The sequence below is a fragment of the Bradyrhizobium sp. 604_D8_N2_3 genome (assembly GCF_051810765.1).
GTDB classification, from domain to species: domain Bacteria; phylum Pseudomonadota; class Alphaproteobacteria; order Rhizobiales; family Xanthobacteraceae; genus Bradyrhizobium; species Bradyrhizobium barranii.
This window is the reverse complement of record NZ_JBPWPM010000001.1, coordinates 2246643-2303315: the sequence shown is the minus strand read 5'-3', so window position 1 is coordinate 2303315 and position 56673 is coordinate 2246643. Positions and strand designations below refer to the sequence as shown.

General features: G+C 65.6%; 52 protein-coding genes (2 of these 52 running past the window's edge). 24 read left to right on the top strand and 28 right to left on the bottom strand.

Features of this window, described 5'->3' with window-relative positions; genetic code table 11:
- Nucleotides 1-25, top strand: the end of a protein-coding gene (locus AB7245_RS10730; protein ID WP_085398460.1) for a GNAT family acetyltransferase. It extends 416 nt beyond the left edge of the window; the window shows 25 of its 441 coding nt (coding positions 417-441); its start codon lies off the left edge, out of view; it ends in the stop codon at nt 23-25.
- A 13-nt stretch (nt 26-38) separates the two neighbouring features.
- On the top strand, nt 39-620 hold the full coding sequence (locus tag AB7245_RS10725; protein ID WP_085398461.1) for an NUDIX domain-containing protein: 582 nt from the start codon (nt 39-41) through the stop codon (nt 618-620).
- A 257-nt stretch (nt 621-877) separates the two neighbouring features.
- On the opposite strand, the gene AB7245_RS10720 is transcribed toward AB7245_RS10725, so the two are convergent.
- Entirely contained in the window at nt 878-1837 is a 960-nt protein-coding gene (locus AB7245_RS10720) for an IS5 family transposase (protein ID WP_085398127.1), read from the bottom strand.
- 193 nt (nt 1838-2030) lie between these two features.
- Here AB7245_RS10720 and AB7245_RS10715 point away from each other — a divergent pair, with 193 nt between their 5' ends.
- Nucleotides 2031-2960: a glycine reductase gene (locus AB7245_RS10715; RefSeq protein WP_085402582.1), complete on the top strand. Its 930-nt coding sequence runs from the start codon at nt 2031-2033 to the stop codon at nt 2958-2960.
- A 36-nt stretch (nt 2961-2996) separates the two neighbouring features.
- Complete coding sequence (locus tag AB7245_RS10710) at nt 2997-4190, top strand: CaiB/BaiF CoA transferase family protein (RefSeq protein WP_085402581.1); 1194 nt, start codon at nt 2997-2999, stop codon at nt 4188-4190.
- A 108-nt stretch (nt 4191-4298) separates the two neighbouring features.
- Here the strand turns inward: AB7245_RS10710 and AB7245_RS10705 are convergent, their stop codons facing one another.
- On the bottom strand, nt 4299-5069 hold the full coding sequence (locus tag AB7245_RS10705; protein ID WP_135215924.1) for an SOS response-associated peptidase: 771 nt from the start codon (nt 5067-5069) through the stop codon (nt 4299-4301).
- Nucleotides 5070-5132: 63 nt separating this feature from the next.
- Here AB7245_RS10705 and AB7245_RS10700 point away from each other — a divergent pair, with 63 nt between their 5' ends.
- The 4 genes from AB7245_RS10700 (at nt 5133) to AB7245_RS10685 (ending at nt 7084) form a co-directional block, all read left to right on the top strand.
- Nucleotides 5133-5633 (top strand): hypothetical protein, encoded by a 501-nt coding sequence (locus AB7245_RS10700; RefSeq protein ID WP_028152167.1) that lies wholly within the window; start codon nt 5133-5135, stop codon nt 5631-5633.
- 30 nt (nt 5634-5663) lie between these two features.
- Nucleotides 5664-6098, top strand: a complete 435-nt coding sequence (locus AB7245_RS10695; RefSeq protein ID WP_085402579.1) for an NUDIX hydrolase — start codon at nt 5664-5666, stop codon at nt 6096-6098.
- Nucleotides 6099-6145: 47 nt separating this feature from the next.
- Nucleotides 6146-6523: a TIGR02301 family protein gene (locus tag AB7245_RS10690; RefSeq protein WP_011085347.1), complete on the top strand. Its 378-nt coding sequence runs from the start codon at nt 6146-6148 to the stop codon at nt 6521-6523.
- 294 nt (nt 6524-6817) lie between these two features.
- Complete coding sequence (locus tag AB7245_RS10685) at nt 6818-7084, top strand: hypothetical protein (protein ID WP_014497305.1); 267 nt, start codon at nt 6818-6820, stop codon at nt 7082-7084.
- A gap of 197 nt (nt 7085-7281) precedes the next feature.
- On the opposite strand, the gene AB7245_RS10680 is transcribed toward AB7245_RS10685, so the two are convergent.
- From AB7245_RS10680 to AB7245_RS10660, 5 genes are all read right to left on the bottom strand, one after another.
- Nucleotides 7282-7602 (bottom strand): cupredoxin domain-containing protein, encoded by a 321-nt coding sequence (locus tag AB7245_RS10680; protein WP_085402578.1) that lies wholly within the window; start codon nt 7600-7602, stop codon nt 7282-7284.
- A 10-nt stretch (nt 7603-7612) separates the two neighbouring features.
- Nucleotides 7613-8146 carry a DUF4142 domain-containing protein gene (locus AB7245_RS10675; protein WP_085402577.1) on the bottom strand — a complete coding sequence of 178 codons (534 nt, stop codon included), beginning with the start codon at nt 8144-8146 and terminating at the stop codon, nt 7613-7615.
- Between the two features lie 88 nt (nt 8147-8234).
- Complete coding sequence (locus AB7245_RS10670; protein WP_085402576.1) at nt 8235-8924, bottom strand: RNA polymerase sigma factor; 690 nt, start codon at nt 8922-8924, stop codon at nt 8235-8237.
- A gap of 127 nt (nt 8925-9051) precedes the next feature.
- The gene (locus AB7245_RS10665) at nt 9052-9915 is read right to left on the bottom strand and encodes a sulfurtransferase (RefSeq protein ID WP_085402575.1); all 864 of its coding nucleotides are present in this window, start codon (nt 9913-9915) and stop codon (nt 9052-9054) included.
- A 143-nt stretch (nt 9916-10058) separates the two neighbouring features.
- Entirely contained in the window at nt 10059-11393 is a 1335-nt protein-coding gene (locus AB7245_RS10660; RefSeq protein ID WP_085402574.1) for a dihydroorotase, read from the bottom strand.
- A 101-nt stretch (nt 11394-11494) separates the two neighbouring features.
- On the opposite strand from AB7245_RS10660, the gene ygfZ reads away from it, so the two are divergent.
- The 6 genes from ygfZ (at nt 11495) to AB7245_RS10630 (ending at nt 18036) form a co-directional block, all read left to right on the top strand.
- Entirely contained in the window at nt 11495-12370 is an 876-nt protein-coding gene (ygfZ, locus tag AB7245_RS10655) for a CAF17-like 4Fe-4S cluster assembly/insertion protein YgfZ (RefSeq protein ID WP_085402573.1), read from the top strand.
- Complete coding sequence (locus tag AB7245_RS10650) at nt 12367-12993, top strand: DNA-3-methyladenine glycosylase I (RefSeq protein ID WP_063985089.1); 627 nt, start codon at nt 12367-12369, stop codon at nt 12991-12993. Before ygfZ ends, AB7245_RS10650 begins: the two co-directional genes overlap by 4 nt.
- A complete protein-coding gene (locus AB7245_RS10645; RefSeq protein WP_085402572.1) occupies nt 12990-13604 on the top strand; it encodes a YfbR-like 5'-deoxynucleotidase in 615 nt (204 codons plus the stop codon). Before AB7245_RS10650 ends, AB7245_RS10645 begins: the two co-directional genes overlap by 4 nt.
- Nucleotides 13605-13748: 144 nt before the next feature.
- Nucleotides 13749-14255 (top strand): tyrosine phosphatase family protein, encoded by a 507-nt coding sequence (locus AB7245_RS10640; protein WP_028152156.1) that lies wholly within the window; start codon nt 13749-13751, stop codon nt 14253-14255.
- A 19-nt stretch (nt 14256-14274) separates the two neighbouring features.
- The gene (locus tag AB7245_RS10635; RefSeq protein WP_085402571.1) at nt 14275-15243 is read left to right on the top strand and encodes an NUDIX hydrolase; all 969 of its coding nucleotides are present in this window, start codon (nt 14275-14277) and stop codon (nt 15241-15243) included.
- Between the two features lie 51 nt (nt 15244-15294).
- Nucleotides 15295-18036, top strand: coding sequence for a DUF2339 domain-containing protein (locus AB7245_RS10630; protein ID WP_085402570.1), 2742 nt, complete (start codon nt 15295-15297; stop codon nt 18034-18036).
- 3 nt (nt 18037-18039) lie between these two features.
- Here the strand turns inward: AB7245_RS10630 and AB7245_RS10625 are convergent, their stop codons facing one another.
- The 8 genes from AB7245_RS10625 to AB7245_RS10590 all read right to left on the bottom strand — a co-directional run bounded on the left by AB7245_RS10625 (nt 18040) and on the right by AB7245_RS10590 (nt 29424).
- Nucleotides 18040-19728, bottom strand: coding sequence for a methyl-accepting chemotaxis protein (locus AB7245_RS10625; protein WP_085402569.1), 1689 nt, complete (start codon nt 19726-19728; stop codon nt 18040-18042).
- 284 nt (nt 19729-20012) lie between these two features.
- Nucleotides 20013-21983 carry a methyl-accepting chemotaxis protein gene (locus AB7245_RS10620; protein ID WP_085402568.1) on the bottom strand — a complete coding sequence of 657 codons (1971 nt, stop codon included), beginning with the start codon at nt 21981-21983 and terminating at the stop codon, nt 20013-20015.
- A 205-nt stretch (nt 21984-22188) separates the two neighbouring features.
- Nucleotides 22189-23895 carry a methyl-accepting chemotaxis protein gene (locus tag AB7245_RS10615; protein WP_085402566.1) on the bottom strand — a complete coding sequence of 569 codons (1707 nt, stop codon included), beginning with the start codon at nt 23893-23895 and terminating at the stop codon, nt 22189-22191.
- Between the two features lie 180 nt (nt 23896-24075).
- Nucleotides 24076-25818 (bottom strand): methyl-accepting chemotaxis protein, encoded by a 1743-nt coding sequence (locus AB7245_RS10610; RefSeq protein WP_085402595.1) that lies wholly within the window; start codon nt 25816-25818, stop codon nt 24076-24078.
- Nucleotides 25819-26042: 224 nt separating this feature from the next.
- Complete coding sequence (locus tag AB7245_RS10605; RefSeq protein ID WP_028152150.1) at nt 26043-26276, bottom strand: DUF6894 family protein; 234 nt, start codon at nt 26274-26276, stop codon at nt 26043-26045.
- A gap of 154 nt (nt 26277-26430) precedes the next feature.
- Nucleotides 26431-27030 (bottom strand): hypothetical protein, encoded by a 600-nt coding sequence (locus AB7245_RS10600; RefSeq protein ID WP_085402565.1) that lies wholly within the window; start codon nt 27028-27030, stop codon nt 26431-26433.
- Between the two features lie 112 nt (nt 27031-27142).
- Nucleotides 27143-28129 carry an acrylyl-CoA reductase (NADPH) gene (acuI, locus tag AB7245_RS10595; protein WP_085402564.1) on the bottom strand — a complete coding sequence of 329 codons (987 nt, stop codon included), beginning with the start codon at nt 28127-28129 and terminating at the stop codon, nt 27143-27145.
- A gap of 41 nt (nt 28130-28170) precedes the next feature.
- Nucleotides 28171-29424: an MFS transporter gene (locus AB7245_RS10590; RefSeq protein WP_135215921.1), complete on the bottom strand. Its 1254-nt coding sequence runs from the start codon at nt 29422-29424 to the stop codon at nt 28171-28173.
- A gap of 337 nt (nt 29425-29761) precedes the next feature.
- On the opposite strand from AB7245_RS10590, the gene nadA reads away from it, so the two are divergent.
- The 3 genes from nadA to nadC are packed head-to-tail and all read left to right on the top strand — an operon-like array spanning nt 29762 to nt 33375.
- A complete protein-coding gene (gene nadA / locus AB7245_RS10585) occupies nt 29762-30868 on the top strand; it encodes a quinolinate synthase NadA (RefSeq protein WP_085402562.1) in 1107 nt (368 codons plus the stop codon).
- Nucleotides 30869-30877: 9 nt separating this feature from the next.
- Entirely contained in the window at nt 30878-32485 is a 1608-nt protein-coding gene (locus AB7245_RS10580) for an L-aspartate oxidase (RefSeq protein WP_135215920.1), read from the top strand.
- 11 nt (nt 32486-32496) lie between these two features.
- Nucleotides 32497-33375: a carboxylating nicotinate-nucleotide diphosphorylase gene (nadC, locus tag AB7245_RS10575; protein WP_439034225.1), complete on the top strand. Its 879-nt coding sequence runs from the start codon at nt 32497-32499 to the stop codon at nt 33373-33375.
- A gap of 108 nt (nt 33376-33483) precedes the next feature.
- Here nadC and AB7245_RS10570 read toward each other — a convergent pair whose 3' ends face one another.
- From AB7245_RS10570 to AB7245_RS10560, 3 genes are all read right to left on the bottom strand, one after another.
- Nucleotides 33484-34938, bottom strand: a complete 1455-nt coding sequence (locus AB7245_RS10570) for a cell wall hydrolase (RefSeq protein WP_085402559.1) — start codon at nt 34936-34938, stop codon at nt 33484-33486.
- A 505-nt stretch (nt 34939-35443) separates the two neighbouring features.
- Nucleotides 35444-38407, bottom strand: coding sequence for a pyruvate, phosphate dikinase (gene ppdK / locus AB7245_RS10565; protein ID WP_085402557.1), 2964 nt, complete (start codon nt 38405-38407; stop codon nt 35444-35446).
- Nucleotides 38408-38503: 96 nt separating this feature from the next.
- A complete protein-coding gene (locus tag AB7245_RS10560; protein WP_014497329.1) occupies nt 38504-38659 on the bottom strand; it encodes a DUF3096 domain-containing protein in 156 nt (51 codons plus the stop codon).
- A 223-nt stretch (nt 38660-38882) separates the two neighbouring features.
- Here AB7245_RS10560 and AB7245_RS10555 point away from each other — a divergent pair, with 223 nt between their 5' ends.
- On the top strand, nt 38883-39236 hold the full coding sequence (locus tag AB7245_RS10555) for a DUF1236 domain-containing protein (RefSeq protein WP_038944551.1): 354 nt from the start codon (nt 38883-38885) through the stop codon (nt 39234-39236).
- Nucleotides 39237-39535: 299 nt separating this feature from the next.
- Here AB7245_RS10555 and glyS read toward each other — a convergent pair whose 3' ends face one another.
- From glyS to AB7245_RS10525, 6 genes are all read right to left on the bottom strand, one after another.
- Complete coding sequence (gene glyS / locus AB7245_RS10550) at nt 39536-41635, bottom strand: glycine--tRNA ligase subunit beta (RefSeq protein WP_085402556.1); 2100 nt, start codon at nt 41633-41635, stop codon at nt 39536-39538.
- A complete protein-coding gene (locus tag AB7245_RS10545) occupies nt 41635-42582 on the bottom strand; it encodes a glycine--tRNA ligase subunit alpha (RefSeq protein WP_028153882.1) in 948 nt (315 codons plus the stop codon). Before AB7245_RS10545 ends, glyS begins: the two co-directional genes overlap by 1 nt.
- Nucleotides 42583-42820: 238 nt before the next feature.
- Nucleotides 42821-43012, bottom strand: a complete 192-nt coding sequence (locus AB7245_RS10540; RefSeq protein ID WP_071916131.1) for a hypothetical protein — start codon at nt 43010-43012, stop codon at nt 42821-42823.
- 104 nt (nt 43013-43116) lie between these two features.
- Nucleotides 43117-44025: a S49 family peptidase gene (locus tag AB7245_RS10535; protein ID WP_085402555.1), complete on the bottom strand. Its 909-nt coding sequence runs from the start codon at nt 44023-44025 to the stop codon at nt 43117-43119.
- 151 nt (nt 44026-44176) lie between these two features.
- Complete coding sequence (locus AB7245_RS10530; RefSeq protein WP_135215919.1) at nt 44177-45007, bottom strand: tRNA1(Val) (adenine(37)-N6)-methyltransferase; 831 nt, start codon at nt 45005-45007, stop codon at nt 44177-44179.
- Nucleotides 45000-45227: a putative signal transducing protein gene (locus AB7245_RS10525; protein WP_014497336.1), complete on the bottom strand. Its 228-nt coding sequence runs from the start codon at nt 45225-45227 to the stop codon at nt 45000-45002. Before AB7245_RS10525 ends, AB7245_RS10530 begins: the two co-directional genes overlap by 8 nt.
- 133 nt (nt 45228-45360) lie before the next feature.
- Between AB7245_RS10525 and AB7245_RS10520 the strand changes: the two genes are divergently transcribed.
- The 4 genes from AB7245_RS10520 to AB7245_RS10505 all read left to right on the top strand — a co-directional run bounded on the left by AB7245_RS10520 (nt 45361) and on the right by AB7245_RS10505 (nt 49269).
- Complete coding sequence (locus AB7245_RS10520) at nt 45361-46368, top strand: polyprenyl synthetase family protein (RefSeq protein WP_085402593.1); 1008 nt, start codon at nt 45361-45363, stop codon at nt 46366-46368.
- Nucleotides 46369-46812: 444 nt separating this feature from the next.
- The gene (locus tag AB7245_RS10515) at nt 46813-47328 is read left to right on the top strand and encodes a winged helix-turn-helix transcriptional regulator (protein WP_439034224.1); all 516 of its coding nucleotides are present in this window, start codon (nt 46813-46815) and stop codon (nt 47326-47328) included.
- A 1-nt stretch (nt 47329) separates the two neighbouring features.
- A complete protein-coding gene (gene fabF / locus AB7245_RS10510) occupies nt 47330-48592 on the top strand; it encodes a beta-ketoacyl-ACP synthase II (RefSeq protein WP_135215918.1) in 1263 nt (420 codons plus the stop codon).
- Nucleotides 48593-48636: 44 nt separating this feature from the next.
- Nucleotides 48637-49269: a LysE family translocator gene (locus AB7245_RS10505; RefSeq protein ID WP_135215917.1), complete on the top strand. Its 633-nt coding sequence runs from the start codon at nt 48637-48639 to the stop codon at nt 49267-49269.
- A 64-nt stretch (nt 49270-49333) separates the two neighbouring features.
- Here the strand turns inward: AB7245_RS10505 and AB7245_RS10500 are convergent, their stop codons facing one another.
- Nucleotides 49334-49597: a hypothetical protein gene (locus AB7245_RS10500; protein ID WP_085402592.1), complete on the bottom strand. Its 264-nt coding sequence runs from the start codon at nt 49595-49597 to the stop codon at nt 49334-49336.
- 483 nt (nt 49598-50080) lie between these two features.
- Between AB7245_RS10500 and AB7245_RS10495 the strand changes: the two genes are divergently transcribed.
- Entirely contained in the window at nt 50081-50953 is an 873-nt protein-coding gene (locus AB7245_RS10495) for an alpha/beta fold hydrolase (protein ID WP_085402550.1), read from the top strand.
- A 127-nt stretch (nt 50954-51080) separates the two neighbouring features.
- Here AB7245_RS10495 and AB7245_RS10490 read toward each other — a convergent pair whose 3' ends face one another.
- From AB7245_RS10490 to AB7245_RS10480, 3 genes are all read right to left on the bottom strand, one after another.
- Complete coding sequence (locus AB7245_RS10490) at nt 51081-51965, bottom strand: 4-(cytidine 5'-diphospho)-2-C-methyl-D-erythritol kinase (RefSeq protein WP_085402549.1); 885 nt, start codon at nt 51963-51965, stop codon at nt 51081-51083.
- Nucleotides 51966-51990: 25 nt separating this feature from the next.
- Nucleotides 51991-53784 (bottom strand): tetratricopeptide repeat protein, encoded by a 1794-nt coding sequence (locus tag AB7245_RS10485; RefSeq protein ID WP_094184200.1) that lies wholly within the window; start codon nt 53782-53784, stop codon nt 51991-51993.
- Nucleotides 53785-54113: 329 nt separating this feature from the next.
- Nucleotides 54114-55775 (bottom strand): electron transfer flavoprotein-ubiquinone oxidoreductase, encoded by a 1662-nt coding sequence (locus AB7245_RS10480; protein WP_085402548.1) that lies wholly within the window; start codon nt 55773-55775, stop codon nt 54114-54116.
- 139 nt (nt 55776-55914) lie between these two features.
- On the opposite strand from AB7245_RS10480, the gene AB7245_RS10475 reads away from it, so the two are divergent.
- Nucleotides 55915-56673 carry the 5' portion of a uracil-DNA glycosylase gene (locus AB7245_RS10475; RefSeq protein WP_071916142.1) on the top strand. It continues 48 nt past the right edge of the window, so 759 of the gene's 807 nt are visible here — the first part of the coding sequence; its start codon is at nt 55915-55917; the stop codon falls past the right edge of the window.

The window sequence follows — 56673 nt, the reverse complement described above, 5'->3', positions numbered from 1 at the left end:
CGACGGCCGCGCTTCCACAACGTAGCTGGAAAACAGCAATGACCATTTCCGACCGCGTCCGCATCAAGGACGTCCGCGTGCTCTCGGACGGCTGGACCACGCTGAAGACCACGACGTTCGAGTACCAGCGCGCCAATGGCGAGTGGCAGACGCAGCACCGGGAAACCTATGAGCGCGACAACGCCGCCGCCGTGCTGCCGTATAACCGCGCACGGCGTACGGTGATCCTGGTGCGCCAGTTCCGCCTGCCGGCCTTTATCCGCGGCTACGACGATCTCCTGATCGAAGCGGCCGCCGGCGTGCTGGACGATGCCTCCCCCGAGGTGCGCATCCGCGCCGAGGCCGAGGAGGAGACCGGCTATCGCCTGCACCACGTCCACAAGGTGTTCGAGGCCTTCATGAGCCCCGGCGCCATCACCGAGAAGCTGCATTTCTTCGTCGCCGAATACGAGCCGGAGATGCGGGTCAGCGACGGCGGCGGCCTCGAGCACGAGGGCGAGGACATCGAGGTGCTGGAGCTCTCGATCGACGAGGCCTTGGCGATGATCGCGGATGGACGCATCATCGACGCCAAGGCGATCATGCTGCTGCAATACGCGGCGCTGCATATTTTCAGGTGAGTTACGCTTTCTTCCTTCTCCCCCTGTGGGAGAAGGTGGCGCGAAGCGCCGGATGAGGGGTATGCGTCCGCAAATTCAGAAAAAGCGGGCTCGCGGAAAGATACCCCTCACCCGTCTCGCCGCTCCGCGGCGAGCCACCCTCTCCCACAAGGGGCCTGTTGCGTTATCGGCTCTTGAGGCTGAAGACGTCAGGAGCGAGTGCCCTGGTCCCGGCAATTGCCTGGCAAGATCTGTAGTTGTCGCCCTGAGCGGGCAGCTCACGCGGCGATCGTGGCCCACCGCCTCATGTTGAAGGCGATCGAGGCGAGCAGGACTTGCCCGGTCGCCTTGATCAGACCGACGTAGCGGATGCAGGTCAGCCGCATGCGGCGTTTGAGAGTAGCGAAGGTGGTCTCGACCTGGGCTCGTCGACGCGCGATGAGGAGGTTGTAGCGTTTGAGCCTGGGCGGCAGTTCCGGGTGATGTCTGTTGGGCCGACGAGCGATGCGGGGCTTCTTGCCTTCCGCCTTCAGCCGGGCCCGTCGGGCATGGGTGTCGTAAGCCGCATCGGCCCAGACCACGGCTTCATCGCCGCGGATCAAAGCGTCCGCCGGTGTCGTATCGTTGACGTTAGCGGGTGTGGTCAACACCGCGCGGATCAAGCCGGATCCTTCGTCGACACCGACATGGGCCTTGTAGCCGAAGGTCGAGCCGCTTTTGCCCTGCCGTTTGGCAAACCGGGCATCAGGATCGTTTGAGGGGCGATCCTCCTTGGGCGGAGCCGAGACTGCCTGGATCAAGGTCGCATCCAGCATCGTGCCGCGCTTGAGGATCACGCCGGCATTCTCAAGCTGACGATCCAGTTCGCCAAACAGCTTCTCCAGCAGGCCTTGTTCAACGAGCTGGTTCCGGAAGCGGTTCAGGACCGTGTGGTCGGGCGTCGCATCCTCAAGGCTCAAACCGACGAAGCGCTTGAACGACAACCGGTCGCCCAGCGCTTCCTCGAGTTCGCGCTCCGAAAGACCATACAGCGACTGCAACAGCACAGCACGAAACAGCACCAGCACCGGATAGCCTGGTCGACCGGGCCCCCCTTCATCCCGCAAATGGCCGATCAGCTTCTCGAACCGGTACCACTTGACCAGGCCAGCCAGCCGATCCAGCGCCGCATTGGCGCCGGCTCCCTTCGGCATCAGCGCTTCCACAAAGCTCGGCTGTCCCGTCCGCTTGACCGCCATCGCTACCCTCCAAGGCTTTGCCCTAGGGAATCACAATTGACGAATTACGCAACAGGCCCACAAGGGGAGAGGGGAAGACAGCGCAATCGGCTCCACTAAGCCTGCAATTCTGCCCTGCGCCGCCCCGCCCCGGTTGAGCTACCCCAAAACTATCTCTAGTCTGGTCCCAACCAAGAACCAGGAGACGCGCCCCATGTCCGCTTCGCGCGACGACGAATTCGGCTTTGCGCCCGACTATGACTCCCCCGTCCCCTATATGCAGCGCACGCGCGAATATTACACCGCGATCGGCTACACCACGCCATATCGCTGGGCGCATTACACCGAGGCGCCGTTCCAGCCGCTGAAAAAACCGCTGGCGCAATCGCGCGTGACGATCATCACCACGGCCGCGCCTTACGATCCCACCAAGGGCGACCAGGGCCCGGGCGCGGCGTATAATGGCGGGGCGAAATTCTACCAGGTCTATGACGGCGACACCTCGAAGCAGCACGATCTGCGCATCTCGCACATCGGCTACGACCGCAAGCACACCACGGCGACCGACAACGGCACCTGGTTTCCGTTGCCGCAGCTCTTGAAGGCATCTGCCGCAGGCCGCATCGGCGAGGTGAGCCAGCGTTTCTTCGGCGCGCCGACCAACCGGAGCCATCGCGTCACGCTCGACACCGACGCGCCGGAAATCCTGGCGCGCTGCCTCGCTGACAAGGTCGATGTCGCCGTGCTGGTGCCGAACTGCCCGGTCTGCCATCAGACCACCGCACTGGTGGCGCGGCATCTCGAGGCCAACGGCATTCCGACCGTGGTGATGGGCTGCGCCAAGGACATCATCGAGCATGCCGCCGTGCCGCGCTTCTTGTTCTCGGACTTCCCGCTCGGCAATTCGGCGGGCAAGCCGCACGACGTCGCCTCGCAGGCGCAAACACTCGAGCTCGCGCTGACGCTGCTGGAAAGCGCGAGCGGGCCGCAGACCACGATGCAGTCGCCGCTGCGCTGGAGCGAGGACGCGTCCTGGAAGCTCGACTACAACAATGTCGCGCAGCTCTCGCCCGAAGAGCTGGCGCGCCGCCGCGCCGAATTCGACAAGCAGAAGGAGATCGCGCGCGGCAACCGCGCCGCCTGACGTCCTCCGACAACAACAAACAATGGGGAGAGCGACGTGACGCGACCGTTCGAGGGCGTGAAGATTCTCGACTTCACGCAAGTGCTGGCCGGCCCCTATGCGAGCTACCAGCTCGCGCTGCTGGGGGCAGATGTCATCAAGGTCGAGCGGCGCGAGGGCGAGGACATGCGCCGCACGCCGCTCAGCCGCGAATGGGCCGAGCGCGGACTGGCGCCGGCGTTCCAGGCCATCAACGGCAACAAGCGCAGCCTGACGCTCGATTTGCAAAAGCCCGATGCGATCGCGATCGTGAAGAAGCTCGTGATGCAAGTCGACGTCGTCATGGAGAACTTTCGCCCGGGCGTGATGGACAAGCTCGGGATCGGCTATGAGGCGCTGTCGGCGATCAATCCAAAACTGATCTATTGCGCCGTGTCCGGCTTCGGCCAGACCGGCCCGGACCGCCTGCGGCCCGGCTATGACGGCAAGATGCAGGCGCTGTCGGGCATCATGGCGATCACGGGCCATCCCGAGACGGGGCCGACGCGCGCGGGCTTTGCGGTGTGCGACGTGCTCTCGGGCGCCACGGCCGCATTCGGCGTGTCGAGCGCGCTGTATCAGCGCGACCGCACCGGCAAGGGACAGCTCATTGACGTCTCGATGCTGGAGGCAACGATGGCGTTTCTCTCGGGGCAGATCGCGGACTGGTCGGTCGCCGGCCATCGCCAGCAGCTGTCGGGTAACCAGGCGGTGAGCCGTCGGACCACGGCAAATCTGTTCAAATGCGGCGACGGCCACATCCTGCTCGCCGTCAACAACGAGAAGCAGTACCGCGCGCTGATGTCCGCGCTCGGCCGCGAGGACACGCTGTCGGACCCGCGCTTCACCGACTGGTTCGCGCGCAACGAGAACGAGAGCGCATTGCGCGCCATCATCGAGGAGGCGCTGGCGGCCAGGCCTGCGCGCGAGTGGGAGACAATCCTGGAAGATGCCGGCGCGCCCTGCGCCAGCATCTGGAAGGTCGAGGAGGTCATCGATCATCCGCAAATCCAGGCCCGCGGCGCGATCCAGGAGCTGGATACGCCCTACGGCCGCCTGCGCTTTGCCGGCAGCGGCTTCAAGCTCGCCCATGGCGGCGGCCGGCTGGACCGGATGGCGCCGGAATTGGGTGCGGATACGGATGCTGTGCTGGGCGAGCTGGGATTTGATGCAGCGGAGATCGCGGCGCTCAGGGCAAAAGAGATCGTGTAGATCGCGTAGGGTGGGCAAAGGCGCAACGCGCCGTGCCCACCGTCTATCCACTTGCTTGAAACACGATGGTGGGCACGCTTCGCTTTGCCCACCCTACGGCACCGCCGCCTAGAACAACGACCCCTGCCCGTCATCTGACGAGCTAGCAGCAACCTTCCGCGCGACCTTCTTCGGCTTCGCAGCCTCTGCCTCTGCCTCGGCCTCCATCTCCTCCGCGCTGATCGGCAACACGAGCTGATCGTCGTCATTGGCGACGCGGTTGACGCGGGTGGAGACCGGGTGCCAGGCGAATTCACCGATGCGCGGGGTGGACATCAGCGGCAACACCGCATCGACATCGTCGCCGCGGCTGTCGAGCCAGCGCTCGAAATCGCGCGGGCTGATGGTGACGGGCACGCGGTCATGCAGCGCGGCGAGATCCTCGCCCGCCGCCGCCGTGACGATCGCGACGGTGTCGAGCTCCTCACCGTTCGGCCCGACCCAGGTCTCGAATACCGCAGCGAAGCCGAGCGGCTCGCCATCGGCGCGGTGGATGAAGAAGGGTTGCTTGCGGCCGCCCTCCGTCTTCCATTCATAATAGCCGTCGGCGGGAATCAGGCCGCGGCGCCTCCGAATCGCGTTCTTGAAGGCGGGCTTTTCCAGCACCGTCTCGGAGCGCGCGTTGATCAGGAGCGTAAATCCCTTGGGATCCTTGACCCAGCTGGGCAACAATCCCCAGCGCATCAAGCGGAAATGGCGCGCGCCGTTCTCGAGCAGCACGACTGGAATCGGTTGTGTCGGCGCGACGTTGTACCGTGACGGGAAATTCGGCTGCTCGATGTAGCCGAACAGTTGCCGTAAAGCCGCGGGGGCCGAAGTTATGACGAAGCGTCCACACATCCTTGGCGATCTATATAGGGTCCGTTCAGGTCGTTTTAACCCCGAACGCTAACACTGCGGCAGATGAGCTCAAAGGCCTCCCAACCCGCGCGGACGCATGTACAGACGGGCCCCGAGGCCGCCGCCTGGGCCGAGCGGCTGCGCGTGGCCAACATCAACCCGCGAACCGGGCTTGCCACCGACTATCTCAACCATTTCAATGAAGCCGTGATGCTGCTGGAAATGGTCCCGGACATGCCGGAATGCGCCGAAGATTTTTTGACCTGGTCGCCGCTGTCCTATGCCGAGCATTTCACCGCGTCGAATTTCAAGGCACGGGATCTGGCCATCGAAGCCTATGAGAAGGCCGATCCGAACGTGCGCGCCCAGTTCGACCACATCACTGATACCATGACCTCGATCCTGACAGCGGTCGGCTCGGCCATGCGCGAGGTCGAGAAGGATACGACCCGCGTCCGCCTCGCCGAGCAGGCCACGCTCTGGGTCAAGCCGCTGATCGCGGCCTGCGGCGGCATCATCAATGGCGGCGCGGAAGCCGACGTCGACACCATCATGGCGAATTGAGCCAAGGGCTGTTGAAGGGTCGTTGAAGATATGCCTGCGGTCATCCAGCCCACCCACCCCCAGATCGCGGTCAGCGCCGCCATCTTCCGCGACGGCAAGGTGCTTCTGACCCGCCGCGCCCGCTCGCCCGCCAAGGGGTTCTATTCGCTGCCCGGCGGCCGGGTCGAGTTCGGCGAATCGCTGCACCAGGCGCTGGCGCGCGAGGTCGACGAGGAGACCGGGCTCGCCATCGAAATCATCGGCCTCGCCGGCTGGCGCGAGGTGCTGCCGACCGCCCCCGGCGCCGGCCATTACCTGATCATGTCCTTTGCCGCCCGCTGGGTGGCCAAGGAGCCGGCTCTCAACGACGAGCTCGACGATTACCGCTGGATCGCCCCCGGCGCCCTGGCGAGCCTCGGCGACCTCAAGCTGACCGGGGGGCTGGAGGAGGTCATCCTGTCGGCCGCCCGGCTGATCGGGCCCTGACTGCCCCGTCTTGCGTCCTCCGCCCCGAGGGGGCATACACCCCGCCGATGTCCACGCGATTTCTGGCCATTTTTGCCCTGATTCTCGCCTGCGCCTCCGTGCCCACGAGGGCCCAGGACGTGGCGGCGCCGTTTGACGCCGATTTGCAGCGGCTGGCGGAGATTTTGGGCGGCCTGCACTATCTGCGCGGCATCTGCGGGTCCAACGAGGGCAACAAATGGCGCAGCGAGATGCAGGCGCTGATCGATGCCGAAACCCCCTCGGGCGAGCGCCGCACCCGCATGATCGCCGGCTTCAACCGCGGCTATAACGGCTTCCAGCAGACCTATCGGAGCTGCACGCCGGCCGCGACGGTGGCGATCCGCCGCTATATCGAGGAAGGCTCGAAGATCTCGCGTGATCTCACCGCGCGTTACGCGAACTGATTTCTCTTTCCGTCATTCCGGGGCGCGCGAAGCGCGAGCTACGATGCGCAATTGCGCATCTGAGAATCCATCGGGCCACCAACTCTGACGCACGATGGATTCCGGGCCCGCGCCTGTCGGCGCGTCCCGGAATGACGAGAGATGAACGCGAACGCGCATCTGGAACCCTGTCATCGACTTTGTTCACAGCCGTTAACCGTTCCTAAAGATGTGGCCTAGCGGGCGTTAATACGCGTGCTACACCTTTCGTACAGCGCATCGCCGTGGATCGCGCCCCAGCCCTGATCGAGTTTCATGAGCCATTCAGTGTCCTACGCCCCCGCCCGCGCGCCGCTGCCCGATCACGAGCAGAAACAGGCCGCGCTGAGCTATCTCAACGAGGCCTGGGCCGAAGCGCGCCATGATGGCGTCGACGGCGACTGCCTGGCGCAGGCGAGCCTGTTTGCGGCATTCGCCGAGCTCGTCGGCACCTACGGCGAGGATGCGGTGGCGAAATTCGTCGAGGGCTTTCCGGGCCGCATCCGCAACGGCGAATTCTCGGTCACTCTCGCAAGGCAGTAAGCTGCTTGCGAAAAATGACCCCGCCACACGGGCGGGGCCAGTCTACGGATGAATGACCTGGCGAACGGGATCTGGCGAACAGGTTCGCGAAGTCTGCTGCGTTTATCGCACGGAAGCCGCCTCCCCCGGACTAGCATTAGTCTCGCGATGACCGGGAGATATTCCCACTACGATCGGGAATGCACTTCCCTCCTCCCTCACGGCGCGACCTTGAGCGTCGCTTTCATGTTGGGATGATAGCGGCAGTAATAATCGACTGTTCCCGCCTTATTCAGAACAAACGTTGCCGACTTCTTCGGTGGCAGCATTACGTCGAAATCGCCGTTCTTCGCCGTGGCGGTGTGCGCGAACACGTCCTTGTTGATCCATTCGATGGTATCACCGACCTTCGCGGACGTTTCGGCCGGTGAAACCACGAGATTTTCCATTGTGATCTGAATGGTCGCGGCGCGCGCCGGGACGACGATCGACAGCAAGACGACCGCAAGCGCGATCGAAGCGAGGTGTCCCGGCTTCATCCCACACCCCCTATTTCAGCTCGGCCGCGACATGCTCGGCGTGCTGCTGATGGCCCTGAAAAATCTTCAGGCCGGTCTGCAACAGGCTCTTGAGCTCGGCATTGCCGGCGGACGGGATGAGCTGGGTTTCCAGCGCGCCGTTGACCGCCTTGTGGTAGGCGACCTCGTTCGCGACATAGGCCTTGTCGAAGGCCGCGCCGCTCAGCTTGTCGAACTCAGCCAGCTTGTCGCTCGCCTGCTTCGACAGCGCCTTGCTGGTATCGTTGTCTTCAGGCGTAACGTTCAGCTTCTTGACCAGCGCCAGCGCCTGCTTGTTGACCGCCTCGTGGTCGCGCAGCATGTCCTCGGCAAACGCCTTGACGTCCTTGTTCTTGGCCTTTTTCTGCGCCTGCTTGGCCGCGTTGATGTCGATCACGCCCGCTGTGTAGGCGATGTGAGCGATCTGCGGATCGGTGGGCTTGTCGGCTGCGCCGGCGCCCCGAAGCAGCGCGGGGCTCGACAACAGAATTGCCGCGGCGATCGCCGCGCTCCATCGGGTGGACATGTTTGAAACTCCTGTGCTGCCGGACGGTTTGCCGGCGTTGCTTCACAGGCATTGGATGGGATTTTCGCGCAAACGTTCCCGAAAAACTTCAGCCGCCGCTGCCGAGCCGCTTCAGCACCGATACGGTCAGCCGCTCGCAGCGCCACCCGGCGAACGGGAAGGCATCCATCACCACCGGACCGATCTCCTTCTCGACGTTCTCGCGCAGCATGGTGCGCGCACGGTGCAGCCGCGTCTTCACGGTCTCGGGCTTGACGCCGAGCAGATCGGCGGTCTCCTCGATGTTCATCCCCTCCATGACGCGCGCGACGAAGACCATGCGGAAGACATCCGGCAGTTCGTCGATTGCGCGTTCGACGACGCGCTGGATTTCACGTTGGGCCATGGTCCTTTCCGGATCGCCTGCGGGAGAAACGGGAAATTTTATGATCTGCGCGTCGAGCGCCTCTTCCGGCAGAGCGCTGAGCTCGACATGCGGCTTGCGGCTTCGCGCCCGGCCAAGCGCCTCGTTGATGGCAATGCGCGACAGCCAGGTCGACAGCCCGGACTCGCCGCGAAAGTCGTCCAGATGGGTAAAGGCCCGGACATAGGTTTCCTGCACCACGTCCTCGGCTTCGCTGTCGCTGCGCAGGATACCGCGCGCAAGACGGTAGAGCCTGCGGTTGTTGGCCTGCATGATCTCGCGCAACGCGGCCTCGTCACGGCCCCGCGCGCGGTCGATCAGTTCGGCTTCCGATGCTCTGGCGCCGGCGGACAGGCCGGCTGCGGTCCGCTGCATGGTGGTCACCTGTTTCCATTCGTTCCGGACATTGGATGCGGGCCCGCGATAAAGGTTCCCGACTTTCTTCCTTACACTCCCCCTCCTTCCTTACCCTCCCCTGGAGGGGGGAGGGTAAGAGAGTCCTCTAGTCCGTCTCGATCGGCAGTGCCGGATCCCTCGCCCATTCGCCCATGGAGGCATCGTACAGCGTCAGCTTGTCGTAGCCGAGTTGTGTCAGCATGAGCAGGTCGATCGTCGCCGAGATGCCGCCGCCGCAATAGCAGATCACATTCTTGTCGCGCGTAACGCCCTGGGCCGCGAATTTCGCTTCGGCATCGGCGAGCGTCGTCAGTGTCTTGTCGGCCTGGGCGAGCGTGGCCGCGGGCACGTTGACGCTGCCGGGCACGCGGCCGGGCCGGCCGTAGCGGCTCGGCTCGAGGCCTTGATGAAATTGCGGCCCGAGCGCGTTGACGATCACGGTCGAGGGATCGCCGATCCGCGCCTTCACGGTGGTCTTGTCGACGAAGAAGCCCGCGCGCGGCACGGCCTTGAAGGTGGTGGCGGGATAGCCCTTCGGCGCGCCCGTCTCGACCGGCCGCCCCTCGTCCTTCCATTTGTCAAACCCGCCGTCGAGCACCTGTGCATCGACACCGAGCGAGCGCAGCATCCACCAGAATCGCGTCGACCACATCATGGTGCCGATGCTGTAGAGCACGATGGTCTTGGATGCGTCAGCGCCGTGGCGACCGAAGGCGGCCTCTAGCTGGGGCACGCCAGCCATCATGAAGAGCTGTTGCGCGGAGGTGTCGGAGAACTCGCCCTGCAGGTCGAAGAAATCCGCGCCGGGGATGTGGCCGGCCGCGAACGTCTTGTCGCCCGGGACAGCGCGATACGGCACGTCGCTGCCGGGCGGGACAGGCTCGTTGTAGGTCGTGCAGTCGTAGAGGCGGAGGTTGGGATCGCCGAGAATCGCGGCGAGTTGCACAGTGGTGATGAGGGGTTGGGTCATGGACTACTCTCCCTGTCGAGGGATTGTAGCTCTCTCCCCTCGTCATTGCGAGCGCAGCGAAGCAATCCAGACTGCCTCCGCGGAGAGATTCTGGATTGCTTCGTCGCTGCGCTCCTCGCAATGACGAGGCTAAAGAATGCCCCTTACTGCTTCAGCGTCTCCAGGAACCGCACCGGCTCGCCCTGCGAGGCCGTCACCAGTTCGCCCTGCCACATCACGCGGCGGCCGCGGATGAAGGTGCCGACGGGCCAGCCCGTGACGCGAACGCCGTCATAGGGGGTCCAGCCGGCCTTCGACGCCACCCATTTGTTGGTAATGGTCTCGCTGCGCTTGAGATCGACGATCGTGAAATCGGCGTCGTAGCCCGCGGCAATGCGGCCCTTGCAGGCCATGTTGTAGAGACGCGCGGGGCCGGCGCTGGTGAGATCGACGAAGCGCGCCAGCGACAGGCGGCCGGCGTTGACGTGGTCGAGCATGAGCGGCACCAGCGTCTGCACTCCGGTCATGCCGGAGGGCGAGGCCGGATAGGTCTTCGACTTCTCTTCCAGCGTATGCGGGGCATGGTCGGAGCCAAGCACGTCGATGATGCCCTGCTCGATGCCGCGCCAGATGCCGGCGCGGTGATCGGCCCCGCGCACCGGCGGGTTCATCTGCGCCAGCGTGCCGAGCCGCTCGTAGCATTCGGGTGCGACCAGCGTCAGATGATGCGGCGTCGCCTCGCAGGACGCGACATCCTTGTGGTCGCGCAGGAACTCGATCTCTTCCTTGGTCGAGATGTGCAGCACGTGGATGCGCTTGCCGGTCTCGTGCGCGAGCTTGACCAGCCGCTGCGTCGCCATCAGCGCCGCGGTCTCGTCGCGCCAGACCGGATGCGAACGCGGATCGCCCTCGATGCGCAACGACTTGCGGTCGTTGAGGCGGTATTCGTCTTCGGCGTGGAAGGCGGCGCGGCGGCGGATCACCTGGAAGATGCGGCGCAGGCTCTCGTCGTCCTCCACCAGCAGCGCGCCGGTCGACGAGCCGATGAACACCTTGACGCCCGCGCAGCCGGGCGCGCGCTCCAGCACCGGCAGATCCTGCACGTTCTCGCGGGTGCCGCCGATGAAGAAGGCGAAATCGCAATGCATGCGATGATGGGCACGCTTCACCTTGTCGGTGAAGGTGGCCTCCGTCACGGTCAACGGCGACGTGTTCGGCATCTCGAACACGGCGGTGACGCCGCCCATCACGGCGCTGCGCGACCCTGTCTCGAGGTCTTCCTTCTGCTCCAGCCCGGGCTCGCGGAAATGCACCTGGGTGTCCATCACGCCGGGCAGGATGTGGAGGCCCTTGCAGTCGATCACCTCAGCGGCGGAGGCCTGCGACAGCGGGCCCAGCTCCGCGATGCGGCCGTTGGTGATGCCGATATCGCGAACACCCTCGCCGTCCTGGTTGACGACGGTGCCGCCTTTGAGGATCACATCGAAGCGCTGGGTCATGGCTGAAGGCCTCTCTCATCCCCAAGCGCGGGGCTTGAGGTCTTGTCGTTTATGCCTTGCGGGCTTACGTTCCGGCGCAACATGTCGCAAGAGATTTTCACATGAAATCAGCGTTTCTTCCCGACCGGAGCGTGGTCAAGGTCGCGGGCGAGGATGCGCGCAACTTCCTCAACGGCCTGATCACGACCGATCTCGACAGGCTGAAGCCGGGCCTGGGGCGATTCGGTGCGCTGCTGACGCCGCAGGGCAAGATCATCGTGGATTTCCTGATCACAGAGGTGCCCGCAGGCCATGGCGGCGGGTTCCTGATCGACTGTCCGAAGGCGCTGGCCGAGGGCCTCGCCACCAAGCTGAAATTCTACAAGCTGCGCGCCAAGGTCACGGTGGAAAACCTCGATCTCGGTGTGCTCGCGGCCTGGGACGGCCAGCTTGCGGCGCAGCCGGACCTTGCATTCGCCGATCCGCGCAATGATGCGCTCGGCACTCGCATCCTGATCCCCGAAGATCTCAAGCAGAAGCTGTCCGATCTCATCGGCGCCGAGCTGGTCGATGCCTCCGCCTATGAGGCGCATCGTATTGCGCTTGGCGTGCCGCGCGGCGGGCTCGATTTCATGTACAGCGATGCGTTCCCGCACGAGACCAACATGGACCGCCTCGCCGGCGTCGATTTCGACAAGGGCTGCTATGTCGGCCAGGAGGTCGTCTCGCGTATGCAGCATCGCGGCACCGCGCGCACCCGCAGCGTCAAGGTGCTGCTCGATGACCTCTCGCCGGAGGCCGGCGTCAGTGTTATGGCCGGCGACAAGCCGGTCGGCACGATGGGCTCGTCCGCCCAGGGCAAGGGCATCGCGCTGGTGCGCATCGACCGCGTTGCGGACGCGCTCGATGCCGGCCAGCCGCTCACCGCCGGCGGCCTCGCCGTGCGGCTCGCCGAACCCGACGTCGTCCGCATTCCCCTGAAGCAGCCCATCGCATGAGCCGAGCCCCCCGCCTGCATCCCGACGGAAAGACCCGCTGCCCCTGGCCCGGCGAAGACCCGCTCTATGTCGCCTATCACGACACCGAATGGGGCGTGCCGGAATATGACGACCGTGCGCTCTACGAAAAGCTGATCCTCGACGGCTTCCAGGCCGGCCTCTCCTGGATCACGATCCTGCGCAAGCGGGACAATTTCCGCAAAGCCTTCGATGATTTTCAGCCGGAGAAGATCGCGCGCTACAACGACAAGAAGGTGCACGCGCTGATGAACGATGCCGGCATCGTGCGCAACCGCGCCAAGATCGACGGCGCGATCCTGAGCGCGAAATCGTATCTCGACATCATGGAGAAGGGCCCGGGCTTCTCGAAGCTGTTGTGGGACTTCATGGACGGCCGGCCCAAGGTCAACAATTTCAAGACCACTGCGAGCGTGCCGGCCTCGACGCCGCTGTCGACGCAGATCTCCAAGGAACTGTCCTCGCGCGGTTTCAAATTCGTCGGTCCGACCATCGTCTACGCCTTCATGGAGGCGACCGGCATGGTCAACGACCATCTCGTCGACTGCCATTGTCACGCGAGCTGCGGCAAGACGCAGCGCAAGCCGCGCCTCAAGGCCAAATGACCGCGAAGAAAACGGCACGCGACGTGGCATCCCGCGCCTGGCAACGCATGTTGTCGGGCCGGCGGCTCGATCTGCTCGATCCCTCTCCGCTCGATGTCGAGATCGCCGACATCGCGCATGGGCTCGCGCGCGTGGCGCGCTGGAACGGGCAGACCACCGGCGCGCACATCTTCTCGGTCGCGCAGCATACGCTTCTGGTGGAGACCGTGATGCGGCACGAGATGCCGCGCGTCGACGAGCGCATGCGGCTGGCCGCGCTGCTGCACGATGCGCCCGAATACGTGATCGGCGACATGATCTCGCCGTTCAAGGCCGTGCTCGACGGCCATTACAAGGCGGTGGAGAAGCGCCTGCTCGGCGCCATCCACATCCGCTTCGGCCTGCCGCCGGCGCTGCCCGAGGAGATCACGCAAGCCATCAAGGCCGCCGATCGCGGGGCGGCCTATCTGGAGGCAACCGAGCTCGCCGGCTTCAGCGAAAGCGAGGCGAAGCGCCTGTTCGGCAGGGACCCCGGCCTCTCCGACAGCGTCCGGCGCGACTACCTCACGCCCTGGACCGCGGCGCGGGCCGAGAAGCAGTTTCTGGAGCGGTTCAACGCGGTGTTCGCGTAGCATCATCCCTTCGTAGGGTGGGCAAAGCGAAGCGCGCCCACCAAACTAGCCGCAATGTGCGCGGTGCGAAACGGTGGGCACGGCGCGATGCGCCTTTGCCCACCGTACGAGCGCTCGCTATAATCAGCGGCAAAAAGGTCCGCCATGATCCACGTCTGTTCCCTCGCCGCCCTTCCCGAAACCGTCCGCCTCACCAGGGCCAGCCATGTGCTGACCGTCATGGCCAATGTCGAGCAGGTGGCACGTCCGGTGTCGGTGCTGCCGGCCAACCATCTCAAAGTGTCGATGGACGACATCACCGAGGAGATGGACGGCTTCACCGCACCATCCGAAGCTCATATCGACCAGGTGCTGAATTTCGTGCGCGGCTGGGACCGCAGCGCGCCGCTGGTGGTGCATTGCTATGCCGGCATCAGCCGCTCCACTGCGAGCGCGTTCGCGGCCGTCTGCGCCCTCAATCCGGATCGCGACGAGATCGAGATCGCCAAGAAGATCCGCGCGGCCTCGCCGATAGCCTCGCCGAACCGCCGCATCGTCGGCCTTGCCGACCGCGCGCTTGGGCGCAACGGCCGCATGCTGCGCGCGCTCGACGAGATGGGCCCGGGCGCGATGATGGTCGAGGGCCGCCCCTTCGTGATCGAGCTCGAATGACAACTGCGACATCAGCCGCATGAGCGACACGCAGCTGACGCCGATCGAGATCGGCCTGACCGCGGCGATCGTCGCGATCGAGGATCATGAGCCGCTGATCCTCACCGCGCACAGCAGTGATGGGCTGGCGGGCCTGCCGTTCGGGCCGTTCGATGCGCCGAGCCATCGCACGTTCGAGATCGGCCTGCGCGCCTGGGTCGAGGCACAGGCGGGCTTGCGGCTCGGCTATGTCGAGCAGCTCTACACGTTCGGCGATCGTGGTCGTCATGCCGAGGCCGGCGACACCGGTGCGCATATGGTGTCGATCGGCTATCTCGCGCTGACGCGCGCGGTGGGCGGCGAGCTCGCAGCGACCGGCGCGAGCTTCGAACCATGGTATCGCTTCCTCCCCTGGGAAGACTGGCGCGAGGAGCCGCCCGCGATCATCGCCCGTGACATCATCCCGGCGCTGACGCTATGGGCCGAGGAGGAGACGCCGGAGACCACACGCGCATTGCCGCGCCGGGATCGCGTGCGGTTCTATTTCGGTCTCGACGGCGCGCCCTGGGACGAGGAGCGCGTGCTCGACCGCTACGAGCTCTTGTACGAGGCCGGGCTGATCGAGGAGGCGCGGCGCGACGGCCGCCCTGCGGCATTGGCGCGCAAGGAGCTTCCCGCGCTCGGCACCTCGATGCGATTCGATCACCGCCGGATTCTCGCGACCGCGATCGCGCGGCTGCGTGCGAAACTGAAGTATCGTCCTGTGGTGTTTGAACTTTTGACCGCGGAGTTCACACTCACTGAACTGCAGTACACGGTGGAGGCGATCTCCGGCCGGCACCTGCACAAGCAAAATTTCCGCCGCCTGGTCGAAACCGAAGCCCTGGTCGAACCGACCGGGGTGATGTCGACACAGACCGGCGGACGGCCGGCGGCGCTCTACCGCTTCCGCCGCGACGTGCTCCAGGAACGACCCGCGCCGGGCTTGCGCGTACGCTCCCGGCGCTAGATCCTAGGATTTGCGTGACCGGCCCCTGCCCGCCGGTTGCCTGGAGGCTTTATGTTCGACGGCCCGTTTGACGTCTTTGCGCTGATCATTGCGATCATCGCTGTCCTGATCGCGATCAAGGCCTCCAGCCAGGCGACCGAGCTGCGCCGCCGGCTCGCCTCGCTCGAAGAGATGTTTTACGCGCAGCGGCAGGTGCAGCCACCGCCGCTGATGCCCACGCAGGTGCAGGCCGAGGCGCCCGCGACGACGGCCGCCGAGCCGCCGCCGCTCGCGCCCGAAGTCGAGGCAGCACCGCCTCCGCTCGTCACCGAAGAGGTTTCACCGCGGCCGCTCGCAGCGAGCACTGAAGCCGATGCACCGCCGCCGCTTGCGGCGAGCACCGAGGCCTACGCACCGCCGCCTTTGCCCGCGCCGGCGCCCGGCTTCGAGGAACGGCTCGGCACGCGCTGGGTGGTCTGGATCGGCGGCCTCGCGCTCGCGCTCGGCGGCTTCTTCATGGTGCGCTATTCGATCGAGGCGGGCCTCGTCGGCCCCGGCGTGCGCGTGTTCCTCGGCGGGCTGTTCGCAGCCGCGCTGCTGGGCGCCGGCGAATGGTCGCGACGCAAGGAGAGCATCTCCAACATCGCGGCGCTGCCGATCGCCAACATCCCCGCGATCCTCACCGCGGCCGGAACGGCCGTGGCGTTCGCGACCATCTACGCCGCCTATGCGCTCTATGGCTTCCTCGTGCCCGCCACCGCTTTCGTGCTGCTCGGCATCGTCGCGATGGGCACGCTCGCCGCGGCACTGTTGCATGGGCCCGCACTCGCGGGCCTCGGCGTGGTCGGCGCGTTCGTGACGCCGATCCTCGTCTCCAGCGGCAAGCCGGATTATTGGGCGCTCTATGTTTATCTTGCGATCGTCACCGCCGCGAGCTTCGGCCTCGCGCACATCCGGCTGTGGCGCTGGCTCGCGGTGACGACCATCGCCTTCGCCGTGCTCTGGATCTTCCCGGGTCTCGATACCAGCGAACTGCAGGTCGCGCCGCACGCCTTCCATGCGATCGCGGGCTTCGTGCTCGCCGCTTTGCTCGTGGTCTGCGGCTTCATGTTCGGCCCGACCATCGAGGACGGCGAGATCGAGCCGGTGTCGTCGAGCTCCCTCGGCGCCTATCTGTTCGGCGCGATGCTGATCGTGCTGTCGAGCGCGCATGCGGACCTTGCGCTGATCGCCTTCACGCTTCTGGTTGGTGCGACGCTGTTCGTCGCCTGGCGCGCGCCGGCGGCGACCGGCGCGCTGGGCGCGGCCGCAGCGACCGTCTTCATCGTGTTCGCCGAATGGGCGGTGCGCGCCAATCCCGACATGCTGGTGCTGCCGGGCGGCCCCATGCCCGGCGTCGGACCGACAGCGATCGACGGCGCGGTGACGCTGCATCTGGTGATGGCCGCAATCTTCGCTGCCGGCTTCGGCATCGCGGGCTTTCTCGCGCAGGGCCGCTCGAGCTCGGCGGTCATTCCGGTGGTGTGGTCGGCGGCAGCCGTTGCGACGCCGACCGCGATCCTCGTTGCGCTCTACGCGCGCATCGCCCATCTCGACCGCTCGATCCCGTTCGCGATCCTCGCGGTGCTGCTCGCCGCGGCCTTCGGCGCTGCGACCGAAGCGCTGGCACGCCGCGAAGATCGGCCGGGCGCTGCGACCTCCGTCGCGCTGTTCGCGACCGGCACGCTCGGCGCATTGGCACTGGCGCTGACCTTCGCCCTCGAAAAGGGCTGGCTCACCATCGCGCTGGCCCTGATGTCGCTCGGCACGGCCTGGATCTCGCTGCAGCGGCCGATCCCGGTCCTGCGCCGGCTCGCCGCCATCTTTGCCGCGATCGTTACCGCGCGCATCGGCTATGATCCACGCATCGTCGGCGATGCCGTCGGCACCACGCCGATCTTCAACTGGCTGTTGTGGGGCTACGGCCTGCCGGCGGCCTCGTTCTGGGGCGCGAGCATCTTCCTGCGCCGCCGCGGCGACGATCCGCCGCTGCGCATCGTGGAGGCCGCCGCGATCCTGTTCACCGCGCTGCTCGCCTTCATGGAGATCCGGCATCTTGCCACCGGCGGCCGCATGACGTCGCCGCCCTCACTGCTCGAATTTGCCCTGCAAGTCTGCGTCGCGCTCGCCATGGCGATCGGGCTGGAGCGGCTGCGGCTGAGGAGCCACAGCATCGTTCACAATGTCGGCGCAATCGCGCTCACCGCGATCGCCGGGCTCATCAGCGTGTTCGGCCTGCTGATCCTGGAGAATCCGTGGCTGCTCTCCAGCGTCGATGTCGGCGGTCTCGTCTTCAACCTGCTGCTGCTCGGCTACGCTCTCCCGGCGGTGCTGATGCTGCTGCTGTCCTATGCGGTGGCCGGACATCGCCCCGTCGCCTATGCGAACACGATTGCCGGCGCTGCGCTGGTGTTCGCGCTGACCTATTTGACGCTGGAGATCCGCCGCTTCTATCACGGCCCGGTCCTGCTCTACGGCGCCACCACGGGCGCGGAGCAATACACCTATTCGATCGGCTGGCTCGGCTTCGGCGTGGTGCTGCTCGGCGTCGGCATTCTCGTCAACTCCGAGCGGGCACGGCTGGCGTCGGCCGCGGTGATCGCGCTGACGATCCTGAAGGCCTTCGTGATCGACATGTCGACGCTGACAGGCGTCTACCGCGCGCTGTCGTTCATGTGCCTCGGCATCGTGCTGGTCGCGATCGGCTGGCTCTACCAGCGCATCCTGTTCCGGCGGCAGGTCGCACCGCCGCCGGCTCCGCAGGCGAGCACTTGAGGATCAAGCCGCGCGGACCGACTCCAGGAACTGCGCGACCTCGACTTTGAGCCGCGTGCTGTCGGTCGCCAGCGATTTCGCCGCCGACAGCACCTCCGTCGACGCCGAGCCGGTCTCGATCGCACCACGCTGCACGTCCGTGATGTTCATCGAGACCTCCTGCGTACCGACCGAAGCCTGCTGCACGTTGCGCGAGATCTCCTGCGTGGCCGCGCCCTGTTCCTCGACGGCGGCTGCGATGGCCGCCGCCACCTCGGACAGCCGCTCGATGGTGCCGCCGATCTCCTGGATGGCGCTGACGGACTCCTGCGTCGCGGCCTGGATCCCGGAGACCTGCGCCCCGATCTCGCCGGTCGCTTTCGCGGTCTGCTCGGCCAGCGCCTTGACCTCGGAGGCGACGACCGCGAAGCCGCGGCCGGCTTCACCGGCACGCGCCGCCTCGATGGTGGCGTTGAGCGCCAGCAGGTTGGTCTGACCGGCGATGGTGTTGATCAGCTCGACCACGTCGCCGATGCGGGATGCCGCCTGCGACAGCGCGTTGACGCGGTCGTTGGTCCGCGTGGCCTGCTCGACGGCCTCCGCGGCCATCCGCGCCGAATCCTGCACGCGGCGGCTGATCTCGGTGATGGAGGACGACAGCTCCTCCGAGGCGGACGCAACCGCCTGGACGTTGGTCGAGGCTTCCTCGGACGCCGCAGCGACCACGGTCGCAAGCTCCTGCCCGCGCTGCGCGGTGCTGCTCAGCGTGGTCGCGGAGGCCTCGAGCTCGGTCGAGGCCGACGACACGGTGCCGACGACCTCGCCGATCATGGCCTCGAACTTGCGGGTGATGGCGTCGACGCGGCGGCCGCGTTCGATCTTGGCCTCGGCGTCGGCAGCAGCGACTTCGTCGGCGGCCTTCTTGGCGATCAACGCCTCCTTGAAGATCTGGAGCGCATCCGCCATCGAGCCGATCTCGGTCTTCTCGCCGCGATGCGGCACCTCGGCGGAGAGGTCGCCTTCGCCAAGCGACTGCATCGGATGGATGATCGAGGCAATGCCGCGAGAAACGTCACGCACGAGATAATAGGCGGCACCGATCGCGATCACGACCGAGAACACGATGATGCCGACCAGCACGCGGAAGATCGTGGCGTAGCTGTCGGCTGCCTGCTTCGTCTCCAGCTCGGCGCCCCGGTTGTTCATCTCGATGCCCTTCTGGAGCAGCGGGTCGGCGGCCTGGGCCATCTTCGCGACCTTGGTCTGCAACAGCTCGTTGGCATCGGTCGGGAAGCGACCGACGCCCTTGCGCGACAGCGCCATGACGTCCTGCACCCCGTTCAGGTACTCGGCCCACGCCTTGCTCCACTGCTCATAGAGCGAACGCTCCTCGGCCGAGGTGATCAGCGGCTCGTAGACCTTGCGGGTCTGGTCGATGCGCGCCTGCAGCGAGGCGAGGCGCTTCTCGGCGGCTTCCTTGCCCTCGGCGGTGTCCTGCATCAGGTGCAGGCGCAGCGCGACGCGCAGCTCGTTGATGTCGGCGCGAAGCGAGCCGAGCGCACGCACGCTCGGCAGCCAGCTCTCCGCGATCTCGACGGTGTGGGAATTGATACTCTGCATGGTGCCGATCGCCATCACGCCGACGCCGGCGAGCGACAGCACGAGGACCGACAACACGGTCAGAAGCTTGAACACGATCGACAACTTCGACATCACAGCAAATCCCGATGAGACCTAGCAACGCGCAAATCACCTGCGCCGCCATCGTCACGACGGACGACAGGGCGGAAGTCAGTTCAACAATGCTGGCTGATTTTTATCCCGTAAGATTGCGCTCATAGTTGCAAACAGGCGTTAACAGGAACCTACGTGAAACTACGGAATTCGCTGTCGCCGCCGTTATATGTTCCGCAATTATTAGTTGCAGTGCAGCAGACATCGCGCGACGCCACACCGGCGCACCGCGATGCGCGGCTCGAACGGAGCAACTGACGACCTCAGGCCGCCCGGACCGACTCCAGGAAGCGCGCGACCTCGCTCTTCAGCCGGTTGCTCTCCTGAGACAGCGATTGTGCTGCCGAATGCACCTGGGCCGACGCAGCCCCGGTCTCGCCTGCACCGCGCTGAACGTTGCCGATATTGGCGGAGACCTCCGAGGTGCCGTGCGCGGCATGCTGGATGTTGCGGGAGATCTCCTGCGTCGCGGCGCCCTGCTCCTCCACCGCTGCGGCGATGGCCGAGGAAATTTCCGACATCCGCGCGATGGTGTCGCCGATCTCCTTGATCGCACCGACCGAATCCTGCGTCGCGGTCTGGATCGCGCCGATGTGCTGGCTGATCTCGCCGGTGGCCTTCGCGGTCTGCTCGGCGAGCGCCTTCACTTCGGTCGCAACCACCGCAAAGCCCTTGCCGGCCTCGCCCGCCCGTGCCGCCTCGATCGTGGCATTGAGCGCCAGCAGATTGGTCTGGCTGGCGATCGTGTTGATCAGCTCGACCACGTCGCCGATACGCCCTGCCGCCTTGGTCAGCTCCGCGACGCGCGCGTTGGTGCGCTGGGCCTGCTCCACCGCGACGTCGGCGACGCGGGCCGATTCCTGCACCTGGCGGCTGATCTCCGAGATCGATGTGGTCATCTCCTCGCTCGCGGACGACACCGACTGCACGTTCGCGGACGCCTCCTCCGAGGCCGCCGCCACCGCCGTGGCGAGCCCGTTGCCGCGCTCGGCGGCCTGGGTCAGCGTATTGGAGGACGCCTCGAGCTCGGTTGCCGCCGACGACACCGTGTCGATGATCTCGCCGACCGCGCCTTCAAACCCGTCGGCGAGGCGGTGCATGTCCGCCTTGCGCCGTTCGCGCCCGCGCGCGTCAGCCTCGGCCTGCTCCGCACGCAGCCGCTCGGCCTCCGCCATGTTGGTCCTGAACACCTCGACCGCACCGGCCATCTCGCCGATCTCGTCCTTGCGCCCGACGCCGGGGACGGAGATCGAAAGCTCGCCGCGCGCCAGCCGCGTCATCGCACCGACCATGCCGGACAGCGCCTTCGAGATCGAGCGCCCGAGGACAAAGCCGACCACGGCGAGCACGACGACGGTGAGCGCGAAGGCGATCATCATCCACATGCGCACGGCATCGCGCGTTGCGGCCTCCGCGGCGTCCGCCTGCTTGTACATGGCGTCGACGGCGGTCCGCACCTCGACCATGGAGGGTTCGAGCTCGCGGAATGTCTTCATCATGCTCGCGTCCAGCGTAGCGCTCTGCTGCGCGGTCTCGGCCCAGGCCGCGAGCTCGGACTGGTATTTCTGGAGCTTGGCCGTGATGTCGTTCATCACTGCCATCGGGACTGCGACCACCTCGATCGCCTTGGAGAATTCGACCGCGGCCTTCTTCACTTCGGCAATGTATTTGGGGTCGCGCCGCAGCATGAAGTCCTTCTCGTGCCGGCGCATCATCAGCATCCAGCTCGTCGTCCTGGGATCGTCGATCTCCTTGAGTTTCACCTCGATGTCGTGCACGGCGGCGCGGAGCGAGCCGGACAGGCCAAGCGTCTCGTTCAGCCCGAGTCTGGTCTCGGCCACGACGAGCGCCTTGAAATCCTCGGCATAGCGTTTGAAGCCGTCATGCGCCTGCCTGGTCTTGTCGGACAGCGCGCTCATACCGCCGGCCGCCATCAACCGCTCGACCTCGTCGAAATCGCGGTTGATCGGTCCCATCAGCTCGGCATGGGCCTTGGCGTAGCTTTCGTTGCGGCGCTGCTGAAAATTCTTCTCGTTGCGGCGCGCCTCCAGCATCTCGATCGTGAGCTGCTTGTTCAGGTCAGCGATCGCGCGGGCGCGGTTGGCAACGGTGCGGGAGGCGTCCTGAGAGAGGCTGCCGATCTCGTAGATCGCGCCGAAGACGACGAGACCGACAAGGCCGAAGAGTCCGATCGCCATGACCTTGTGGGTGAGGCGAATGGAGAAGCCGCTCATTGAATGTGCTCCGATACGTTCGATACGCAATACAGGGAGGGCGACTCGGCACCCGAATATTGCGAGATCATGACTGCATCGGTTTTCCGGAAGGTTAACCGTGCAGACCTTCTCACCGCGGCATCGGCTGCGGACGCATGCGAACCGCCACGCGTCCTCGCGCGGCGGTTGCAATCGGCGGACGATGGGGTGAGGACGGCCGCCCTCAGGCGGCGCGCACCGTGGTGAGGAACTTGCCGACCTCGAGCTTGAGGCGGTTGCTGTCGCCGGACAGCGACTGCGCAGCCGAAAGCACCTGCGACGACGCCGAGCCGGTCTCGCTCGCACCGCGCTGCACGTCGGTGATGTTGGACGACACTTGATGGGTGCCTTCCGCCGCCTGCTGCACGTTGCGGGAGATCTCCTGCGTCGCCGCGCCCTGCTCCTCCACCGCCGCCGCGATCGCCGAAGAGATCTCCGACAGCCGTTCGATGGTGTCGCTGATGTCCTTGATGGCGCCGACCGACTCCTGGGTAGCAGACTGGATGCCGGAAATCTGCTGGCCGATCTCGCCGGTGGCCTTCGCGGTCTGCTCGGCAAGCGCCTTCACTTCGGAAGCGACGACGGCGAAGCCACGGCCAGCTTCGCCTGCACGCGCAGCCTCGATCGTGGCGTTGAGCGCCAGCAGGTTAGTCTGGCCGGCGATGGTGTTGATCAGCTCGACGACGTCGCCAATCCGCGTTGCCGCCTTCGACAGTTCGCTGACACGTTCGGTGGTGGTGCGGGCCTGGCCGACGGCTTCGCTCGCCACGCGCGCGGATTCCTGCACCTGGCGGCTGATCTCGGTGATCGAGGACGACAGCTCCTCGGTCGCCGAGGCCACCGACTGCACGTTGGTGGAGGCTTCCTCAGAGGCCGAAGCGACCACCGTCGCAAGCTGCTGCGCGTGCTCCGCGGTCGAGGTCAGCGTCGTCGCGGAAGCCTCGAGCTCGGTCGAGGCCGAGCTCACGGTCTCGATCACCTCGCCGACGGCGGTTTCAAACTGGTCGGCAAGCCGGAGCATGTCCTGGCGACGCTGCGCCGCGCTGCGCTGCTCCATCTCCTTCTGCTCGGCTTCCATCCGGATCTTGGCAAGGCCGTTCTCCCGGAACACTTCCGCGGTCTTGGCGACTTCGCCGACTTCGTCCTTGCGATCAAGGCCGGCGATCTCGACCTGATAGCGGCCGGAGGCAAGCTCCTGGAGCACACCGACGATCATGCGGATCGGCCGCGCGATGCCGTACTGACCGATGATGAAGCCCAACGCGCCGCCGATGATGACACCGAGGCCTGCGAGGATGATCAGGAAGCGTGACGTCGATTCATACTGCTCGCGCGCTTCCTTGCTCTTCTCCTCGACACGCGTATTCAGCCGATCGGCGAGTTCGCGGATCTTGCCTTGAAGGTTCTCCGCAGCGGTCCTGCTCTTCATCGCGATGTCGCGCAGCTTGTCTGCGCTGTCGCTGAGCTTCGCCGACTTCTCGGCATCGACGGCCGCGAGCGTCGTGTCCATCTGGCTCTTGTAGGCCGAGAACGCCTCACGCACGCCCGGGAGCAGCGTCTTGGCCTTCTCGTCCGGGGTCTGGCTGACCTCGTCGAAACGCTCCTGATACTGCTTGAGCTGGGCGTTGATGACATCACGCGCGGCGAGGCGATTGTCGTCACGCGGATCAAGCGCACTGCGGAATTCAGCGCGGTTCAGCGCGATGACGTTCTGGTTGGCGCGCGCGGCGAGCAGGGCCCGCTTGGCCGCGGTCGACATCACGTCGGCCTTTTCGCTGAGATCGCTGAGGGCGGAGACGCCGATCCAGGCGATCGCGGCGCCGATCCCGCACAGCAGGAGGACGATCCCGAGGATCTTGCTCAGGATGCGGAAGCGGCCGAGAAAATGCATGACTGGAATCCTTCATGGACGTTGCCGCTCAAGCGGCTGAATTTCCATGAACTTCGTCCAAAAACCATTCCGCTTCCCTTAACCACGTTTGCCGTAGAAACACGGAGTTTTCACCGCGATCGACGCCGCTCTTGCGTTCCGAGAGTTGCGCAGGGAGCAAGGCTCTCCCTGCGGTTTTGGTCAGGCCGCGCGAACGGTACCCAGGAACTTGCCGACCTCGAGCTTGAGGCGATTGCTGTCGCCGGACAGCGACTGCGCCGCCGCCAACACCTGCGAGGACGCCGAGCCGGTCTCGCTCGCGCCGCGCTGCACGTCGGTGATGTTGGACGACACTTGATGGGTGCCTTCCGCCGCCTGCTGCACGTTGCGGGAGATTTCCTGCGTCGCGGCGCCCTGCTCTTCGACCGCAGCGGCGATCGCCGAGGAGATCTCCGACAGCTTCTCGATGGTGTCGCTGATGTCCCTGATGGCGCCGACCGAATGCTCGGTCGCGGCCTGAATGCTGGCGATCTGCTGGCCGATCTCGCCGGTCGCCTTCGCGGTCTGCTCGGCGAGCGCCTTGACTTCGGAGGCGACCACGGCAAAACCGCGGCCCGCTTCGCCGGCGCGCGCGGCCTCGATCGTGGCGTTGAGCGCCAGCAGGTTGGTCTGGCCGGCGATGGTGTTGATCAGCTCCACGACGTCGCCGATCCGCGTCGCCGCCTTCGACAGCTCGCTGACACGGTCGGTCGTGGTGCGGGCCTGGCCGACCGCCTCGCTGGCGACGCGCGCAGATTCCTGCACCTGGCGGCTGATCTCGGTGATCGACGACGACAGCTCCTCCGTTGCCGACGCCACCGACTGCACGTTGGTGGAGGCCTCTTCGGAGGCCGCCGCGACCACGGTGGTGAGCTGCTGCGTGCGCTCCGCGGTCGAGGTGAGCGTGGTGGCGGATGCTTCAAGCTCCGTGGAAGCCGACGACACCGTACCGACGATCTCGCCGACGGCGCCTTCGAAGCTGTCGGCGAGCCTGCGCATCTCGGACTTGCGCTGCTCGGCCGCGAGCTGATCCTGCCGCGACTTGGCTTCCGCGTCCTCTCGCGCCTTCTGTTCGGACACGATCTTGAATTTCTCGACGGCACCGGCGACTTCGCCGACCTCGTCCTTGCGGCCGAGGCCCGGCAGCACCACGGAGAAATCGCCGCCGGCGAGCTTCTCCATCGCCGCCGTCAATGCGCGCATGGGCCGCGCAATGCTGAAGACGGAGAAGATGCACGCCCCGATCAAAACCAGCGCGACCAGCACGCCGGCGACGAACGAGGTCCGCGCGACGGACGCGGCCTCAGCTTCGGCTTCGGCGCGGGCTTCGGAACTCTTCTGCTTGGCAAAGTTGATGATCTCGTTGGTCAGCTCCGAGATCTCTTCGTTGATCGGCGCCAGCATCTCCTTGCGGATGCGGTCGACCTCGGCCACGAGCTTTGCGAGCGGCGCTGCGGCTTCACCGTCCTTCTTCGCGCTCAGGGCGAGCTCCTGCTTGCGGATCGCTTCGATCTGCTGTTGCCCCTTGCTGAAATTGCCGACCAACACGATCAGGCGGTCGATCCGCTTGTGATTCTCCGGCGAGCGCGACAGCTTCGCCATCTCGTCCGCGAATTTCAGGGCCGCGGTCTGCCGATCGTTGAAATAGGTGACGGCCTTCTGCAACTCGGCCGGCGACGTGGAGCTCAGGATGTCACGAATGCCGATCTGCATCCCGCGGACCGACGCCTTGGCTTCCGCGGCGCTTTGCGCGATCGACTGCTGCCCCGATGCCCCATTGCTGAGCTTCTGAACCGCAGCGTCGCCGTTCATCTGGAGGACGATCATCAGCGCGACGAGCGCGATGGTGAGTGCCGAGGTCACAGCGAGCTTGGTGCCAATTCGCAGGTTCTGAATGAACATCATCGACATAATCCCCGGATACGCATTGCCGCGCCGACGCGCGTGAACAGTCCGGGAAGGCTAACCGCGAGGTTACTCATTAACGTTAAGGGTGGCCGCGGCAGCCTGGGTAGAAATACTGAAATCGTGCTTAAACTACTGCAGTTGCACACTTTTCACGTGCAATGAAATGGAACTCGCGGATTTGCACGCGCTGGCGTCCGTTAACGGTTGCCCGTTCGCGGTCATCAGCACACGGTCTCACCGACCAGGCTGACGCGGAAGACCGGCTTCTTGTTCTCGTCGAGCAGCTCCATGCTCCACTTCGCGTTCGGCTTCAGGTTGCGCGCGATGCTGCCGAGCAGGTTGGCGCAGACCTCGCTCATCTCGGCCCAAGCGGCGGCGCGATCCTCGAACTCGTACGGCTGGTCGGCGGCGCCGGAATAACGACCGGTGCTGATGCGAAAGAAATACAGCGACATCGTAGTACCCTTGCACCCCCCGGCCCTGCGCAAACTGGGACGCGAGTCGCTACCAAGGCATGAAAGCCGCCGTCCGTATGACTACGGCGCGGCGGCTTGGTGACCGATGAATATTTTCAACGACAAAATGCGCGGGCGGTCCCGCGCAGCCAGCTCACTGGGTCGAGCGGCGCAATTCCAGCGGAGCGTCGTTCCTGGCGGGCTCCGATCTGGCTTCGGACTTCACCGGCTCGAGCCGGCTGCTCTCGACACGCGGCGTCTCGACGCGCGCGGCGACTTCAGTATTGGACGCAGCGACCGAACCGGTGCGCTCCGAAGAGCGCAGCGAACGCGGACGCGCCACGGCGCGCGCCATCAGCATCTGATTGCCGCCCTGGTGGTGGAAGTCGCAATAGGCGAAGCCCATGCCCGACACCGAGCCGCGGAAGCTGCGATCGTCGGTCTTTTCCAGGTTGAAGCAGGGCTCGAACGGAATGCCCTTGATCGAGGCGCAGACGTTCTGCCCGCGGATCTGGAGCGTGTTGCCGGGCAGGCGGAGATGCTTCACCGGGCCTGCGCCCGAGAACTGCACCGCGCCGGCGGCGCCAAGGTCGTCGAGGATGCGGCCTGCGCCGCGGGTACCGTCGAAGCAGGTGAACGCGAACACCTTGCCGGCAACGAAGCGGCGCGCCTCGTCGGCGTTCATGCTTCCTGCAATGGCCGGCACAAACGTCGCTGCCGCCGTGACAGCCCCCAACACAATACGCGCAAGCATGCTCAACTCCGAACCAACCCCAGCGCGGGCGATGCCTTATCTCTTTACCCGCTGCTTACCATACTAACCAAGGCAACATTGAAGCAGCTTGGTTGGTAAAGTCTGAACGCCGTTAGACAATTTTTACCACGATGCGGCCGCGGACCTGGCCGGCGAGTATTTTCGCGCCCCATTCCGAAACTTCCTCGATCGGAATTTCATGAGTAATTTCAGATAGTTTTGTCCGATCCAGATCCGAGGCCAGACGCTGCCAGGCGGCTTTCCGCGGCTCGATCGGGCACATCACGGAATCGATGCCGAGAAGGCACACCCCGCGCAAAATGAAGGGTGCGACAGAAGACGGCAGGTCCATGCCGGCCGCCAGGCCGCACGCCGCGATTGCGCCGCCATACTTCGTCATCGACAGGAGATTCGCGAGCGTGGTCGAGCCGACGCTGTCCACGCCGCCCGCCCAGCGCTCCTTGGCGAGGGGCTTGGCCGCCGCCGACAATTCATTGCGGTCGATGATCTCGGCCGCACCGATCTCTTTCAAATAGTCGGCTTCCGAGGCGCGGCCGGTCGAGGCGATGACGTGATAACCGAGCTTCGAGAGCACGGCGGTGGCGACCGAGCCGACGCCGCCGGCCGCGCCCGTCACCACCACAGGGCCGCTCTTCGGCGACAGGCCGTGCTTCTCCAGCGCCAGCACCGACAGCATCGCGGTGAAGCCGGCCGTGCCGATCGCCATGGCGTCGCGCGCCGACAGGCCCTGCGGCAAGGCGACCAGCCAGTCGCCCTTGACCCGCGCCTTCTCGGCATAGGCACCGAGATGGGTCTCGCCCACGCCCCAGCCGGTGCAGACGACCTTGTCGCCCGCCTTCCATTGCGGATGGGAGGAGGTTTCAACCGTGCCGGCGAAATCGATGCCGGCGATCATCGGGAAGCGACGCACCACCGGCGCCTTGCCGGTGAGCGCGAGGCCATCCTTGTAGTTCAGCGTCGACCATTCCACGCCGACCGTGACATCACCGTCCATCAGTTCGGCGTCGTCGAACTGCGTGAGTGCGGCGGTGGTGCCCTTGTCCGCCTTGTCGATCCGGATCGCCTTGAATGTGGCCACGACTGAACTCCCTGGACTTGTTTCAGGGGATGTTTAGCCGATCAGGCAGGCTGCGCAACCGCTCGCTGAACCGGTTTCTCGACGATCGGAAGATTGATCAGCGCGGACAGCACGCCGAACAGGATCGAGAGCCACCAGATCGGCGTATAGGAACCGAACTTTTCGAACACGATGCCGCCGAGCCAGACGCCGAGGAAGCCGCCGACCTGATGGCTGACGAAGGCGAAGCCATAGAGCGTGGCGAGCCAGCGCGTGCCGAACATCAGCGCCACCAGCGCCGAGGTCGGCGGCACCGTCGACAGCCAGGTCAGACCGGAGACCGCACCGAATGCGATCGCCGAGAACGGCGTGATCGGGAACGAGATGAAGGCGAGCGTCGCAAGCGCGCGCGTGAAATAAATCGCGGAGAGGATGTAGCGCTTCGGCAGCGAGTTCTGGAGATAGCCGACGCTCAGCGATCCCATGATGTTGAACAGGCCGATCGCCGCGATCACCCAGCCGCCGGTTTGCGTCGAGATGCCGCGATCGACCAGGAACGCCGGCAGATGCACGGTGATGAAGGCGAGCTGGAAGCCGCAGGTGAAGAAGCCGAGCACCAGCAACACATAGGAGCGATGGCCGAAGGCTTCGGCGAGCGCTTTCGTAAAGGTCTGCTCATCCGCCGGCGCCGTGTTGGCCGTGGTTGCCACCGGCGGCGTCGAGAGCGCCAGCGACAGCGGGATGATCAGCAGCATCAGGAAGCCGAACACGGTGAGCGCCTGCTGCCAGCCGAAATTGTCGATCAGCGCGACGCCAATGGGCGCGAACAGGAACTGCCCGAACGAGCCCGCCGCGGTGCCGGCACCGAGCGCGAGGCCGCGCTTCTCGGCCGGCAACAGCTTGGTGAAGGCCGACAGCACCAGGTTGAACGAGCAGCCGGCGAGACCAAAGCCAACCATCACGCCCGCGCCGAGATTCAGCGACAGCGGCGTCGAGGAATAGCGCATCAGCAGCAGGCCGCCGGCGTAAAGCAGCGCGCCGACACACATCACCCGGAACAGGCCGAAGCGATCGGCGACCGCGCCGGCAAGGGGCTGGCCCAATCCCCACAGCAAATTCTGGAAAGCGATCGCGAGGCCGAACACGTCGCGACCCCAGGCGAATTCGTGGCTCATCGGCTGCACGAAGAACCCGAGCGCCGAGCGCGGGCCGAAGCCGAGCATGCCAATGGCACAACCGCAGAGAATGATGATCGCCGGGGTGCGCCAGGTGGAGGAACGCGAGACCGGACCGAGTTCGCCCGCTTGAGTGGACATGGGTTCCTCATCAGTCGCTGGCGGATCCGGAATAGGCAACCGCGAGTCAGGCGTTTAATGCAAATGCATGAAGATCCCAAGTCAAAAATGATTGCGTTCCACGAAGGGCTGCCGCCGGAGCATTGCGGTTCATCGCGGCCCTCCCCGACGCGCCGGGCGCGATTTGACGGGAATGTGTGCGGCTGGGGCTAGCGGCCTGCTCAGGCGCGTGTTATCTTTGATTTACTCAGATTGAGTATATGTGAGCTCTAGCGAAACCCACCGGCCCTCTCGGCCGGATTTCTCAGACCCTATATATACTCACATGGAGCATAATTAGCATTCACGGGAGGCTTCGATGCCCATCACTGGAATTTACGGCCCCGACGACTTTGCCAACCGGCCGCAGGGCCAAGTCCCCGCCCCTCCGCGCGCCATAGCAGCGCGAACCGGCCCCGCGCTGCCGAAGCCCTCACTGGAATGGACTGCGGACGTCGAGCGGGCCACTGCACCGCTCTATGAGCGCGTGAAGCACGTGATCCCCCCGATCGAGTGGCCGCTGATGGCGCCGACGATCAAGGCGATCAACGAGCTGAAGCAGGCCCGGGGCGCGGTCATCCTCGCGCACAACTATCAGGCGCCGGAGATCTTTCATTGCGTCGCCGACATCGGCGGCGACTCGCTGCAGCTCGCGGTCGAAGCGACCAAGGTGAAGGCCGACATCATCGTGCAATGCGGCGTGCACTTCATGGCGGAGACGTCAAAGCTGCTCAACCCGGACAAGACGGTGCTGATCCCAGATAGCCGCGCCGGCTGCTCGCTCGCGGACAGCATCACGGGCGCGGACGTTCGCCTGCTCCGCGAAAAATTTCCCGGCGTGCCTGTCGTCGCCTATGTCAACACCTCCGCAGAGGTGAAGGCCGAGGTCGACATCTGCTGCACCTCGTCGAACGCGGTGCAAGTGGTCGAGAGCCTGAACGCACCGACCGTGATCTTCCTGCCCGATCGCTACCTTGCAACGTATGTCGCCTCGAAGACCGACGTGAAGATCATCGCCTGGAAGGGCGCCTGCGAGGTGCACGAGCGCTTTACGGGCGAGGAGCTGCGCGCCTATCGCGACGCCGACCCGTCCGTGCAGATCATCGCGCATCCCGAATGTCCGCCTGACGTGCTGGCGGAAGCCGATTTCACCGGCTCGACCGCGCACATGATCAACTGGGTGCGCGAGCGGCGGCCACGGCGGCTAGTCATGATCACGGAATGCTCGATGGCCGACAATGTCCGCGCCGAGCTGCCTGACGTGGAGATGCTCCGCCCCTGCAATCTCTGCCCGCACATGAAGCGTATCACGCTCGCCAACATTCTGGACAGCCTGCTCACGCTTGGCGAGCAGGTCACGATCGATCCCGCGCTCGCGAAACGCGCGCGGCGTTCGGTCGAGCGGATGATCAATCTGAAGAATTGAGCGCAGAACATGCAAGACAACATCCACAATCTCACCCGCAGCACCGATGACGTCGTCATCGTCGGCGGTGGCCTCGCCGGACTCTTTTGTGCACTGAAGCTCGCGCCGCGGCCGGTAACGCTGATCTCGGCCGCCCCGCTCGGACAAGGGGCGTCGTCCGCATGGGCGCAGGGCGGCATCGCTGCGGCCGTGGCCGAAGGCGATAGCCCGGAGGCGCACGCCGCTGACACCATCGCCGTCGGCGGCGGTCTTGTCGATGAAGCGGTCGCACTCGGCATCGCGCGCGAGGCGGCGCCACGCATTCATGACCTACTCGCCTATGGCGTGCCGTTCGACCGCGACCTCGAAGGCAAGCTCGCTGTCGGCCGCGAGGCCGCGCATTCGGCGCGGCGCATCGTGCATGTGCGCGGCGACGGGGCCGGAGCCGCGATCATCGCGGCACTGAGCGAGGCCGTACGCCGCACGCCGTCGATCCGACTGATCGAAGGGCTCGTCGCCGAAGCGCTGTTGACCGAGGACGGCGCCGTCACCGGCCTTAAATTGCGCGAGGCCGGCAATCCCGCTGCACGTCCGCTCCTGCTGGCCTCTCGCGCGGTGGTGCTGGCGACCGGCGGCCTCGGCCATCTCTATGCCGTCACCACCAACCCGCCTGAGGCCAGCGGCTCCGGCCTTGCGATCGCCGCGCGCGCCGGCGCAGTCATCGCCGACCCTGAATTCGTGCAGTTCCACCCGACCGCCATCATGGTCGGCCGCGATCCGGCGCCGCTCGCAACCGAAGCGCTGCGCGGCGAAGGGGCAACGCTGATCAACGGCGATGGCGAGCGTTTCATGACGGCGCTCCATCCGCTCGCAGAGCTCGCTCCGCGCGACATCGTGGCCCGCGGCGTATTCGCCGAAATCGCGGCCGGGCGCGGTGCCTTTCTCGATGCCCGGCAGGCGCTCGGTGCGCGCTTCGCCGACAAATTCCCGACCGTGCATGCAAGCTGCATCGCGGCCGGCATCGATCCCGCCACGCAGGCCATCCCGATCGCGCCGGCGGCGCATTACCACATGGGCGGCATCGCAGTGGACGAGCGCGGCCGCAGCTCGATCGACGGGCTCTGGGCCGGCGGCGAAGTGTCGTCCACCGGCGCGCACGGCGCCAACCGGCTCGCCTCGAATTCGCTGCTGGAGGCCGTGGTCTACGCCGCCCGCATCGCCGACGACATCGCCGGCCGCGCGATCCCCTCGCCTGCCCGCCTTCCCGATGCGTTGGTGACATCGCGTGGCGGCACGCCGGACGCTGCCACCGTGAAGCGGTTGCGAACGATGATGAGCGCGCATGTCGGCGTGATCCGCAACAGTGACGGGCTTGCGGAGGCCGTGCGCAGCTTCGCCGCAGTCGAACGCGGGCCCGCAAGCATCGCACTCCGCAACATGGCGGCGTCAGCCCTGCTCGTCGCAGCTTCCGCCTGGAGCCGGCGCGAGAGCCGCGGCGCGCATTTCCGCTCCGACCATCCGGCCGATGTCCCGGCGCTGGCACAGAGAACGACGACGACGCTCACGGAGGCACGTGAGATCGCGGAGAGCCTGAGCGAGCGTCCGCTGCCACGCACCGCCCGACCGATGACCGCCTGATGGAGTCCCCCATGATCACCCCGACGTCACTGCTCTATCCCGACGCCTTCCTGTCGCCGCTTGCGATCGACGAGACCGTGCATCGCGCACTCGACGAGGATCTCGGCCGCGCCGGCGACATCACCTCGCTTGCAACGATCCCGGAGACGACCAAGGCGCAGGCGATCCTGGTCGCCCGCCAGTCTGGCGTGATCGCCGGCTTGCCGCTGGCGCTGGCGACGCTGCAAAAGCTCTCACCCGACATCGAGGTGCGCGCACATGTCCGCGACGCCGCACGGATTGCCCGCGGCCAGCACGTGCTGACGATCACGGGCCCGGCGCGCGCCATCCTCACGGCGGAGCGGACCGCGCTGAATTTCGTCGGCCGCCTCTCGGGCGTCGCGACGCTCACGGCGGACTATGTCGCGCGCACCGAAGGCACCAAAATGCGCATCTGCTGCACGCGAAAAACCACGCCGGGATTGCGGGCGCTGGAGAAATACGCCGTGCGCTGCGGCGGCGGCTTCAACCACCGCTTCGGGCTCGACGATGCGATCCTGATCAAGGACAACCACATCGCGGTCGCCGGCGGCATCCGCCCGGTTCTGGAGCGCGCTCGTGCCCATGCCGGTCATCTCGTCAAGATCGAGATCGAGGTCGATACGCTCGCGCAACTCCGCGAGGTGCTCGGCACCGGGCTCGCCGATGCCGTGCTGCTCGACAACATGGACCTCGCGACGCTGCGCGAGGCCGTCAGGCTCAACGAGGGATGCCTCCAGCTGGAGGCATCCGGCGGCGTCACGCTGGACTCGATCGCGGCCATCGCGGCGACCGGCGTCGACTACGCCTCATCCGGCGCGCTGACGCATTCAGCGCCGAACTTCGACTGCGCGCTGGATATCGAGGCGTGAGCCACACCGTCATGGCCGGGCTTGTCCCGGCCGTCCACGCCTCGCCTCGCAACACAAAGAACGTGGATGCCCGGGACAAGCCCGGGCATGACGAACTTCCGTGAATGATTACCTTCGCTCGCTCACACCCATCTCGGCGGAGCTCTTGGCTTCCTGGGCGAGCTCGGCGGAGAGCGCGGCGGTCTGGGCCGGGGTGCCCCAGCTCGGTTCTTCGCTGCCGTCGCCCCAGGCGCGCGGGCGATAGAAGGTGTGGACGCCGGTCTTGTACATCTTCTTCATCTCGGCGACCCAGGACGGACGCACCCAGTAGGCGTGGTAGTGCGTGGACTTGCCCACTTCGGGCAGCCAGATCTGGCCGTCGAGCATCGCCTTCGAAATCTTTTTCGCGCGCTCCCACATCTCGGGCTCGCGGATCACATCGGCATTGTTGTCGCAGGCGAATGTGAACTGACACGCCAAATGGCGGTGCTTGTTCTGATAGACCGCGCCGCACACGGTGTCCGGATATTTGCCGGAGAAGACGCGGTTCATCACGACTTGCGCAACCGCCATCTGGCCACGCACGGCCTCGCCGCGCGATTCGAAATAGACGGCTTCGGCGAGACACTTCTCGGCCTTTGCGCGCGACTTGTCGTCGAGCGCGAGCCGCTCCGCCGGCGATCTGGCGCGCTGGTTGTCGGCGTTGACCTCGCCCTTCGGCGCGACGCTCTCGCCGCTTTCGATGTCCCTGGCGATCTCGGCCGACGGCGGCGACAGCGCGGCCGTCACCTTCATATCAGGATCGGGCATCACGATCAGCGGCTCGGCGCCGGGCTGCCAGCTCTCGATGCTCTCGAGATTGCCGCCGAGCGAGGAGCTCCCGAAAAACAGGTTCGAGGTCTTGACGCGGAAGGGATCGCGCGGCGCTGCGTCCGGAAGGGTCGCCCGCTTCAGCGCCTCGAGCGGCTGGACCGCGAACGCGCGCGCTGCGTCGCTGGCTTGTGGCGGATTGGCATATTGCGGCAGCGGCGGCGCACGCAGCGCTTCCTGAAGCTCGGGATCGAGCGCCGCCGCGGACTCCGGCGACATGATTTGCGGCAACGCGGCGGTCTTGGCGCCGAACACCGAGCTGTTCGATGTCGCGGGATCTTGCTGTGCCGGCGCGGCCGATGGTGCGGTCGTCTCGGGAGCCTGCGTGGGTGTGACGCTTGCGAGGCGATCCCCCTTCATGGAGCGATCGACCTTGGGAAAATCGGCGGCCTGGTAGCGCGGCGGCGTCTGAAGCGCAGGATTGCGGCCGATCGCGCCGGTGACGTCGCGACCATCGAGGCTCGCGAGGCGAACCATCGCGCTCTGCGGAAGCGACGTGCCGATCGGACGGGAAAAGCTGTAGGTGGCGAGCTGGATCGAGGACGCGGCGGAAAACACCTGCTTCTGCCAGCGCTCGGCGACGCCGGGCTGACGCGCCAGCAACGACGCGATATCCTGATAGCCGGTCTCTCTCGGCATCAATGCGAAGATGCAGAGACCGATTCCGAAGGACGCGAACCGCGCGCCCTTCGGATGGTTACGCAACACTGACATCGACACGCTCACGCTACGCTTACGCCAGAAAAATCGAACCGCAGTACGTCCGTACAATTCGATCTTTATCGTCAATATCCAATTTAGGTTGCCGGGGCGTTAATCGGCGTTGCGCGTGCGGCACACTCAAGCGATTGCAGGTGTTTTCACGGGCAATGATGCACGTTGGTAAACGCCGCCTCTCGTAAAGCGGTAAACATTCGGTCAACGCGAATGGTGAAGGAACTCTTGCGCGCGCGTATCATTACGGGACGCGTGACGAGTTCCGTTGTTTTTGCGCAGTGTGTCCGCTTCATCGGTGTCATGCCCCGGCTTGACCGGGGCATCCAGTACGCCGCGGCCTGTCCGCTCAACCACAACGGCCTCGGCGTACTGGATCGCCCGGTCAAGCCGGGCGATGACAGTGAGTGTGGGCGCTCGCAAATGAAGTGTGGGTGGAGTGTCGCCTCAAATGAAAGAGGCGGGGCCTAGCCCCGCCTCTTCGCATTCAACATTTCAAATCGGCTTACGCCTGGCTCGCGATCGCCTTGCCGAGCGCCGCCTGCGCCGCGGCGAGACGGGCGATCGGCACGCGGTAGGGTGAGCAGGAGACGTAGTCGAGGCCGATATCGTGGCAGAAGGCGACGGAGGCGGGATCGCCGCCGTGCTCGCCGCAGATGCCGACCTTGAGCTTCGGGCGCGTCTTGCGGCCGCGCGCGACGCCGATCTTGACGAGCTCGCCGACGCCTTCCTGGTCGAGCGCGACGAAGGGATCGACCGGGAGGATGCCCTTGGACACGTAGGTCCCGAGGAAGCTCGCGGCATCGTCGCGGCTGATGCCGTAGGTGGTCTGCGTGAGGTCGTTGGTGCCGAACGAGAAGAACTCCGCGCTCTCGGCGATCTCGGCCGCGAGCAGGCAGGCGCGCGGCAGCTCGATCATGGTGCCGACCTGGTAGGCGATCTTGGTGTTGGTGTCGCGCATCACGGCTTTCGCGGTGGCATCGATGCGCGCCTTGACGAGGTCGAGCTCGGCCTTGGTGGCGATCAGCGGCACCATCACCTCGAGGCCGACGGCCTTGCCGGTGCGCTTCTCGGCCTCGACTGCGGCTTCGAAGATCGCACGCGCCTGCATCTCGGCGATTTCAGGATAGGCGATTGCGATGCGGCAGCCGCGGAAGCCGAGCATCGGATTGAACTCCGAGAGCTCGCGCGCACGGTCGGCCAGGCGCCGCGGGTCGGTGTTCATGGCGCGCGCCACTTCCTCGACCTCGGCATGGGTGTGCGGCAGGAATTCATGGAGGGGAGGATCCAGAAGTCGGATCGTGACGGGCAGGCCCTTCATGATCTCGAACAGCTCGACGAAGTCGGCGCGCTGCATCGGCAGCAGCTTGGCCAGCGCGGCGCGGCGCGACTGCTCGTCCTCGGAGAGGATCATCTCGCGCACCGTGCGGATGCGCGTCTCCTCGAAGAACATGTGCTCGGTGCGGCACAGGCCGATGCCTTCCGCGCCGAACTTGATCGCGGTGCGCGCATCCTCCGGCGTGTCGCCGTTGACGCGCACGCCGATCTTGCGGACCTGGTCGGCCCATTTCATCAGCGTGCCGAACTCGCCGGACAGCTCCGGCTCGATCATCGGCATGCGGCCGGCGAGCACCTGGCCGAGCGAGCCGTCGATGGTGATGACGTCGCCGGTCTTGAAGGTGCGGGAGCCGATGCTCATGGTGCCGCGGCCGTAATCGACGCGGATGGTGCCGCAGCCGGAGACGCAGGGCTTGCCCATGCCGCGCGCGACCACCGCCGCGTGCGAGGTCATGCCGCCGCGGGTGGTCAGGATGCCTTCGGCGGCGTGCATGCCGTGGATGTCTTCCGGGCTGGTCTCGATGCGGACCAGGATCACCTTGCGCCCGTCGGCCTGGAGCTTGGCCGCCTCGTCCGAGGAGAACACGATCTCGCCGGAGGCAGCACCGGGCGAGGCCGGCAGGCCGGTCGCGATCACGTCGCGCTTGGCGTCGGGATCGATGGTCGGATGCAGCAGCTGGTCGAGCGAGGCGGGATCGATCCGCGTCACCGCTTCCTTCTTCGAGATCAGCCCTTCATTGGCGAGCTCGACCGCGATGCGCAGCGCCGCCTTGGCGGTGCGCTTGCCGCCGCGGGTCTGGAGCATCCACAGCTTGCCCTGCTCGACCGTGAACTCCATGTCCTGCATGTCGCGGTAGTGCTTCTCGAGCAGCGTGTAGATCCGCGTCAGCTCCTTGAAGGCTTCCGGCATCGCCGCTTCCATCGACGCCTTGTCGGAACCGGATTCCTTGCGCGCTTCCTCGGTGATGTCCTGCGGCGTGCGGATGCCCGCCACCACGTCCTCGCCTTGCGCGTTGATCAGGAATTCGCCGTAGAGCTTGCTCTCGCCGGTCGAGGGGTTGCGGGTGAAGGCAACGCCGGTCGCCGACGTCTCGCCCATATTGCCGAACACCATGGCCTGCACGTTGACCGCGGTGCCCCAGGATTCCGGAATGTCGTGCAGCCTGCGATAGGTCACCGCACGCGCGTTCATCCAGGATGAGAACACCGCGCCGATCGCGCCCCAGAGCTGGTCGTGCGGGTCCTGCGGGAAATCCTTGCCGGTCTCGCGCGCGACCGCGTCCTTGTACTTGCCGACCAGCCCGACCCAGTCCTCGGCGCTGAGGTCCGTATCGAGCGAATAGCCCTGGCTGTCTTTGAAGGTGTCGAGGATTTCCTCGAAGTGATGATGCTCGAAGCCGAGCACCACGTCCGAATACATCGTGATGAAGCGGCGATAGCTGTCATAGGCGAAGCGACGGTCGCCCGACAGTTCCGACAGCGCTTCCACGGTCTCGTCGTTGAGGCCGAGATTGAGCACGGTGTCCATCATGCCCGGCATCGAGGCACGCGCGCCGGAGCGCACGGAGACGAGCAGCGGGTTCTTGACGTCGCCGAACACCTTGCCGGTCAACTTGCCGACATGGTCGAGCGCCTTCTCAACCTGCGACTGCAATTCCTTCGGATAGGACTTGTCGTGTGCGTAGAAGTAGGTGCAGACCGAGGTCGGGAGGGTGAAGCCGGGAGGCACGGGAAGGCCGAGATTGGCCATCTCGGCGAGGTTGGCGCCCTTGCCGCCAAGCAGGTCGCGCATCTCCGTCCGGCCCTCGGCTTTGCCGTCGCCGAACGTGAACACCCATTTGCCGGCCTTGGCCGCGGCTGGCGCCGCCTTGGCGGGCGCGGCCTTTTTGGGGGCGGGCTTCACGGCAACCTTCGGCGCAGCCGACTTGGTCGCAGCCTTCGCCGCGGGCTTCGGAGCGGGCTTTGCAGCCGACTTTACAGCCGCCTTGGCGACCGGCTTCGGGGCGCTCTTCAAGGTGCTCTTGGCGAGCGCCTTGCGAGCCGCCGGCGCGGCTTTCGCCGCGGCGGAGGACTTTGATTTCGCTGGCGTTTTCGCTGGAGTTTTATTGGGCTTCGAGGCGGCTTTGGCCATAGCTTGCACACAACCTGCGAGAGGAAAGGGAAATCGCGCGCCTTACACCACTTTGGGCAGGCCCGCGCAAGTCGAAGAGTTCCGGAAAATGAAGGCCTAGAGATGGAGCCACTTCAACAATCCGAGCCCGATCGCACCATTTATGATGAGAAAGATCGCGACGATCAGGTTGAGAAGGCGCGGCATGATCAGGATGAGCACGCCCGCAAGCAGCGACAGAAGCGGCGAGATGTGGGCGACGGTGATGTGCATGAATTGTCTTTCCGTGACGTGAGGCGAATCGCGGCTGGATCATACCGGACCGGGTTCCGCGGGTAGAGACGCACAAGGCGCGAACAGGTTCCCGGCTTCGCGAAAACTGCCCGAAATTGCCGCTGATGCGGCAGGGCTTTTCCCGGAACATTGCGAAGGGGACATGCATTGGCAACCGGTCGCGCCAGTAGCGCCGGCTGAAATCAGTTCGAAGGAGTTGCCCATGCGGAACAGGATTCTCGCCCTCGCTGCGCTTGGCGCCGCGCTCGGCTCGCCGATCGCAGCGTCTGCGCAATCCGGTCTCACCGTTGGCCGCGCGCCTGTTGTCGTCGACAGCGGCCCGACGATTGCGGTCGAACAGAGGCCGGCATTCCGCGAATATGTCGTCGAGCAACGTGTGCCGGCCTTCCGTGTCCCGGATCGCGTGGTGGTCGGCGCCACCTTACCTGAAAGCGGCGTCACTTATTATGACGTGCCGCAACGTTTCGGCGCCACCACCTACCGCTACACCGTCGTAAACGGCGCAACCGTGCTGGTCGAGCCGCGCTCGCGGCGCGTCGTCGAGGTGATGGATTAGATTCTCGTCTGAACGCGTTTTCTTCACGCGAACCGGTATCCACTTCGCTTGAAAACGCTTCCGATCAACTCGATGTCCGGCGTGTCACTTCAATCAGGCTGGCGCGCATCGCGAAGTACGGACATCAGGCCCCGCCCGGTTCTCCCCCCGCCGGGCGGGGCTTTTTTGTGTGGTCGTCATTCCGGGGCGCGCCACTTCGCGCGAGCCCGGAATCCATTTCTCTACGTCACGCGCGGCTCAATGGATTCCGGGCTCGTGCTTCGCACGCCCCGGAATGACACCGTTGTTGTGGCCCCGCCTCAATCCTGGATCTTCGAGAAATCCGCGACCGCACGCGTGGCGCTGCGGATCTCGTTGAGCAGCTTCAGCCTGTTTTCACGCACCTTCGGATCGTCGTCGTTGACGCGAACCTTCTCGAAGAACGCATCGACCGGCGGACGCAGCTTTGCCATCGCGCTCATCGCGGCGGCAAAGTCTTCCCTGGCGACGGCAGCGCTTGCTTCCGCCTGCACCTCGCCGATCGCCTTCGCCAGCGCCTTCTCCTCATCGAGGCCATAGAGCGCAGCATCCGGCGCACCGTCGAACGCGCGCTTGTCCTTCTTCTCCTCGATGCCGAGGATGTTGCTGGCGCGCTTGATACCAGCGAGCAAGTTCTTGCCGTCATCGCTCTCGAGGAACTTGCCGAGCGCCTCGACGCGGCGGACGATCATCAGGAGATCGTCCTGGCCGCCGAGGGCGAACACGGCGTCGACGAGATCGTGCCGTGCGCCCTGCTCGCGCAGCTGGACCTTCAGGCGATCGGCGAAGAAGGCGAGGAGATCGCTTGGAAGCTTCTCCGTATCGGCCGACTTCACCGACAGGCCCGCGAGTGCAGATGCTGCCACCTTCATGAGCGACAGACGCAGGTTGTTCTCAGCGATCAGCCTGATCACGCCCAGCGCCGCGCGCCGCAGCGCATACGGGTCCTTGCTGCCGGTCGGCTTCTCGTCGATCGCCCAGAAGCCGACGAGCGTGTCGATCTTGTCTGCAAGTGCGACCGCAACGCTGACCGGATCGGTGGGTACGCGATCCGCGGGGCCCTGCGGCTTGTAGTGCTCCTCGCACGCGGCGGCGACAGAGGCATCCTCGCCCTGGGCCAGCGCGTAGTACTTGCCCATCAAGCCCTGCACTTCCGGGAATTCACCGACGACTTCGGTCAGCAAATCGGCCTTGGCGAGATGCGCGGCACGCGTGGCCTTCGCGACATCGGCACCGACCAAAGGCGCGATCTCGGCGGCGAGACGTTCGATGCGTTTGATGCGCGCAGCCTGAGTCCCGAGCTTCTCGTGGAACACGATCTGCTCGAACTTCGGCAGCCGATCCTCGAGCTTCGTCTTCAGGTCCGTCTCATAGAAGAACTTCGCATCCGACAGGCGCGGACGGATCACGCGCTCGTTGCCTGATACGATAGTCTTGCCGCCGTCGGCCGCCTCGATATTGGCGGTGAGGACGAACTTGTTGGTCAGCTTGCCCGTCTTGGAATCCCTGACGACGAAGCACTTCTGGTTGTTGCGGATGGTGGCGCGGATCACCTCTTCCGGGATCGCGAGATATTCCGGCTCGAACGATCCCATCATGACGACGGGCCATTCGACGAGGCCCGAAACCTCGTCGAGCAGCACCTGATCCTCGACCAGCTCAAACCCTTGCGCGAACGTCAGCTCCTTGGCGTCAGCGAAGATGATGTCCTTGCGCGCCTGCGGATCGAGGATGACTTTGGCGGCCTTCAGCTTCGCTTCGTAGTCCTCGAAGCGGCGTACGTTGATCGCCGCCGGCGCCATGAAGCGATGACCGTAGGTGGTCTGGCCTGTCTCGATGCCGTCGATCGAGAATTTGACGACATCGGGATCTTCCGTTTCGGGCCCGAACGTCGCGGTGATCGCGTGCAGCGGACGCACCCAGCTCAGCGATCCCGGTTTTCCGGAGCGCGCGCCCCAGCGCATCGATTTCGGCCAGGGGAAGGTGCGGATGATGACCGGCAGAATCTCGGCGAGCACGTCGATCGCGTCGCGGCCGGGCTTTTCGATCAGCGCGATGTAGAAGTCGCCCTTCGGGTCGCGCTGGATCTTGGCTTCGTCGAGCGAGTTTAGACCCGTCGCCTTCAGAAAACCCTGCACGGCCGCATCGGGCGCGCCCATTTTCGGACCGCGGCGTTCGGTCTTCAGGTCAGGCTGACGCGCGGGGATGCCATGCACGGTCAGTGCAAGGCGGCGCGGCGTCGCGAACGCTTTCGCACCCTCGTAGACGAGGCCCTCGGCGACCAGCTTGTCGGTGACCATGCGGCGCAGATCGTCGGCCGCCTTGGCCTGCATGCGCGCGGGGATTTCTTCCGAGAACAGTTCAAGCAAAAGATCGGGCATCAGGCCGCTCCGCCCGCTTCAGTATGGATCCAGGCCTCGCCGCAGGCCTTTGCCAGCTCGCGCACGCGAAGAATGTAGCTCTGCCGCTCGGTCACGGAGATCACGCCGCGCGCGTCGAGCAGGTTGAAGACATGGCTCGCCTTGATGCACTGGTCATAGGCCGGCAGCGCCATCAGGTGCGCCTCGCGCTTGCCGGACTCTGAGTTTTTTTGCCAGCCGGCGTCGAGGTACTTCCGGCAGGCGGCTTCCGCCATCTTGAACTGCTCGAACAGCATCGCGGTGTCGGCGACTTCGAAATTGTGCTTCGAATATTCACGCTCGGCCTGCAGGAACACGTCGCCATAGGTCACCTTGGCGTCGCCCTCGCGGCCGTTGAAGTTGAGGTCGTAGACGCGATCAACGCCCTGTACATACATCGCGAGGCGCTCGAGCCCATAGGTGAGCTCGCCGGCAACAGGCGCGCACTCAAATCCCGCGACCTGCTGGAAATAGGTGAACTGGCTGACTTCCATGCCGTCGCACCAGCATTCCCACCCTAAGCCCCAGGCACCCAGCGTCGGGCTCTCCCAATCGTCCTCGACGAAGCGGATGTCGTGCACGGCGGAATCGATGCCGATCGCGGCGAGCGACTTCAGGTACAGCTCCTGAAGATTCGGCGGCGACGGCTTCATGATCACCTGGAACTGGTAGTAGTGCTGCATCCGGTTCGGATTCTCGCCGTAGCGGCCGTCCTTGGGCCGGCGCGAGGGCTGCACATAGGCGGCGTTCCAGGGCTTCGGCCCGAGCGCGCGCAGCGTGGTCGCCGGATGGAAGGTGCCCGCGCCCATTTCCATGTCGTAGGGCTGCAGGATCACGCAGCCCTGCTCGGCCCAGAACCGCTGGAGCGCGAGGATAAAGCCCTGGAACGAGCGTTCCGGGCGCATATGGGCGGGCAATGAGGCGTCCATCGTCAGATCAGGCTCTCGCGGGGGGGTTGAATCGCGCGGGACCGTATCGACGGCGGGGATGGGAATCAAGGCAAAGGGGGCCTGGAAAGCGGCCCTGTGCTCCGTCATGGCCGGGCATAGCCGTCCGAAGGACGGCGTCACTTCCGCTCGCCTATGTCCCGGCCATCCACGACCTTGGTCGCGGTACGAAGAACGTGGATGCCCGGGACAAGCCCGGGCATGACGCGAGTGGCGCTACCTAGCCGGGCCGATACGCTCCGGTCACGGGGTCACGTTTCAGCTTCTGAATATCCCCGGCATGGGCGGCTTCAGCGACGCGCGACAGGCGCATCTCCTCCAGCTCATGGTTGATCCGGACAGCGGTCTTGTAGGCCCAGCGGACCACGGCAAGCCCGCCCAGGACGCCCGCGAAAGCGACAAACGGCGGCATCGGTCGATCCTTGTCTAGTGCTCAGCCCCCACAGACATTCTTGCGCAGACCGGGCCGCGCCGCAATTGGCTCGGCCCGGACCAAATGGCGCGGGAGGGTGTCGCCTAGAACCCGAATTTCGCCCAAATCGCCCGCGTCTCGACCGCCGAGATCAACTCGTCCGGCAGGCCGGCCATTGATTCCATGGCCGAAAGCTGGCCCGCACCGGGCGATTTCCGCCCCAAAAGGCCCGAGAGCAGACCGGTCGGCGGCGCAATCACAGGGGTGAGAACCTTCTCGCCATAGCGGGCACGAAGAGTTGAGCGGAGATCGCCGATGCCGTCAGCGAGCCCCAGCGCGATCGAACTCTCGCCGGCCCAGTATTCGCCGGTGAACAGGGTGTCGTCGGCGCCTTTCAGCCGCGCGCCGCGGCTCTCCTTCACCAGCGCGATGAAGATCTGGTGGATCTCGCGCTGGAGCGCCTTCAGCTTCGCCACGTCGTCGGGGTTTTCCGGGAGGAACGGATCGAGCATCGCCTTGTGCGCGCCGGCCGTGTAGAGCCGCCGCTCGATGCCGAGCCGCCTGATCGCCTCCTGGAAACCAAAACTGCCGCCGACCACGCCGATCGAGCCCAGGATGGAAGACGGATCGCAGATGATCTCGTCGCCGGCGCAGGCGATCATGTAGCCGCCGGACGCCGCGACGTCCTCGACGAACACCAGCACGGGCAGCTTCTTCTCCGCCGCGAGCTGCTTGATGCGCAGATAGATCTGGCGCGACTGCACCGGCGAGCCGCCGGGCGAATTGATCACCAGCGCCACCGCCTTGGCGTTCCGGTACGAAAACGCCCGCTCCAGCACCCGCGCGACGCCCGCAAGCGTCATGCCCGGGCGCAGCGGCGTCACCGCACCGATCACACCGGACAGCCGCACCACCGGCACCACCGCCGTGCCGGGACGGAAGCGCGCCGGCAGATATTGCATGAGCTTGTCGGCCAGGCCGGAACCCTCACGATCGTTCAATTGTTCGGCCATGCCGTTACCTCTGCTTAACCATTTCTTATCACGCGACTGTCATTGGAAGTGCCCGGAACGTGTTTTGCAGATTCCCCGTTAGGAAGCTGCAATGAGGCAGCGGAGAACACCATGAAAATCTATCTGCTGTTGCTGCTGGTCGGTGCGCTGTTCATGGCGATCCGTCTGACGACCCCGCAAGAGCAGCAGTCGGAATCGCTTCCGCAGTAGGCCGTCGCGGCTCCGCCAGCGGCAAGAACGCCCTCCCTTCCAGAATCTCCCTCACCTGATTTTTAGGCACGCCTGACTCGTCGTTGAGCATGAGGCCCGGCAGCAGCCGCGTCGGAGCCCGGCCGCCTTTGATTGCGCGCACCAGCACGCGGATCGCGGGCCGTCCTGCCTCGCCGTGAACCGGCAGGATCGACAGGCTTCCAAAACCACGTGACAGCGCTGCCAAAACCTCCTCGATTCCATCGGCGCGCCAGATCAAGGTCAGCGCGCCACCCGATCGGAGGATGCGCCGCGCCGCATGCACCCATGCATTCAGCGTCTCCTCGCTCGCAACATGCGCGGTGCGGCGCGTCTGATCGGACGAACCGCGATGGCGTGCGGGATCGTTGAAGGGTGGGTTCATCAGCACCACGTCGACGCTGTCGGGCGCGAGGCCATTAGCCGCAAACGCCTGTGCGTCGGCCGTAACGTCGAGCACGATCGTCTCCGCGGCGATCGCATTCGCCGCCGCATTGGCGCGCGCGAGTTCCGCCAGTTCCGGATCGATCTCGACCTGGCTGAGGCTGATTCCCGCGACGCGCCGGCCAAGCGCCAGCCCGGCGGTGCCGATGCCGGCGCCCAGATCGACGACACGGTCGCCCGCCTGCGCTTCCGTCGCCGCCGCGAGCAGGATGGCGTCATGCCCGGCGCGGTGGCCGGACCGCTTCTGCTTCAAGCGCAATTGCCCGCCGAGAAAGGCGTCCTCGGTGAAGTCTGTGACGACGTCAATCATCGCCGCGCAGTTCATGACTGAGGCCGGCCTCGGTGAGGAGCTCCCTGGCCTCCTGGGCGTCATCCTCATGGACCAGGATCCGCCGCGGCAGGATACCCAGCGAGCCCTCGATAATGCTCATGTTCTGGTCCAGCACCAGATGATGGATGTTGGCGCCGTCGAGCAGCGCGCCGATCGCCGACACCAGCACCATGTCGTTGGTCCGAACCAGTTCACGCAAAACGCAGGTCTCCTGCCTGAAAGGGGCTAAAGCGGCAAATGTCAATGGTTCCGCGGCACTTGCCGCATCCGCTGCCAGTTTCTATTGTATTTGCATCAGAATAGCCCCTCCGGGGCAAATATTGGAGACCGGCGTGGCCGTCATCGTACCTTTCGAAACTCCCGGCGCGTCGATCGAACAGCTGGTTGCCCTTGTCGCTGGTGACATGGAGCGCGTCAACGCCACGATCCTGTCGCGGACCGGGTCGGATGTCACCATGATCCCGGAGGTCGCCAACCACCTCATCTCCTCCGGCGGCAAGCGCCTGCGGCCCATGCTGACGCTCGCCATGGCCAACCTCGCCGGCTACGCCGGCGACGGTCACATCAAGCTCGCTGCAAGCGTCGAGTTCATGCATACCGCGACGCTCCTTCACGACGACGTGGTCGACGAGAGCGAGATGCGCCGCGGCAAGCTGTCGGCGCGCATGCTCTGGGGCAATGAGGCGAGCGTGCTGGTCGGCGACTTCCTGCTCGGCCAGGCGTTCCGCATGATGGTCGAGGTCGGCTCGCTCCGCGCGCTCGACATCCTCTCCGCGGCCGCCGCCACCATCGCCGAGGGCGAGGTGATGCAGCTTGCCGCCGCCAAGAACACCGCGACCACCGAGGACGAATATCTCGCCGTGATCCGCGGCAAGACCGCCGAGCTGTTTGCGGCCGCCTGCGAGGTCGGCCCCGTGATCGCCAACCGCCCGAAGGCGGAGCAGACCGCGTGCCGCTCGGTCGGCATGAATCTCGGCATCGCCTTCCAGCTCGTCGACGACGTGCTCGACTATGGCGGCAAGAGCGCCAAGCTCGGCAAGAACACCGGCGACGATTTCCGCGAGGGCAAGATCACGCTGCCGGTCGTGCTCGCCTTCCGCCGCGGCAACGACACCGAGCGCGCCTTCTGGATCCGCGCGCTGGAGCGCGGCGAGATCGGCGACACCGACCTCGACCACGCCCTGGGCCTGATGAACAAGCATCGCGCGCTGGAGGACACGCTCAGCCGCGCTCAGCACTACGGCGCCATGGCCGTCGACGCGCTGGCGCTGTTCCCGTCCTCACCGATGAAGAGCGCGCTGGAGCAGGTGGTCGCGTTCTGTCTGGCCCGGTCGCACTAGGCGACAAAGGCTGACGCTCTTTCCACGTCGTCATTGCGAGCGCAGCGAAGCAATCCAGAATCCCTCCGCGGGAACAGTCTGGATTACTTCGCTGCGCTCGCAACGACGGAGAGCTAGGCAACGGCGCATTCCCTCTCTTGTCCCGGACGCGCTGCAGCGGGAAACGCTGCTGCGCGGAGCCGGGAAGCGACACGCAAGGCTCTCCGCAACATGGGCCCCGGCTCTGCAGCGCACCGCCAAGAGGCGCTGCGCTGCGTCCGGGGCACGATAGCGGCTATCCGGCGGCTACCTTAAATCCCACCACCAGCCTGCTTTCACATACTCACCGCTCGCCCGCTGCGCACCTCACCGCCAGCCCCGCCTCCGCATCCTCACCGCTCACTCTACCTGCCGCCGCCTGCCCAGTGACTTGCATTTTGCAAGCCACTCTCCTACGCTCCCGCCATGCAGCCGAAATCCCCCTCCATCCTGGAATGCCCGGTCGGCCGCGCCGTGGAGACGGTCGGCGAATGGTGGAGCATCCTGATCTTGCGGGATGCCTTCCAGGGCGCGACGAAGTTCGACGAATTTTCGCAAAGCCTCGGCATCGCGCCGAACATCCTGTCGCGGCGCCTTGCCCATCTCACCGAGCGCGGCATGTTCATCCGCCGCCGCTATCACGAACGGCCGCCGCGGTACGAATATGTGCTGACGGAGAAGGCGCGGGATTTCTTCCCTGTGGTCGTGGCACTGCTGGCCTGGGGCAACAGGCATCTCGCGCCCAAGGGCGAATCCATCATGCTGGCGAATCGGAGCGACGCTCGCCCGTTCGATCCGATCGTGGTCGATGCCGCCGACATGCGTCCGATCACCCTCGCCAATGCGGTCGTCGTCCCGGGTCCCCGCGCCAGCCGCGGGATGCGCAAGCGGCTCGGCTCGCTCAAAGCCATGAACCCGGCCGTTGCGCCGGCTGGAGACTGACATGCGTCGTATCGTCGTGACGGGAATGGGAGCGGTGTCGCCGCTCGGCTGCGGTGTTGAACTGTCCTGGCGCCGGCTGCTCGCCGGCCAGAGTGGGCTGCGCCCTCTGCCGGAATGGTCGCAGGCACTGCCCGCGCGCATTGCCGGTCTCGTGCCCGACAAGGCCGACGATGCCGAAGGCGGCTTCGACCCCGCGCAAGCTGCCGCGCCAAAAGACCAGCGCAAGATGGACCGCTTCATCCTGTTCGCCCTGCTCGCCACCGCAGAAGCGGTCGCGCAGGCCAGATGGACGCCGCAGGACGCGGCGACATTGGAGAGAACCGCGACGATCATCGCTTCCGGCGTCGGCGGCTTCCCGGCAATGGCGGAGGCGGTGCGCATCACCGAGCAGCGCGGCGCGCGCCGGCTCTCGCCCTTCACCATCCCCTCGTTTCTCGCCAATCTCGCCGCCGGCCACGTCTCGATCAAATACGGCTACAAGGGCGCGCTGGGCACACCGGTCACGGCCTGTGCCGCCGGCGTCCAGGCGATCGGCGATGCCGCGCGCATGATCCGTGCAGGCGAAGCCGATGTCGCGATCTGCGGCGGCGCGGAGGCCTGCATCGATATCGTCAGCATCGGCGGCTTTGCCGCGGCCCGCGCACTGTCGAGCGGATTCAACGACGAGCCCGCGCGCGCCTCGCGCCCGTTCGATCGCGACCGCGACGGCTTTGTCATGGGCGAAGGCGCGGGCATCCTGGTGATCGAGGAGCTGGAGCATGCACTGGCGCGCGGCGCCTCCCCGATTGCGGAAATCGTGGGCTACGGCACGACGGCGGACGCCTATCACATGACGTCGGGCCCGCCCGATGGCGACGGCGCCCGCCGTGCCATGGAGATCGCGCTCCGCCAGGCGAAGCTTGCGCCCGCGGATTTGCAACATTTGAACGCGCATGCGACGTCGACGCCGGCCGGCGACGAAAGCGAGCTCGGCGCGATCGCCGCGCTGTTCGGCCGCAACCGGAACATCGCGGTGAGCGCGACGAAATCGGCCACCGGCCATCTGCTCGGCGCTGCCGGCGGACTCGAGGCGATCTTCACCGTCCTCGCCTTGCGCGACCAGGTCGCGCCGCCGACGCGCAATTTCGAAAACGCAGATCCCGGCGCTGATGGCATCGACATCGTCGCAGGCAGCGCGCGGCCGATGCCGATGCTCAACGCCATCTCCAACGGATTTGGCTTCGGCGGGGTGAATGCCAGCGTGATCTTCCGCCGGATGGGCTGAACGAGAGGCCTTGTAATCGCGGCACGCTTCGTTACCAAACCGGGATGATCGAAACGAATTTCTGGCTGTTCCTGGCCGCAGCGTGTCTCATTGCCGCCGTTCCCGGCCCCGGCATCTTCTACGTCGCGGCACGGACCTTGTCCGAAGGACGCGCCAGCGGCTTTGCGTCAACCGCGGGCACCGCGCTGGGCGGGCTGGTTCATGTCGTCGCGGGCAGCCTCGGCGTCTCCGCGATCATCCTTGCCAGTGCGGAGCTGTTTGCCGTCGTGAAATTCATCGGCGCGCTCTATCTGGTCTGGCTCGGCATCAAGACCTTCCGCAGCGCCGGCCGCGCGCTCTCGCTGGAGAACGAGCCCGTCGGCGACAGGCGCGCGTTCCGCGACGGCGTGCTGGTCGAGGCGCTGAACCCGAAGACCGCCGCATTCTTCCTCGCCTTCATTCCGCAGTTCCTCGATCCCGCGGGATCGAGCCCCACGCTGCAATTCATCGTGCTCGGCGCGATCTCGGTGATCCTGAACACGCTCGCCGATGTCGTCGTCGTGCTGATGGCAACTGCAACGCGCACGCAGCTGATTGGCAGGCCACATCTGATGCGGCGTCTCACGCAGGGCTCGGGCGTCTTCATCGCCGGCCTTGGCCTCTCGCTCGCGCTGGCGCGGCGGCCGGTGCAGGGCTAGCTCGCGTCATTCCCGACGGGCATCCACCGAAAAAAGAAAGGGGCCGCAGCCCCTTTCTCAGATTTCACCAGTGGTGCCAATGATGCCAGCGGTGCCAGCGAGCCCAATGATGCCAGCGCCAGCCGTCACCCCAATGATGGTGCCAGCCGTAACCACCCCAGTAGTGCGGATGGTAGTAGCCTCCATGGTAGTGGCGTTGCCAGCAATGGCCCCATTCATTGCAGACATAGCCGGTCGGCACCTCGATCGGTGCTGCTGACGCAGCCCCGCTCGACAGCGTGACCCCGCCAAGTGCGGCAAGGCCGACAAACGCAGATACAAGTTTCATGATGTTCACCTCCTAACATCCGTTGGAGGCGATGAGTGCGTCCTGCGTTCGGCGCCTTACGCAGGTTTAATACCGATGAACGATTTCGATGAAGCGATCGGCTCGCGATGACGGCGTGCGCGCAACATTGTCGCCATCGCCCCGAAACACTTTCCAACCCGTAATGACCAAGATGTAACGCGTGGAATTCGAACGACCCATCGCTCGCGGCTCACCCATGGTTGTTGCGATGGAGAGTTCGATGAGGATGATGTCCTGGTCGCGTTATCGCCTCCTGACAAGGTCGTTGTCGCGCACCGCGCGTCGCTGTCACGACGCGAAGATGCGCAAGACCCGGCAGCGCCGACGCGCCATGCGCCGCCTAGGCGGCACGAGCTCGCCGCCGAAGCGCCCGTGACCTGCGGCTTGCTTGTGGAATGGGCGGCAGCAGGCTACTCCAGTCGTGCTGCTATCTCGTCCGGCATTTCGAAGGATCGGCGCCCGATGCTTGCCCCGCAAAGTCGCACATACGAGTCCCACGGCCTGCGGCTGCACTATGCCGATTGGGGCAATCACGGCGCGCCCGTCGCCATCCTGGTCCATGGCGGCCGCGATCATTGCCGGAGCTGGGACGCCATCGCCCGCTCGCTTCAGCCGCACTTTCACGTGCTCGCGCCCGATCTGCGCGGCCATGGCGATTCCGACTGGACCAAGGGCGGCAGCTACGCGCTGACCGAGTATGTCTACGACCTCGCCCAGCTCATTCGCAGCATCGCAGCGCCTCAAGTGACTCTCATTGGTCATTCCATGGGCGGCATGGTGAGCCTGATCTTTTCGGGGTCGTTCCCAGAGCTGGTCACGAAGCTCGTCGTCCTCGACGGCGTCACCATGTTGCCGGACACCCCCAAAGCGCCGACGCATGAGCGCATCAGCAAATGGGTCAGCCAGCTCGACAGGCTGCACGACCGCACGCCGCGCCGCTATGCGACCCTCGAAGACGCGGCCGCGCAGATGGTGCTTCACAACAAGCGCCTCGCCCGCGACCTCGCGCTGCATCTTGCAACGCACGGCTCGCGGCGGAATGAGGACGGCACCTATAGCTGGAAGTTCGATCCCTACCAGCGCGCCTCTGCGCCGCACCGGCTCTGGCCGGACGATCACGTCGCGCTGTGGTCGCGCATCACAAGTCCGACGCTGCTGCTGAATGCCGGAGAAAGTTTTCTCGCGGGTGCCAGGGCCGCAGGCCTGGAGCGCTATTTCCCGCAGGCACGCATCGAGACCATCGCCGGCGCGGGGCACTGGCTACAGCATGACAAGCCGCAAGAGGTGTTGAGTGAGATCCGGCGGTTTCTCGGGCTCGCCGAAGACGGCGGCTAGCTCCACTGCCGTAGCGTGGGCAAAGGCGCAAGGCGCCGTGCCCACCACGCAGCCAGATTGCGAGAATAAGTTTGGTGGGCACGCTTCGCATTGCCCACCCTACGGCAGAATCGTAGCCCGGAAAAACCTAGCTCAACGTCCCCGCATGCACCCACCAACCGGGGTGGGTGCGCCGGATCTTTTCCGCGCCGGCATGCGCATCGCTCGCTGCGCCATAGATCGCAAAGCAAGTCGCGCCGGAGCCGGACATGCGGGCCAGCTTGACGCCGGCGGAGTCACGCAAGGCTTCCAGCACCTCGCCGATCACAGGCTCGATGCGCAGCGCAGGGGCTTCGAGATCGTTGGCCACGGTTTCGAGAACGTCGACCCAATCGGCGATCGACTCACCCTCTTCGGGCCACGCCGGAGCGTCGAGAACGGACGTTGCGCCGACCAAGAGTTCGCCGTTGCGCAGGCCCAGCGCCTGGAACACGTCCTTGGTGGCAACAGGCACGCGCGGATTGACCATCACGCAGGGCATGCTCGGCAGCGCCAGCGGCAGGAGCTGCTCGCCGACGCCGGTCATGTCGCAGGCGCGCGAGAACAGGCACACCGGCACGTCGGCGCCGGTGGCGAGCGCAACCTTCTGCAGGCGCGGATCGTCGAGCGAGAGATTGTTGAGACGTGCGAGCAGCCGCAGTGCCGCCGCGGCATCGGCCGAGCCGCCGCCGATGCCGGCCGCGACGGGAAGCACCTTGTCGAGCGCGAAGGCCCCGAGCTTCAGGTTCGGCACGGCCTCGGCCAGGAGCCTGGCCGCCTTGACCACGAGATTGTCCGCGGTATCGCCGCAGGCCGCGGCCAGCGGCCCGGTGGTGACGAGCTTCAGCTCGCCGCCCGGCTCCAGCGTCAGCTGGTCCGCGCAGTCGGCAAACGCGACCACGCTTTCGAGATCATGATAGCCGTCGGCACGACGGCCGACGACGCGAAGGCTCAGATTGACCTTCGCGCGCCCTTCTTCAATCAACGCCGACATTGGCGATCAGCCCCCAAACGCGCTCTTAGCCGCCCTTGCCGTCGTCCTTCTTCTTGTCCGCCTGCGCGGCCGAAGAGTTCGAATCGTCGGTCATACCGTTGGCGATCTTGGCCTCGATCTTCGGAAGCTCCTCCGGCTCGGGCTTGAGATCGCGGGCGTGGGCCCACTGGAATTTCGCTTCCAGCGTACGGCCGACGCGCCAATAGGCATCACCAAGGTGATCGTTGATGGTGGGATCCTCGGGCTTGAGGTCGATCGCGCGCTCGAGGTTCTTCACCGCCTCTTCGTAATTGCCGATGCGGTAATAGGCCCAGCCGAGGGAGTCGACGATGTAGCCGTCGTCGGGACGCTGCTCGACGGCACGCTTGATCATCTTCATGCCTTCGTCGAGATTCACGCCCTGGTCGATCCAGGAATAGCCGAGATAGTTGAGGACATGCGGCTGGTCGGGCTGGAGCTCGAGCGCCTTCTTCATGTCGGCTTCGGCCTTGCTCCACTCCTTGGAGCGCTCCTCGCAAATGCCGCGATAATAATACCAGACGCTGTTGGCCTTGTCGTTGCCGGCCGGCAGCACGTCGATGCCCCGCGAATAGGTCGCGCCGCAATCGCCGAACTTCTTGCGGCCGCGCTCGATATTGCCGAGCGCCATGATGGCTTCGAGATCCTTGGAATCGTCCGATGTGACGCCCTTGAGGATCTTGATCGCCTCGTCGGTGCGGTCGGCGGAATCCAGATCGATGGCGAGCTGGATCTGCGCGTTGCGCTTCAACGGCGAGGTCGCGGGCACCCGCTCATAAACCTTGATCGCCATCTGCGGCCGCTTCACCGATTCATAGAGATCGGCGAGCGAGAGCAGCGCCAGCGGATGGGTCGGCTGGAGATAGAGCGCGAGCTGAAGATAGACCAGCGCCAGATCCTCGCCGCCGCGGCGGGTCAGCGTGGCACCGATGCCGTAGAGCGCTTCGGCGGCACCAGCTTGCGCGGAGTCGGCCAGCGGCGGCATCTTCTTGCCGGCCTTGGTGTCGCGCAGACCTTCCACGATCAGCGGATGGCGGGCGAGCTTCTTGTCGAAAGCCAGGTAGACGGTGGTCGCGGCCGCGGAATCCTTGTTGCGCGACAGCCAGCGGGCATAGGCCTCGGTGACGCGCAGCATGGAATCGTCGAGCTTGTAGGCGCGCTCGAAGCGGACGCCGGCGTCCTTCTCCTTGCCGGAGAGCTCGAGGATCATGCCGGCATGGAGGTCCTTGAACAGCGGATACCATTCCGGACCGGCGAGCTTGTCGATGGTGGCGACGCCGCCCTTGGCATCGCCCGCGCCATAGGCGGCCCAGCCCGACAGCAGCGTGGCGACGAGATCGGTGATCGGACCGCGGATCGACTGGTTGATGTTGGTTTGCGCGGTCGCGTATTTCTTCATCTTGAGATCGTGCACCCCGACGACGAGACGCGCGACGCGGTTGGTCTTGTCGATGGTCAGGACGCGCTCGGCGAGCTTGACCGCCTCGTCGATGTCACCGTCGGCAACCGACGAGATGAAGGCGCGATCGAGCAGCTCGTTGTTCTTGGGATCGGTGCGGAGCGCCGAGCGGTAGAATGCGGCGGCCGAGGCCGCGTCGCGCTCGACGCTGGCGTGGCGGGCGGCGAGATAGCTGCCGGAGGTCGTCAGCGACTTCAGATCGTTCCGGGTCGGGAATTGCGCCGCCGTGTCGGACGGATGGTCCGGCGTCTGCGCCAGGACCGCGCCGGGGACCGTCGCGATCGCTGTGCCCATGAGGGCGATGGCGGCAACAGTCCAGCGGTTGAAACGATTTGAGAACATCAGGGGCTCGCCTTGAGTTGTAGTGCCTGGGTTTGCAGCAGTAGGCCGTATCGCATGCGAACGCGGCCGGTGGCATGGGGACCCGGAACCGTCGGGCCGACAATGCCGCTTTTGGCGCTTCACCGCAAGGATTCGGGCATGCGATCCCCTCCGCACGCCCCAAATCGGCCGACTACGCCCCAAGACGCTGCCAGTATGGCCTTATCGTGGCCGCGGACCGCTACCCCGGGCCGGTTCTCACGCGAACGTGCGTCACAATGCCGGGGGCACGTCACATTGGCCCCGGCTCGATCGCTTTGGTCCAATGATCCCGGCTTGCATGGCCTAGCTTACATGGCCTCGTAGTTCGGACCGCCGCCGCCCTCCGGGGGAACCCAGGTGATGTTGCCGTTGGGGTCCTTCACGTCGCAGGTTTTGCAGTGGACGCAGTTCTGGGCATTGATCTGGAAGCGCGGGCTCGCGCCTTCCTCGACCCACTCATAGACCCCGGCCGGGCAATAGCGATTCGAGGGACCGGCGAAGACGTCGTGCTCCGAGGTCTTCTGCAGGTTCATGTCGGCGACCTTGAGATGGACCGGCTGGTCCTCCTCATGATTGGTGTTGGACAGGAACACCGACGAGAGCTTGTCGAACGAGATCTTGCCGTCCGGCTTCGGGTAGTTCTTCGGCGCGTGGCTCTTCGCCGGATCAAGCGTGGCGCGATCGGGCTTCGCATGCGACTGCGTGCCGAACAGCGAGCCACCGAACAGCGTGTTGCACCACATGTCGAAGCCACCGAGCGCGACGCCGAGCACGGTGCCGAACTTCGACCATAGCGGCTTGACGTTGCGGACCAGGAACAGGTCCTTGCCGACCGCCGAGGACCGCCAGGCGTTCTCGTAGTCGACGATCTCGTCATTGGCGCGATCGGCAGCGAGCGCGGCCGCGACATGCTCTGCGGCGAGCATGCCGGTGCCCATCGCATTGTGCACGCCCTTGATGCGAGGCACGTTGACGAAGCCCGCCGCACAACCGACCAGCGCGCCGCCGGGGAAGCTCAGCTTCGGCACCGACTGATAGCCACCTTCGGTGATGGCGCGCGCGCCATAGGCGAGCCGCTTGGCGCCCTCGAAGGTGCCGCGGATCGAGGGATGGGTTTTGAAGCGCTGGAACTCGTCGAACGGCGACAGATACGGATCGTCGTAGTTGAGATGCACGACGAAGCCGACGGCGACGAGATTGTCGTCATAGTGATAAAGGAACGAGCCGCCGCCGGTCTTCAGGTCGAGCGGCCAGCCGAACGAATGCTGGATCATGCCCTTCTGGTGCTTGGCGGGATCGATCTGCCAGACTTCCTTGAGGCCGATGCCGAACTTCGCCGGCTCGCTCTTGGAATCCAGTGCAAACTTCGCGATCAGCTGCTTGGTCAGGCTGCCGCGCGCGCCCTCGGCGAACAGAGTGTACTTGCCGAGCAGTTCCATGCCGCGGGTAAAGGAGTCCTTCGGCTTGCCATCGCGGCCGATGCCCATGTCGCCTGTGGCGATGCCCTTCACCGCGCCCTGCTCGTCATAGAGCACCTCAGCGGCGGCAAAGCCCGGATAGATCTCGACGCCAAGCGCCTCGGCCTTGCGCGCCAGCCAGCGGCAGACATTGCCGAGCGAGCCGATATAGCAGTGATGATTGTCCATCAGCGGCGGCATGATGAAGTTCGGCAGCTTGATCGCGCCGCCTCCCGTCATCCAGTAGAAGCGGTCGTCCTTCACCTGCGTCTTCAGCGGACAGTCGGAATCCTCGCGCCAGTCCGGGATCAGCTTGTCGAGCCCGGCCGGATCGATCACGGCGCCGGAGAGAATGTGCGCACCGACCTCGGAGCCCTTCTCCACCACGACGACGTTGAGATCGGCATTGAGCTGCTTCAGCCGGATCGCGGCCGCCAGGCCAGACGGGCCGGCGCCGACGATGACGACGTCGAATTCCATGGATTCGCGCGGGGGAAGTTCTTCGGTGCTCATCTGATCTCAGCCCTTGAGACGGTTCCTCGTCATTTGCGCCCCCTTGTTTCCGATTTTTCCGGGTAGGACAACCACGGAAATGCGTTCCACTGGGATGCAAGGCACCCCAAACTGATATAGTAAAAGTCTGACTTTCCAAATGATCCCCGAGCCCGCACCCACCGTCCGAGAGCTTCTCGCCTTCTATCTGGAGGCCGGGGTCGATTGCGCGCTCGCGGAGGAACCTGTCGACCGCCTGGCGGAATTGGATGCTCCGCCGCCGGCCCCGCGCGCCGCACCTCCGGTCGAGGCACCACGGCCTGTTGCCGCGCCCGCGGTGATGCGCGGCGAGGCCGCACCTGCGCCGGACATTGCGATCGCCTCCGCACGCGAGGCCGCGCGTACCGCGCCGACGCTCGAGGCACTGCGCGAGCTGATGCAGAATTTTGAAGGCTGCGCGCTGAAGCATACCGCGACGCGGCTGGTGTTCGCCGACGGCAATCCGCAGGCGCGCATCATGTTCGTCGGCGAGGCGCCGGGCCGCGACGAGGACATCGAGGGGCTGCCCTTCGTCGGGCGGAGCGGCAAGCTGCTCGACCTCATGATCGGCGCGATCGGGCTCAACCGCACCACCGCCTACATCGCCAACGTGATTCCCTGGCGGCCGCCCGGCAACCGCACGCCGACGCCGCAGGAAACGCAGATCTGCCTGCCCTTCATCCAGCGCCAGATCGAGCTGGTGAATCCCGACGTGCTGGTGACGCTCGGCAATCCCTCAACGCAGACGCTGCTGTCGACGCGCGAGGGCATCATGCGCACCCGCGGCCGCTGGTTCGACTACGAGACGGGTGGGCGCACCATCCGCGCGCTGCCGACGTTCCACCCGGCCTATCTCTTGCGCTCACCGTCGTACAAGCGG

Coding starts and splice junctions, on each gene's coding strand:
- AB7245_RS10635 (WP_085402571.1), top strand. CDS start 14,275: ATGAGCGACACGCAGCTGACGCCGATCGAGATCGGCCTGACCGCGGCG.
- AB7245_RS10720 (WP_085398127.1), bottom strand. CDS start 1,837: ATGGCGGTCAAGCGGACGGGACAGCCGAGCTTTGTGGAAGCGCTGATG.
- AB7245_RS10685 (WP_014497305.1), top strand. CDS start 6,818: ATGAGCCATTCAGTGTCCTACGCCCCCGCCCGCGCGCCGCTGCCCGAT.
- AB7245_RS10670 (WP_085402576.1), bottom strand. CDS start 8,924: ATGCAGCGGACCGCAGCCGGCCTGTCCGCCGGCGCCAGAGCATCGGAA.
- AB7245_RS10610 (WP_085402595.1), bottom strand. CDS start 25,818: ATGATGTTCATTCAGAACCTGCGAATTGGCACCAAGCTCGCTGTGACC.
- AB7245_RS10490 (WP_085402549.1), bottom strand. CDS start 51,965: ATGTCGGCGTTGATTGAAGAAGGGCGCGCGAAGGTCAATCTGAGCCTT.
- AB7245_RS10615 (WP_085402566.1), bottom strand. CDS start 23,895: ATGCATTTTCTCGGCCGCTTCCGCATCCTGAGCAAGATCCTCGGGATC.
- AB7245_RS10660 (WP_085402574.1), bottom strand. CDS start 11,393: ATGACCCAGCGCTTCGATGTGATCCTCAAAGGCGGCACCGTCGTCAAC.
- AB7245_RS10640 (WP_028152156.1), top strand. CDS start 13,749: ATGATCCACGTCTGTTCCCTCGCCGCCCTTCCCGAAACCGTCCGCCTC.
- AB7245_RS10650 (WP_063985089.1), top strand. CDS start 12,367: ATGAGCCGAGCCCCCCGCCTGCATCCCGACGGAAAGACCCGCTGCCCC.
- AB7245_RS10630 (WP_085402570.1), top strand. CDS start 15,295: ATGTTCGACGGCCCGTTTGACGTCTTTGCGCTGATCATTGCGATCATC.
- AB7245_RS10505 (WP_135215917.1), top strand. CDS start 48,637: ATGATCGAAACGAATTTCTGGCTGTTCCTGGCCGCAGCGTGTCTCATT.
- AB7245_RS10515 (WP_439034224.1), top strand. CDS start 46,813: ATGCAGCCGAAATCCCCCTCCATCCTGGAATGCCCGGTCGGCCGCGCC.
- AB7245_RS10580 (WP_135215920.1), top strand. CDS start 30,878: ATGCAAGACAACATCCACAATCTCACCCGCAGCACCGATGACGTCGTC.
- AB7245_RS10625 (WP_085402569.1), bottom strand. CDS start 19,728: ATGTCGAAGTTGTCGATCGTGTTCAAGCTTCTGACCGTGTTGTCGGTC.
- AB7245_RS10590 (WP_135215921.1), bottom strand. CDS start 29,424: ATGTCCACTCAAGCGGGCGAACTCGGTCCGGTCTCGCGTTCCTCCACC.
- AB7245_RS10620 (WP_085402568.1), bottom strand. CDS start 21,983: ATGAGCGGCTTCTCCATTCGCCTCACCCACAAGGTCATGGCGATCGGA.
- AB7245_RS10600 (WP_085402565.1), bottom strand. CDS start 27,030: ATGCTTGCGCGTATTGTGTTGGGGGCTGTCACGGCGGCAGCGACGTTT.
- AB7245_RS10500 (WP_085402592.1), bottom strand. CDS start 49,597: ATGAAACTTGTATCTGCGTTTGTCGGCCTTGCCGCACTTGGCGGGGTC.
- AB7245_RS10645 (WP_085402572.1), top strand. CDS start 12,990: ATGACCGCGAAGAAAACGGCACGCGACGTGGCATCCCGCGCCTGGCAA.
- AB7245_RS10570 (WP_085402559.1), bottom strand. CDS start 34,938: ATGTCAGTGTTGCGTAACCATCCGAAGGGCGCGCGGTTCGCGTCCTTC.
- AB7245_RS10560 (WP_014497329.1), bottom strand. CDS start 38,659: ATGCACATCACCGTCGCCCACATCTCGCCGCTTCTGTCGCTGCTTGCG.
- AB7245_RS10695 (WP_085402579.1), top strand. CDS start 5,664: ATGCCTGCGGTCATCCAGCCCACCCACCCCCAGATCGCGGTCAGCGCC.
- AB7245_RS10665 (WP_085402575.1), bottom strand. CDS start 9,915: ATGACCCAACCCCTCATCACCACTGTGCAACTCGCCGCGATTCTCGGC.
- AB7245_RS10540 (WP_071916131.1), bottom strand. CDS start 43,012: ATGCCGCCGTTTGTCGCTTTCGCGGGCGTCCTGGGCGGGCTTGCCGTG.
- AB7245_RS10555 (WP_038944551.1), top strand. CDS start 38,883: ATGCGGAACAGGATTCTCGCCCTCGCTGCGCTTGGCGCCGCGCTCGGC.
- AB7245_RS10605 (WP_028152150.1), bottom strand. CDS start 26,276: ATGTCGCTGTATTTCTTTCGCATCAGCACCGGTCGTTATTCCGGCGCC.
- AB7245_RS10725 (WP_085398461.1), top strand. CDS start 39: ATGACCATTTCCGACCGCGTCCGCATCAAGGACGTCCGCGTGCTCTCG.
- AB7245_RS10675 (WP_085402577.1), bottom strand. CDS start 8,146: ATGTCCACCCGATGGAGCGCGGCGATCGCCGCGGCAATTCTGTTGTCG.
- ygfZ (WP_085402573.1), top strand. CDS start 11,495: ATGAAATCAGCGTTTCTTCCCGACCGGAGCGTGGTCAAGGTCGCGGGC.
- AB7245_RS10545 (WP_028153882.1), bottom strand. CDS start 42,582: ATGGACGCCTCATTGCCCGCCCATATGCGCCCGGAACGCTCGTTCCAG.
- AB7245_RS10705 (WP_135215924.1), bottom strand. CDS start 5,069: ATGTGTGGACGCTTCGTCATAACTTCGGCCCCCGCGGCTTTACGGCAA.
- AB7245_RS10495 (WP_085402550.1), top strand. CDS start 50,081: ATGCTTGCCCCGCAAAGTCGCACATACGAGTCCCACGGCCTGCGGCTG.
- AB7245_RS10715 (WP_085402582.1), top strand. CDS start 2,031: ATGTCCGCTTCGCGCGACGACGAATTCGGCTTTGCGCCCGACTATGAC.
- AB7245_RS10680 (WP_085402578.1), bottom strand. CDS start 7,602: ATGAAGCCGGGACACCTCGCTTCGATCGCGCTTGCGGTCGTCTTGCTG.
- nadA (WP_085402562.1), top strand. CDS start 29,762: ATGCCCATCACTGGAATTTACGGCCCCGACGACTTTGCCAACCGGCCG.
- nadC (WP_439034225.1), top strand. CDS start 32,497: ATGATCACCCCGACGTCACTGCTCTATCCCGACGCCTTCCTGTCGCCG.
- glyS (WP_085402556.1), bottom strand. CDS start 41,635: ATGCCCGATCTTTTGCTTGAACTGTTCTCGGAAGAAATCCCCGCGCGC.
- AB7245_RS10535 (WP_085402555.1), bottom strand. CDS start 44,025: ATGGCCGAACAATTGAACGATCGTGAGGGTTCCGGCCTGGCCGACAAG.
- ppdK (WP_085402557.1), bottom strand. CDS start 38,407: ATGGCCAAAGCCGCCTCGAAGCCCAATAAAACTCCAGCGAAAACGCCA.
- AB7245_RS10485 (WP_094184200.1), bottom strand. CDS start 53,784: ATGTTCTCAAATCGTTTCAACCGCTGGACTGTTGCCGCCATCGCCCTC.
- fabF (WP_135215918.1), top strand. CDS start 47,330: ATGCGTCGTATCGTCGTGACGGGAATGGGAGCGGTGTCGCCGCTCGGC.
- AB7245_RS10700 (WP_028152167.1), top strand. CDS start 5,133: ATGAGCTCAAAGGCCTCCCAACCCGCGCGGACGCATGTACAGACGGGC.
- AB7245_RS10530 (WP_135215919.1), bottom strand. CDS start 45,007: ATGATTGACGTCGTCACAGACTTCACCGAGGACGCCTTTCTCGGCGGG.
- AB7245_RS10690 (WP_011085347.1), top strand. CDS start 6,146: ATGTCCACGCGATTTCTGGCCATTTTTGCCCTGATTCTCGCCTGCGCC.
- AB7245_RS10480 (WP_085402548.1), bottom strand. CDS start 55,775: ATGAGCACCGAAGAACTTCCCCCGCGCGAATCCATGGAATTCGACGTC.